Source organism: Pilosibacter fragilis, from assembly GCF_032490495.1.
GTDB lineage: Bacteria > Bacillota > Clostridia > Lachnospirales > Lachnospiraceae > Pilosibacter > Pilosibacter fragilis.
The window spans coordinates 1-45585 of the sequence record NZ_JAVYJB010000022.1 but is presented as its reverse complement, the minus strand read 5'-3'; the positions used below and the strand labels follow the sequence as shown (position 1 = coordinate 45585).

The following is a 45585-nucleotide window of genomic DNA, read 5'->3' as shown; positions in this document are numbered from 1 at the left end:
TTATTATTTTGGAACTTCAACATAATGATGCCTCCTTTCGTTGTATTGCCTACAAATAGGATAGCACATTTTGTTGAAGTTTCTTTATATTATTTTATCTAGCACAACAGGTTAACTTAAATCAGTATGCCAGAAGAGCAAATGAGACAGGCAGTATCTACTTGTCTGACATTAAGGAACTACAAAAATCCCATGCCCGGGTAATTGAACTGCTTGGGGAAATTTTAGACAGATTAAATGCGGTTGAATAAGAATAGAGGTGAGAGGATTGGCAGCAACCAGATTAATTGCAATGCATCAGGACAAAGGAAGAACTGTTGCAAAGTGCTTGGAGGACAGAACCAAATATGCCTTAAATGACGAGAAGACGGAGAACGGAACCGTTGTATCTTCTTATGCCTGCAACAAGGAAATTGTGGACAAGGAATTCATGGAGGCTCGCAGAGAATATCTGCAGAAAACAGGAAGAGTGTATAAGGGAGATATCATTGCATATCAGATTCGCCAGTCCTTCAAGCCGGGGGAAATCACGCCGGAGGAAGCCAATCAAATCGGATATGAAACAGCAATGCGATTTACTAAAGGGGAACATGCTTTTATTGTTGCCACGCATACGGACAAAAAGCATATTCACAATCATATCGTTTACAATTCCATCAATTTGGACTGTGACAAGAAGTTTCGGGATTCTTGGTTTTGTGCATTAGGACTTAGAAGATTAAGTGATCTGATTTGCCTTGAGCATGGAATGTCTGTTATCAAGCCCTTCCAAGGAGGCAGAAGCAAGCCAAAGTTTGAGAAGACCTATCGACAGGAAGTCAGAGAAGAGATTGATAAGATATTGGAGCAAAAGCCTCAAACCTTTCAACAGTTTCTGCAGATGCTTATGGAAGATGAGTATGAGATTAAGAAGGGAAAATATATTGCTCTCAAAGCTAAAGAACGTAAAAATTTCATTCGTTTGAAATCCTTGGGAGTCGGATATTCCGAGGAAGAGCTTCGAGAAGTAATAGAGGGAACTGCGGAACACAAGAAGAGTGAACCAAAGTATGTGAAGCGAGATTTCGATATGCTAATTAATATTCAGGAGAAGCTTCGCCAAGGGAAGGGAGCCGGGTATGTAAGATGGGGGCAACGTTTTAATAATAAAGCGATTATGAAAACTCTTCTTTATCTGGACGAAAAAGGTATCCGTGGATATGATGATTTGGCAAAAAGAGCAGAGGCTACATCCGGTAGATTTTCAGAATTGTCAGATACGATTAAGTCTGCAGAAAAGAGGATGGCAGAGATTAGTACCCTTCGAACTCATATCATCAACTATTCCAAAACAAGAGATGTATATGTGGCTTACCGCAAAGCCGGGTACAGTAAGAAATTCTTTGAAGCGCATCGAGAAGAGATTACGCTTCATAAAGCAGCAAAGGAAGCATTCAAGCAGTTGGGAGGACCTATTCCCAAAGTGAAAGCTTTGAATGCGGAATATGCGGAACTTTTGGCAAAGAAGAGAAAGGCTTACAGCGAGTACAAAGCCTGTAAGCAGGAAATGAAAGATTTAGTAGAGGCGAAGAAAAACATCGACCTCTTTCAGCAGATGGAGCAGGAGATGCAACATCCGCAAAACCGAAAAGACCGTCAGCAAGGTCTTCGCTAATCAGCACGAGAATTCGGGCGTAGCCTGTCAGCGCAGATGACAGTTTAAGGGGATTGGGGGCATTGCCATCCAACCAGCAAAGAGCATTTGTCCTACAAATGCACTGCTGGCCACTTTCTTTTTACTACATAGGCATTCCAGGATATGTCGGTACAGCGCAACTTTAAAAATAACAAAAAACGGAGGATTTAGTATATGAATAAAGTGATTTTATTAGGAAGAATGACAAGGGATGCAGAGGTTAGACGTGGAGAGAGCGACAGTATCTTTGCAAGGTTTTCACTTGCGGTAGACCGCAGATTTAAAAAGGATGGAGAGGAACAGACAGCAGATTTTATCAACTGTGTGGCATTTGGCAAGACTGCAGAGTTCTTGGAGAAGTTTGGTCATAAGGGTGTGAAGTTCATTGTGGAAGGACGAATCCAAACCGGCAGCTATACCAACAAGGACGGAGTAAAGATTTACACAACAGATATTGTTGTGGAGAATATCGAGTTTGCAGAAAGCAAGAATGCAGGAGGCAGTGGCGATTCGGGTTTCGGAAATATCCCGGAGGAAATGGAAGCAGAGATGCCATTTCGTTAGGGGAGGACTCAGTATGTTGTACGAAGAACCAAGAGAAACAGAGCTTGCATTTAAGATTGCGGATAGAATTATCAGCATTCAGGAGTGTGACGGTGGATATGATTATTCCATAATGGATGAACACTATCGGGAGATAGATGGTGGAGTGTATGACGATCCGGCGGTAGATATTAACTTTGTGCTGCTTAGTATTGTGGAGGAACTGAAAGAGAATCCTGATACTAACGGAGCAAAGGGGAATATTACGAAAGAATCCAAATTGATTCCACTTAATTATGATGAGGTTGCGGAGCAGGCAGACATTGCAAATATGGCAGGACCTGCAGTTTATAGTAGCCGTGTGATAATGGAATTCAAAGCAAAGACAGAAGAATGCTTTCAGCCAATTGATGGACTTGGGGCAACCGAGATTGAAGAACTGGTGGAGGAATATGTAACTTCCAAGCTTTCTGAAAATGACTTCGATGCATCTGGACGTGGAGTAGTAATCTCCGGAAGCAGATGTAGAGGACTGGAAGGAAAGGCTTCTGATTTGGATGTGGTGGTGGAACTGTCCGGAGACGAAAGCGAAGATGATTTGTTTAATCTGTTTCATGAAGATAACTTCAAAATCGGAGGAGTGCCGGTAGATATTAATCCGATTACCAAGTACAAGAGCGGAACGCTGGAAGAGTATTTGCCCGGTGTGGAGAAGTATCTAGAAGAGAAATACCAAAAGGCATCTGTTCGAAAAAAACTGAAAGAAAAGAAATCAGAAATTCGTGAAAATGATGAAAAAGCAGATAAGGATAATAAGAAGAAAAGTGAAAATGTGAGATAAGTAGATTAGAAAATGGGCGAAGTTGTGGCTATTGGCGGCTATGGCTTCGCCCTTTTTCGCCCTTTTTCTGCTTTGCAGTCAGTTTTCCAATTCAGCTTCTGCTTTGCATTACCTAAGATTAGTACGTATAGTTGGAGAAAAACTAAAGAAAGGCAAAGATATCTTTGATTTTGCGTGCATCTATGATATAATTTACATGTGAGAGTATGTTCACCATCTTTAAAGAGGAGATTAACTATGAGATTAATAAGCTACAATAGACTTTTTAAACTAATGATAGATAAAGGGATTAAGAAGACAGAGTTGGCAAAGATGGCAGATATTAGTCAAACAACTTTAGCTAAGCTATCAAAGAATCAATATGTATCAATGGATGTATTGGTAAGAATATGTGATAGCTTGGATTGTACATTTGATGAGATTATTGAACTTGTAAAAGTTGCTGAAGACGAAACTACTGATATGAATGGAGGAGCAGTACGTGAAGAACAGTAAGATAGCAGATAGTACTGTTGCAATAGAGGAATATGTGCCGGATTTGTCTGAGAAGTATCAGACTAGATTTACAGCATTGGTTGAAAAGCTTGGAAGTGCATTACCGCATAACAGGAATTATTTGTTAGAAGAGGAATTAAAAAGTGTAGGAATTGATGGTGTTTCTGAATGTGCAGATATTGATTTGCTTAAGTATATGGCAAGTATTAGTTTACTCAAAGATTTGTCATTACAGGGCTGGCAGTTCAGAGCCGAATCGGGGAAACTGCATTTGTTTATGAATGAAGATAATTTGGATGATAAGGCACATATACGCTATAGACTTAGTGCAGAAAGAAATGCTCAATTTAAGACGGAGAGTATTAAAAAATTTATCATCAAGATGGAAACTCCACGATTGTTCAAAGGTGAGGAAGTTTCAATTAAAAACCTGATAGGAAATAAGGATATGCTGATTCAGCGCATCCGTGAAGAAGGTAAGATTTGTGACCCATACATTCAGTTAGTAACACAAAGAAAGGATGAGCATACGGGAATTGAATTATCCGATATCTGGAGATATTTCAGATATACTTGGGCTATCCCATATAAGACAATGCCAGGAAGAAATCTTTTTTACTTGGTTAGAGATCGTGCCCAGAAATATCATCCGATTATAGGTATATTTGCATTGGGTAACTCGGTTTTAAATCTTTCAGTAAGAGATGAAGATATAGGATGGACTGTCGAGGCAATAAAAAGAAATATGCAGCAAAAGGTGGATATTTCTTTTTGCGAACAAGAGGTGTCAGGAACAGATGGTGGAAAGATAAAGGCGAAGATAGTAAAGTCATTGGAAACAGATGAGGAATATGCTCTTCGTATCCAAAAGTATTCAAATAAAATAATGCCGCTACTAATCCAAAACATTGATGACGCAATAGATGATATATACACAAAGGATTTGGGGTATCATAGGAATACAAAATACCCGAAGGCGGAGTACATAGAAACTCTTATTAGCCAAGCAATTGAGTTAGAGGCCTTGTCAATTAACAATAAGAATAATGAAAAAAATCCAAATTGGATTGAGGAAACACAGAAACCATTATTCAAGAAAAAGAGAGCTACTGAATTGGCAAAGCTACTAAAGGCGAAAAAGATATTTGTAGAGGCTCCATATGAGGATAATACAGAGAAACTCCAATTTCTATTATCAAAGGAGGAGGGACGACAGGCAATAAATACTGCTTTGATAGCAAACAGAAAATGTAAGATTGGTTCTAATATGATGGATATAATTGTTTGTGGTTCTATTCCGCCGTACAATGAATTGTTGGGAGGCAAATTGGTTAGTATCTTAGCGTGCAGTCCAACGGTTATAAGGGATTATACGCATAGGTATGCGCAACAGGTAAGTGAAATAGCATCCCGAATGAAGGGAAAGCGTGTGGTAAGAGATAGTAGGTTGGTATATTTAGGAACTACAAGCCTTTATGCAATAGGGAGTAGTCAATATAATCGGATAAAGGTCCCTCTACAAAATGGTTCGAAGCTTGAGTATGCAAAAATGGGAATAACGGAAGGATTTGGAACAGTGTATTTTTCAAATGATACCTCTTCCCTGTTTTCTCGAATATTAGAAATTATTGATGGTGGTAAGAAAATAAATCACGTATTTGGCGAAGGTACGAGCCCGAGATTTCGAATGATTAGTAGAGGGTTGAAGGCTATTGGTATTAGAGCGGATGCTTTTTTGAAGCACTATTCACCAAGAATTGTTTATTCGATAAATCTTGCAAATAATACAAATGATTTTCTCTTAGGAATAGACCAAGATGTAGAGTACGGCTTTAATATTGAGGATGATCAGGATGTTCAAGCGCATACACAATACCTAATTGATTATTGGTATAAAAGATGGCTTGAAATGAGAATAACATCTGTAGATATTGAGAAGAGACTCGAAGCATTCGATATTATGGAAGTTTTGTTAAGCACTAAATGCTAGGAGGGCAGTTATGGGCAATTTGGATTTTATAAAAAAATTATATAATGGTAAGAATTGCTATTCTGATCATATGAGCGACGAGGAACTCGAACTTATTCATATACATTCAAAAGTAGAGGATATGATACTAGAGTTGTTGGAGTCGGGGAAAATTGTGTTTTTAACCGGAAACCCGGGAGATGGAAAAACATTCTTAATAAAGAGACAGCTTGAAAAAATCAAAGCATTAAACACATATATTGAAACAGATTTGAACAGAGTTGCAAATTATGAAGAGGTTGCTAATAAGCTTGTTGAATGCTATGAGAAAGAGACACCAGCAATTGTTGCGGTTAACGAATATCAGTTTTATCAGTTGTGTAAGATTATGAAGAGGATTAACAATAATATATACACTGAAACGATGAACGTTAAAAAGGATTGCATTATTTATGATATTCCTAATGTTTCAATTAAGAGGATTGTAATTGTTGATCTAAATGAAAGAAGCTTACTAGATAAGGATAGAGCATTAACAGAGGAGGTTATAGACAAAATTTGTAGCCTCTTGAAGGCAGAAGATATTCAGAATGCACAGCTTAAAAAAAATCTAGCTGCAATAGAGAAAAAGGAAATCAGAAGCCAGTTGATTAAGATAATAGAACTGGCAACTACAAGCTGTGAGCATTATGCAGTCAGGGATATCTTAGGGGCAGTTTCATTTATTTTAACAGCGTGTACCTTAGAAGAATATGAAGGTATGCCATATTATGACGCTGTTTTTGAAAGTACAAATCCTTTATTGGAAACAGTAAAACAGTTTGACCCAATTTATTTGTCTCATTCTGTGATGGACGAAGCATTGTGGAATGGTGAAATAAAGGGAAAATGGCTTCTTGATTCACCAACAGAATGGCCTAGTGCTGAAAAATACGAAGAGAATGTCGAAGGAGCTGTTGAATGCTTTAAATCAATTAAAAGGAAGTATTATTTTGAGAACGAAGACGGTGTTAATTTATCTGTGCTACAACCGGATGAAATCAAAAGATGTACGGAAATATTTACTTCATTTGAAACACAGAAAAAACAAATCAAGGAACGTATTATTAGAGGCTTAAATAAGCTTTTTTTGCTGTCCAGTGATGATAAGAAGCTATTGAGAATTTGGACAACACATAGATATGATTTAAGTGTCGATGCAGGAGTGGCAATCTCTAGTAGATATATAGATGCAAGTGAATTGGAGATTAAGATGCCAAAGCCTAATGATTGGATGGAGGGAATGGAATATGTCCCAAATCATGTATTGCTGAAGCCACGTGAACAAGAGAATCCAGTCTTGATATTAGATGTGGATTTTTTAAGAACACTTGATGCGGTTGAAGCAGGATATCCGATAGGTCTCTTAGCACCTCAGTATGAGCAGACCGCAGCTAGGTTTTTGCGACAATTGGACGATTATAACCTGACGGAAGATAACGATGACGGAGAAATTATTATAGCAAACAGAAAGAAGAGCTACAAAAAATCTATTTATGTGATTGATAATAAGTACAGTTTTGAGGAGGAAGACTAATGGCAAAGAACGATAAGATAAACAGCCTAGGCGATGAAGTTTGCAGGGACTTTTTAGGATTTACCCCGACCTCAAATTCAACAAAGCCTCCTCATATTGCAAATGGCTTGTTCAGAGAATGTACCGGAGAGATTTGTGATTTTAGAGATGTGCATGAATGGATAGTAAGTGAAAGACGAAAGGATGCAATTAGTTCAGAGGAAATTGTAAAGAAATATGATGAAATTCTTTTAAAGGGAACGAATGAGAATACTTCGAACATTAAGCAAGTTAGATTTTTATTTGAAGAGATCTTTAATCCGGATCATACGGTATATCCGAATTATGACCATTCGGTCGTAAATATTAGCTCTCATTGGTTGGTTAAGAAGAGTGTTCCATCTGAGGCGAGAATAGGAAGATATATTTTTGAAATTCTGTCGAAAAAAATTGATGGAAAAATGTCGCCAATACTTGAACTGTTAAAAAAATCATTGGAGATTGATGATGATGACCTTACAAGGATTTTAAAGCCGATTATAGTATTTCCTTCTGATAAAGAGAAAAGAACACTTAATGGTGTAAATTACCCGGAAGACAGCGAAGTTAAATGGGATAGTTGTAAGGATACTATCAGAAAAGGTTTTGATAACCTTGCGAACACAATGGTAAAGGTAGGAGACGATAGGAATTCCTTGCTTGTATTAGAAAGAATAACAAATTTCTCATGCTTTTCAGCTTTTTTATATTTGGTTAATGCGCATTCAGCAGTTTATGGAGGCAAAAGAATCCCAATACTTATTGATTCGGGTGAAAATATGGAATCAATAAAAAAAGCAAGCGAGCAGTGCTTTGCCTATGCAAAAACAGCGGTGGAGGATTATTTTATTGAATCTATAAATAGTATTTTGCACACGGAGATTGCACATAATAGCAAAGAAGCATGCTTGGAATGGATTAAAAGGATGAACTTTTCGTCGCAAACAAGGGAAGAGGAAATAACCAGTGCAATAAACAGTTACTTTGAAAGCTTTTGTGAGGATGAGGATGAGCCAATACATGCACTTGCTCATGCCATACAGATTATTTTATATACTTTTGACTATAAAAACAATTCACCTTCTGAGTTTTGTAGAGTACTTGGAACAAGATGTGGATTGGCCGGACCAAGAGGCAATGCGGCAAAGAAACGGTATTTGGTCAATAGCTTTACCCTCGAAACTATTACATATAGTCTGTTGTCAGATGATGATATTGAAGATGGGCTGGAGTTGCGTGAATTGAGCAAAAAAGCTTTAGATGCATATTGTATATTATTAGGTGCTGATGTTGATAATGAGTACCGAGTATTAGAAGAGGTTAATATAGCGCAATCGACTCCGGGAGATTTACGGGGTGATTTAGCAATAAATGCACAGAAATTAGCTGATCTCTATATAGCACTGGGCTTGGCACATAGGTATGCAGATGGTGTAACACTTATAGGAAGGAGACAGTAAATGGCAGCTAAATTATTAACACAGGTTGTAACAAGAATTGTAAATAATAAGGAAAAGGCTGGAGCCTATGGTGTTTCAATATTAAATTTGCCTCATTTTGAATATGCAGAATTTGTGCAGAACTTAAAGGGTGATAAAGGAAAACAAGTCTTTTTTCTGGGATTTACTTATGAGGATGAAAACTCCTTAAAGGGTATACTGCCAATAATTGAAAATGTATCCTATTCTTTTAGTATAGAGGATGCTGAAGAATCAAGAAACAGTGGTAACGAAGATATCTTTAGAGTTTTAGTGATTAAGAGAGCAGAAATTGAAAAGCTTTCCTCCTTAAGGTGGTTTCATGAGGTGACAGTAGATATGGTGTATAACCAAAGCTGTCAATATGTGTTGGACGAGCTTAAAGAAACAAATTCTGTAATTAATTCACTGATACATGCTTTAAAAAGAAAATCTATAAGAGATGTTTTGGGCTTTGAGAGAGTTCTGGAATATTTGCAGGAGTTAATGTATGCCCCATTAGAGGATTTACCAAATAGGATTAAGGATTCATATTATAAGCTAGGACTGCTTAGGGATAATTCTCTTGATGCTGGAAACCCTTCAACAGAAGATATTGTATCAAGGATGAAAAAGAACCATAGAATTGTTGAAAGAATCGGTAACCTTGAGCAGGCAGAAAGGCAGAGTATAACAAACTATTATGCCAATGGAGAAGGAAACAAGTCTGTTCCGAGATTGATTTTGCAGTATTATGCTAAAAAAGATTTGCAGTTATTGAATCAAATGGAGCTTAGCGAGGTTGAAGAATGTTTAAAGGCCGCAAAAAAGAAGCCGGGCAATCCACCGAAGCCAAAGAACAAAACCAATACCGTTAATCCAACATCTATGGCATCACAAATGATTTTTGAGGGAAACGCACAGCAGATTCATGATGTTTTAGAGCAACTCGAACAAAAGGTTGATAATAGAAGCAATAATGGAAAGCGTGAGAGGGTTGATATAGAAGTAGATGGCACAAAAGTGCAGATTAAAGCGGAGCCCGTTACAGAGCGTATCGCAACAGAACTGACGGATGAAACAGATTACGGTGGTATTATTTATGCCGATGTTCAGTCTCCTGATGAAGCAATAGCAGATATTGATAAATATGAGTATTTGCCATTTACAGAAAATCTTTTGGATAGAGTTTGGGAAAGTCTTCGAAAAATTGGGGATTTAGTGGCAGAGGGAGAAAGCATTTCTCAAGCTTTAAGGAATTATCTCGATGCACGTAAGAAAATTAATAAGTATCGAATGAGACTTCAGGATGCACCTATGTTTCCTGCTCTTGCAGATAAAGAAGCATTTACAGAGTATTTGGTTGCATATGAGAAGCTTCTGATTTCAATAAATAGCGACTTTTCAAAGATTTGGCAAATAGCACCTTCAAATGCAAAGGAAATTGTAAACACCATTATTTCTATGGACAACATATTTGTAGAAGGTGAAAATAATTTTCATGCTATGCCAACCCCGTTAAATCCGTTATTTCTTTGGAAGTATATTAAATTGGCTGACGAAATATTGGATAGCAAAGGAGTAGAAAGTACAGAGGAAGGCAGCCTTTCGGATGATGATAAAAACTTTATTATTAGAAAAGCAGATGATATTCCAGACCCGTTATCTGTTATGTTGCTTCCTGCAACGGTTCATAGAAGCGGAGGAGAATTTTTGCCTTTGACGGGAAGAATTGGGAATATACCTATTTATTCGACTAATAAACAAATCGACCAAAGTGAAAGTGGAATAGATGCATTAAAACAGAGTATCACACGTTATCTGTGCTTATATCCGCATGCAGGTATGATGCTTAAAATTAGCATTATTGATCCACCGTCAGTTGAGCTTATGGTGTCGATGTTGAAAAAGCTTAATAATGATAGGGAATTTAATATATCCGGAATAGATGTTTCTATTTATAGAACAAAGGAAGCTACAAATGACTGGATTGAAATTAACGATGATTCTATCAATGACGGAATGCTTGGACAGGTAAAAGGAAAAAGAAGTTTAAACTTCCGACTGAAAATTGGTAGTAAAAAGCAGGTATATTCTAGAATCCTTGCGGATATGAAGGATGACCAGCATATTATGATTATCTTTGATCCGAATGAAGTAAGAACCGAAATTGTTAAGAATGATAAGCTGCTACACATTCATCCTCTCTGTATACCTAAGGTTTATAAATACAACCCTGTTGATGAGGTGGTTGAGATTAGGCCAGCTAATGAAGGTGACGTATTTTCCACCTATGGAAGTATTGTAGAAAAGTTAAATGAGCATCCGTCAAGCTTTAGCCATACAAGTAGTATTTTTAATACACCAATTAAAAGGGATACCTATGACTTAATGCTAAGTAAAGCAGATTGGTTAATTATTTTGGACCAAAACCTGAAGAGTTGGGATATTTCGCTACGTGCAGCAAGTGAGAAATTATTTTATAGAGAAGATGATTATCGTTCTATAGGCATTTATTCTAAGAACTGCAAAAAGTTTATTAAAGGCTATAGAGATGCAGTATGCAAATTGGGTAATTTTGTGCCACAGGAAAAAGGTATTGCAAATATCATTAGTGCTATTCGTGCAATAAACGATGATGGCTTATTAAGCATAGTATCCCATGGCTCCAATAGGATTTTTGATTCTAATCATGGCAAGGGAAGTTTGGGACTTGCCATTGCGGCAATACATTATCTTAGAAAAAATCCAGAGGCTATTTTAGTTGGTTTAGATACTCAATTAGCGCAGGAATGGTTGTCTGGAAGAGATGATAATCAATTACCGGATTTAATAGGAATTCGTTTAGAGGAAATGGCAGTTGATATTGTAGAGGTTAAAACCTATAGGGATAATGATAATGCGTTTATTATTGATGGTGATACAATATCAGGTCATGCAGTAGCACAATCGACTGTTTTGGAAGGATTGGTAAAAGAGATATTTGGTCCGACAGAACGTATAACCACTGTTTCGAGAAGAGAAATTCTTAGAGAACAGGTATACGAAACATTGTTTCAAACGGAAATGGATTCTTATAAAAAGCATGAGAGAGCGAATCAGCTAAATTCATTGTTTGCAGGTGAGTATAAGATTGAAGTATCTAAGCAGATATGCTTTGTAGACTTTGAAAATGGTGATAGTAGCGAAAAGACATATAAAGGCAAGGATGAGTATGCTGGAAACGATTACTTGCTGAATATAGTAGGAAGTCGGGAGATTCAGGCAATTATTTCTGCAGTTGAATATGTTTTGGAGGTGTCGAATAGTGCTGGTGATTCTGAAATGAGAGCTGTAGGGGCGTCAGAGCATACGGAACAATCTTCGTCCGGTAAGCAAGACACAAGTACAGTTGAGATAGAAGGTGCAAACTCTGCAGAGGCTGAAGCTCACTTAGATGAAGCGATAACGACAGTAAACGAGAGCGAAAATGAACAAGAGAAAATTGCAGAGAGAGAACGAATTGTTGAAAAATGCAATAGACTCAATAAGGTGTTTAAGGATTATGGAATTTCTGCATTGCCGGTAGATCCAGAGCTGACACAAGAAGCTTCTCGTTTTACGAGATTTACAGTGGAGCTCAAGTCCGGAGAGACTGTTAGAGCACTTGAAAAATCGAAAGCCGATATCGGTATTCAGCTCGAAGCGAACGGAGAAATATTAGTTAATCACATAAGAGGTACAAAATACATTTCTGTTGATGTACCGTTTGTAGGGGCGGGTAAACCTATTAAGCTAGTAGACCATTTGAAGATGTTAGATGGAGATAAGCAAAAGCTTAATATTGTAGCAGGACAAACACCTGATGGTAAGTTTGAAATGCTTGACATTTCTAAGGCGCCACATCTCTTGGTAGCCGGAACTACAGGCTCAGGAAAAACAATCTTCTTATACTCGATAATTGTAAGCTTGCTGCAACAATTCAATAAGGATGAAGTAGAATTTTTAATTGTAGATCCTAAGCAAACAGATTTTGTATTCTTTGAGGATTTGCCTAATTTATATGGTGGAAAAGTAATTACAGATGCTGAGGAAGCATTGGAGATGCTAAATCGAATAAATGAGCAAGATAAAGAGGATAGAATGCAAAAAATTCGCGCTTGCAGAAGTCGTGACATTAATTCATACAACGAAAAAAATCCAAATAATAGGATGAAACGTTTGGTGGTTGTTATCGATGAGTATGCTGATTTGATTCAGACGGCAGAGATGCAAGGAAATAGGAAGGAATTTGAACGCTCATTATCTATGCTGGCACAGAAGGTTCGCTCACTGGGCATTCATTTGATTATTGCAACACAAAGGCCTAGTGCCAATATTGTAACTGGCGTATTAAAAGCGAATATTCCATATAGAATTTCATTCAGATTGCCCTCTCATACAGATTCGCAGACGATCCTTGATATGCCTGGAGCAGAAAATCTACTTGGAATGGGAGATATGTTAGTTGTAACGGAGAGTGACGTGAAGAGAATGCAAGGTTTGTTTATCACAGAACAGGAACTAACAGAATACGTTGAAGGATATGTGAATGAGTAATGAGTCAGGATTTTATTGTTGGTACATTTGTAAGAGAAGAAAAAAACAGATTTCTCTGTACGGTAAATGTTGAAGGAATTGACGAAGAGTGTTATATACCGTCTTCTTGCAGGCTTGGGAATTTTCTTGAGCTTGCAGGAAAAAGGGTACTTTTACGCGAGAATAAGAAAGGTAATTCTAGGACTAGATACGCTGTTTATGCAATTAACTTTAAGCAGAATTATATGGTTCTTAGAACAGCAGAGGCGAATGATATTATTAGAAGAAGTATATCGTCTAGAAGATTTGCTTATCTAGGTAATAGAAAAATCGTAGAAAAAGAAAGTATTGTTGATGGATATAAAGCGGATTTGTTTTTGCCGGAAACAGCTACTGTAATTGAGATTAAAAGTATTATTTCAACAAGAAATGAGGCAGTATTTCCCACGGTATTTTCAGAGAGAGCACTTGAACAATTTTGTAAATTAAAAGAATTGTTAACTAAAGGGTATAAGGTTGTATACATATATGTTTCGTTGAATCCATATGTAAAGCAAGTAAAACTATCAACGGATAAACATCTTCTGGAATATAAAAAGATGTTTTGTGAATGTATGGAGTTAGGGATGTGTTGTAAAGCATATGCAGCAGAAATGAAGAATGGGGAAACACTTATTAAAAAGGAAATAGAAATTGTGATTGATTAAAATCGCTTTTTCAATTAATAACAGAAAGAGGAAGGGCATGAATATAATAATAGGAAAATCGGATATTGCAGCATTGGGATGCGAAGGATGTAAGAAGAAATTTGTTTGTAATATTGCAAATAATGATCCTGCTAACAGAGCGTACATAGAAGGTAAATTGGGAGTGAATTTACCCGAGAAGGATCCGCCAGCCATTATTGATAATTCCGGTGGAGAAGGAGAAAAAGGGATTTTGCTTTTATTGTTGTCTCAAGGCAAAACCATTGTGACAATGGATAGTGATTCCGTATTTGCAGGAAGATATGTCGATGGAACAATGTCTGCACCATATGTACTGTTTGATAATCATAATATGATGAATTTAAGAACAGAACCGTCTGAACGAATTGGAAAGGCACAGTATTTAACAGATGATATATCGAAATGCGACAGTATAAGAAGTATTGCTCGGAGAGGAGTAAACTATTTATACCAAGTTAGCATATCACCAGATTTTATGGATATAGTTCCATGCCTAGTTCCATCTGCAGGAATCGTCTATGCAGCAAATACTATTTCCGTATCAAAACGCAATCTGATTAGACCAGATTTAATAGAAATTATTCCACCTACATTAGGCAAGCCTATTTTAACAAGCCAGTTGACACGTGGAGAGAGTGACGAAAGAAAATATATATTAAAGGTATGTGATATTAAGACCTCAGAATTTACTAATAGTTTTTTCTTTGAATTGGCGTACTATATGCTTCTGTTAAGAGGGTGGATAGATAGAAATGGCCTCAATGATGAGTTTGATGTTTCATATGAAGCAACTATTTTTCCATATGATGTTGTTAATGAAACAATTAGACAAGAAGATGGATGGAATATGGAATTTTCCCTTGTTAAGGATAGGGTGTTTCATATGCTTAATGTGGTAATACCCAACATTATTACGAAAATTGAAAGTGGAGATACTTCATTGATTAAGTATGTAAAGCGTTCTTCGAGGTGTCAAGTGTGTGATTATTATGGAGGACAATTCGAAGGAGAATTGTTCGACAAGTACAAAGCAAGAGGCACAAGTGGTAGAACGGATTATGAGATTTTTTTATCTAATCCAGCACATAATTACTGTAAGTATTGTCTTGCTTCCAATAATGACATAAATATCTTACCTGGCATAAAAACAAGTAATATAGAGTATTTGCAGGATAAGGGAATTTATGATTTGACGGCATTAGAAACACAACTTAGAGTTGGAACGGCTATTAATGATAATGCTGAACTAATGTCCAATTCGGAAGGTTTATTGGCTGAAATTGATGTTCACGGAACAGGAACAGTTCAACCTAAGGTTCGAGCGACAAATACAATCTCACAAGCAAGAGCACAGTTACAGTTATATACTATTATTAGGCAGGATTCTCAAAGAAGAACATTGAGTTATGGTATTTCGTATTCTATAAATGTATATGATGTAGATACTACAACTGTGCGCCCGGGAATGCATGTTGATGCATCTGGAAAATTATCTGAAAACAACATTGCTACACCATATTTAGTAGAAATAGATAAACCAGATTTTAATTATAAGCTGCCGGCATTTATTGATTATGTTATCAAAATAAAAGAGATTCTTGAAAACTATCGTGACATAGAATATACATCATATGGGCAAAAGAAAAAAGTATCATTTGGGATTTTCTATTGGGGAAAAAAGACATATGATGCTTTTCGCGATAATTTGCAGGAACTATTAGAGTATCTTGCAAATACAGGTGGTTTGGCAGGTTTGTATCCAAGCCTTTCAGCAACTACGATTAGAAGAAAAGAAAACTTGCTGATGGATGCTGTTAATAAATTTGCCGACCTCTTTTCGGAAGAAGAAGTAACCTATTACGAAAGGATACTAAAATGCCCACTATTTGATTTGAAAAGTATATATTCAGAACTTGCTGCGGTAGACACAAATTTTAGCTATAACCTTATAGATGTGTATAACGCGGTGTTTGGTACATCAGAGTTTAACTATCACTATAGACCTGATTCGGATAATTATTCTGCATATACATTTGATTCATGGTTTGGAATAGATAGAACAACAGAGCCATTGAGAAAGAATAGTGTACAGAATGAATTAACTAATAGAGATAAGCAGCACTTTTTCTATTTGAGTAAATTGTATTCGTATTTATATGAAATGAGTAGTCCACTTAGTAGTATTTTGAAAAAAGGAGAGTTGCCTACACTTGGTATGGTCGTGAATAATCCGGGAATTACAGACTGGCAATTCTTGTATTTATATTTATTTCAAAAGACTAATGCGGCATACGATCAAGTAGAGGTTGATGAAAATCATTCTTCAACAGATATGAAAAAGCAATACGGTGGAGACAGTATTCTTTTGGAACGGGAATTGACAGCAACAGAAATAGCAGCATTAGGAATTAGCGTAAGCATTGGAGAGCGAGTTTATCTAACGAAAGGAACTGCAGAAAATGCAAATTTAGACGAATCCTCATTTGGATTAACAATATATCCTGCTAGTAATTTTGGAGACACATATAAGAAGATTACTAATAATCCAGCATATTCATCTTGCCTTTATGTGGATGTAGATCTTCCACCATGGAAAAATTTTCATATTTATACAGAAGTTTTAAAATGTGACATCACTTATTTTGATGCAACTACAAATGCGATAAGGGTGAGATTTGATCAGGATGTTATTGAGGTTATGTCGGAACTTGAAAGCAGATATGGATATGACTTTTCCAATAATGTATATATAGAGAAAACATTTATGGATTTCTGGAGTAAACGCTTAAAGGATACAATTCTTGATTTACAGAAACCAACTAGAAATCTAAAAAAACAAATGATAATGTCACCTACTATGCAAAGGGTAAATAGTATTGTACAGGCAGATGTTGATAGGTTAATTATTCCGAATATACTATCAGGTGAACCACTTTTATTAGATGATTCGCAGAAAAATGCAATTGTTACAATGTACAACGATAATTTGTCATTGCTTTGGGGGCCACCTGGGACAGGGAAAAGCCATACACTAGGGCATTTATTATTGTTAGAGTTAATTAGTAGAGATTCATGCAATATATTGTTGATGGGGAATTATACGCCTACAGATAATTTGGTAAATAGCTTGCTGAAAATCATCGACAAATATGGAATTGATAATTCAATTCGTCAAAAACTTGATATTGTTAGGTTTCACTCTAATTCGAAAGAAATGGAAGACATCATCAATGTAACAGGGGTTTCAGAAAGAAAATGGAAATTGGATGATGGTAACTTGCATTTAATTAGACCATTTACTATTTTTACAAGTACACCCGATCAATTAGCAAGGCTAGCAGAAACTTTTCCTAAAATGAGAAATAGTCTTAGAGAGATTGATTCATTTGATATTATTATTGTAGATGAAGCATCGCAAATGGATGTAGGACATTTCTTACCTTGCCTTCTTCGGGCTCGGGCAACGACAAACGGACATTCCAAGATAGTTATAGCAGGCGACGACAAGCAATTGCAACCTATTAGGAAGGAAGAAATAAAGGGGACGAATGCAGTTTGGTTTGGTTCTATTTATAATTATTTTAAAGCTTATGAAGTAAGCCCGAGAGTAAAACTAATAGCGCCAGTTGCATTAGATGTTAGCAGAAGGTCAAATCATTGTATTATTGATTTTATCAGGCAAGCATTTGAATATAGGCCAACTTTCATATCGGCAAATCCAATTTCAAAGATTGAATATACTACGCCGTCATATCCTTCAAGTTATATTGAGTCGGTTTTGAATCCAGATGTGGGAATTGCCTTATTAGAGTATGATTAGCGCCTATTAGGAAAACACACTGTCAAAGGGGTTCGTAGCGGGGGTTAGCCCGCTACTGTGGTATCTTCCGTAGTGTTGATTTCAATGTACTCGGCAATCTTGCGGAGCTCGTCAGCAAATTTGAATTTCACGCTGATATTGCCGTTTTCATAGACCTTGATATAGTCCACAAGTTCAACCAAGATTTCACGGTTGAGGGCTTCAATGTTCTGATACTTCATAAAGGCTACCAGTGCAGGATGCTCGTTGTCCACACCGTTTGCCAGTTCTGCGCGTTCAGCGTTCAGCCGGGTAAGCACCGCGGAAATATCAGAAGTCTGCCGTTCGTAGTCAGCCTTCATATCCCGGTATTCCTGCTGGGTGATTTCACCGTCTTTCCAGTCCTGATAAAGAGATTGCTTGTAGCGTGTTATCTTTGTCAGTTCCCGCTCTTTTGCAGCTATCAGATCGTCCAGTCGGTAAGACTGGCTTTTTTTGATTGGAGCGGAATTGATCTGCGTGACGATTTCCGAGTAGGAAACAGCCAAATGTACCTGATGCTGTACAGCGAACAAAACAGCGGCCTCCAGCCGTTCATGCTTGATTGAGTGCATGGTGCAGGCTGTCCGGGAACGGTTCTTGTAGGTTGAGCAAGAATAATATACATTGTTGTTCTTGCCAACGCATCGGGTAATGGCCCGCCCGCAATCGGCACATTTCAGAAAGCCGCTGAATAAATGTACCTCACGGCCTTTCGGGGAAGTACGGGTATCACGCTGTAAGAGAGCCTGTACCTTGTCGAAAGTTTCATAGTCGATAATGGCCTCATGCGTTCCAGCCACTTCCACCCATTCCTCGCGTGGAACAGCTTCAATCTGGTGTACCTTGTAGCTTTTCACCCGGCTTCGGCCTTGGGCTAAATCCCCGGTGTAGGTCGGATTGGTAAGAATGGAGTGGATCATGCGGACTCCCCACATAGGATCGTCATACCCTCTTGTCGAAACAGGCAAGCCCTTTTGTACCTTGTAAGCCGAGGGGCTCGGTACGCCGTGTTCGTTCAGGTACAGCGCGATAGCACGTTTTGATGACCCTTGAATAAGCATTGTGAAAATGAGTTTGACATTTTCAGCAGCATCGGGATCAACAATCAGCCTGTGCTTGTCCTTTGGGTGCTTTACATAGCCGTAAGGAGCAAATGCTCCGATATACTGGCCGTTGCGCCGTTTGTAATCAAATACCTGCCGGATCTTTTTGGAAGTCTGATAGCAGTAATTATCGTTCATCACGTTTGTAATGGGAACGATGATATTTGAAACGCTGTCGGGGTTCTTGTAGCTGTCCACATTTTCAGCAAGACTGATAAAACGGACGCCCATCTGCACAAACAGGTTATCAATCAAACTTCCCGCATCGCTGTAATTCCGGGCAAAACGGGAAAGGTCTTTTACCACAACACAGTTGATTTTCCCGCTCATTACATCGGCCAGGAGCCGCTGGAAATTCTCCCGGTTGGCATCCGTTCCAGTGTGCCCATCGTCTACATATTCGGAAACACTTTCAAATTCTCCGATATGTTTCTGGTAAAAGTCATTGAGCAGATCACGCTGGTTGATGACGCTGTTGCTATCGTCCTTTCCCTTTTTCAAATCCTCCTTGGAAAGCCGGATATATTCGCCCAGCCGCCAGCGGCGGACGGTATAAGAGGGAGAGAAACTCTGTTGCAATCCTCTGTTTTTTGTTCGTGCCATTGTTCCTCCTTCCCTATCACATTACATCTATATTATACCTCTGCCCGGGCGGGACAACAAGGATGCCTCCGCCTTGGGACAATTTGTCTCGAAGTAGAAACGGGCCATAACCGAAGTTACAGCCCACTTTTTTGCCGGAGCAGGAAGTCCGTCAGCGTGTCCTGCAAGGATGGCCCGCTTTCCGCAAATTCAATTTTCACACCGATCCCGCCGATGCAAAAGCAGTATGGATTTTCTACCGCCTGTAAAAATAGGGCGATCCGCTCCTCCCGGGGGAGAGAGGTGTCAAAGATCATACCGCTCACATCCGGCAGGGACTCGGGAGCCACTGCGCCGATGTCAACGCTTTTCATTTGTTCCAGTTCCTTTGCCGTTAATCTCACGGTAAAACCTCCTTATCAAAAATAGGATACGCCTCCCGCATATCATGGGGAAACGCAAGAGGGCAGCACCCAAACGATGCTGCCCTCTTGCCTCACTCCATGTAAGTATAAAATAGAGAACGCCGCTCCCATTTTCTTGCCCTGTCCAAAGACAACCATGCTCAAAGCGGCGTTCCCTCGCAGATAAGGGGACAGCCCGGAGGGACAAGCGGCCAGCCTGTCCTATGCCGGATCGTGGCCGTGGGGCGGCCCGGCCCAGTTGCGGCGTTGGTGTTGTTCGCTCGTTCTTCCGAAGAAAAAGTCACAGCGCACCCGCCACCCGGCTCCCCGGACTATGCCCGGGGCCGCCGCTGTTTATCTGCGAAAAGAAGAATATCTTCTTTCATAAACCGAGACATTTTTTCATCATTTCCAAGTGGGGAAAATGAAAAAATCAAAAAGTTTTTTTCATACGCTCAAGGCCACGCTTGATCGACTGGCGAACAGACTCCTCATGTACGCCCTCGGCCTCGGCAATTTCCTTGATGCTCTTTCCAAGAATGATGTGGGCATCAATCCTGCGGCCCTGGATCTCCGGCAAAGAGTTGAGTGCGTTCCACAGACGGATGAACAGCTCCATGCGCTCCAGAAGCTCCTGGGGCGTTGGCTCATGCAGGCAGGCGGAATATTCGATCCCGTCATCGCAGTCCAGAGAATACTGCGCCTTATGCCGGGAGAGCCGCCGCTGGTAGGCCATTTCGTGCCGGGCATCGGACACAAACACTTCGGCTACCTCGTCAGAAACCTCAATAAACTGATCCTGTGTGTACCAATAATAAAAATCCTTCAGATTGATTGTAGTCATAAATAAACCTCCGTTTCGGTGTTGGGTGGATGAGTGACCGAAACGGGGCTCGGTGGGGAGCGGCATCCCGGGGAGCCGCCCCGCACCTCGGGACAATTTGTCTCGAAGTACAAAAAAGCGCCCGCACAGCAAGACGCTATGCAGACGCATGAAATTACATTATCATAATTGTACTGATATATTGTACCTTCATAGTCAGACTGTCCCGGAGGGGGAGCTACGCTTTTTTTAGCTGGTGAAGGTCATGGGAATTGTGAGAAAGTAAGATGGACACGGCGACACCCTCCTATGGGCCGCCGTGGGGTTACTGAATATCCAAAGAGAAACGGCGGCTCTGAAAATTGAGCCGCCGTTTCAAATAGGCGTATTGATAGGCTGCTGTACGACGGCTTTTTTTCTTTTGCCGTCGTGCGGCAGTTAAATGCTTTGTTTAGTTATGGCTTGCATTACCTATGGATTGGTTTCCAGATATTCCGGCCTGTGTATGCTCGTCAAACTCCTCTTGACTGTATTTCTCGATGCCAGTTAATGTTCCGTGATGTTCGCTGTTCAAGTGGCCGTAATCACGAACGGTATAAATGTCTATTGTACCAACACCACTTCCAAGCGTTCTCATTTCGCCTCGGAATTTTCCGCTGGTGAGACTTTCACCATTAGAAGTGAGAACATCCCGGAAATAGCGGACTTCCTCACCATTGAAATACCACTGATCTTTTTCGGCATCATAGGTTACTCCAAATGCCTCATACTCTGCAACGAGCTTTGCAGTTTCGCTATCTTCAAGCGGCGTTCCTGCCATAGCAACGGATGTGCTGTTTTTCAACGCCTCAATATCCCGTGCGTCAAATTCCTGCTGGGTAAACTCTTTTAAGCCAATCAGCTTACCCGCCGGATCAACGGAGCCGTCAGCCGCTTTTGAAAAGCTCTCTAAATCCCGTACAGCATACACATCCACTGTGCCGTTTTCATTTAGAAAATCAATACCGGCGGTTTCATTGTTACCGATGGGATAATAGTCCTCAAACCATCGAACCAAATTCCCGTTATAGGTAAGTTCATCTTTGACCGCATCATAGGTCATCCCATATTGTTCATAAGGTGCAAACATTTTTTCTTTGTCTGCGGCGGAAAGTGCCGAGCTATCCTCGCTGTTTCCAAGCGCCTCAGAGCTGCCAAGAGGTTGACTGATTTCTTCCTTGATAACGGGATTACCTTGTTCCTGGCTGTTCTGTGGTGTCGTGCTGCATCCAGCCAAACAGCCTAATAAGAGCATAGACGCAGCGCATAATGCCATTCTTCTCATAGTGTTTACCAATCCTTTCTTTGAATGTACCCCAAGTATAGCAAAGCATTTTGGGATACCTTTGGGATTAGTTTGTGATTTATGTGTAGTTAAAAAAAGCGGCAGGTTGTTCACCTGCCGTTGATTGTCCGCTAAATCGTGAAGAAGAATTTAACACCGTTTTCTGTGTTGCAAGCCTCACAATAGCTGTTATGTTGTTGTAAAATTCTTTGAACCATATAAAGCCCTAAGCCGCTACCGCCTGTTCTTCTACTGCGGGATTGCTCCATACGATAAAAAGCGTCAAACAATTTGGGAATATCATCTTCTGGTATATGTGTACCTGTGTTCTCTACGGAGAACAAAAAGCGTCCGTTGGTATTTTGCAAAATAATATCAACGCTTGCTCCATGCGGCGAATACTTTACAGCATTTGAAATCAAATTGGAGAACACCTTTTCAATCAGCAATTTGTTCCCGTTTATAAAAGCGGGAGACTGTATAGCAAGATGTATTTGCAGTTCTTTTGTTGCCACTAAATCATCAATCTCCCTCAAATAGCCATGTATCATGGGAGCACAATCAAAATGCTCCATTTTGAAATCAACATTGGTTTCCAGCCTTGAAATCGTTAATATTTCCTGCACCATCGTTTCAAGCGTAGCCGCAACTTCCAAGGATCGGGCAAGATACTTTTCGTGGTCTTTATATGCCCCTATACCCAATAGCATCCCCTCTAATTGACCCTTGATAATGGTGATAGGGGTTTTCAGTTCATGGGAAGCAGAAGAAAAGAAATCCTGTTGTGCCCGTTCCAGCACCTTTTGATGTTCAATATCCTTTTGGAGCTGGAGATTTGCACTTTGCAACTCCTCCAAGGTAGCAGACAGTTTCCGGGACAGCGTATTCAAGCTATTCTCCAGTACACCCAGCTCGTCAGAACGGCGTTCCTCAAGTTGCCATTCCAGCTTCATATCAGACATTTCTTTAGAAATCCGACTGATTTTTAATACCGGGTTTGTAATGATACGAGAATACACCCAAGCAGTTGCCAACGATACAAGGAGAATAACGCAAAACAAAATCGGTAATACGCTTACAAATGATTGCCGCAGTTCTGCGATTTGAGAGGCTTCTCCGTAAACTGTTAAAATATATTGGCTATTATCATCTGCAAATGAGAAGTAATAGCTGTTGGATATAATCGGCGCACTTTCATAAGATGCTCCGCCAAGAGCCTCCCCGGTGATCCCATCGTTAAAGCTATTTTGGTTAGACGGTGTTTCCACCAGAACACCATCAGCAGTATAAAGCTCCACCATGCTAATTGTTGTGTTTTGAAGAAACTGATCAAAAAGTCCGCCGCTATCCTGCATACGGATATGTTCTAATTCATAAATAAAGTCGCTGGTCTGTTCATCTAATGCCGCATTGAGATTGTTAGAATAGGTTTGAGGCATATACCAAGCCAAAACGCCATAGACAAGAAAGCTCACGCAGAGCAAAACTGCCACAGTCAGAATAAAGACTTTAGCAAACAGACTGCCTTTAATTCTCTTTATCAACTTTATATCCCACCCCTCTGATTGTTTGAATGAAATCTATTCCCAATTTTTTTCGTAGATTTTTGATATGGGTATCAACAACACGCTCGTCCCCATAAAAATCATATCGCCACAGCTTATCCAACAAGTTCTGCCGGGTCAATATCCGGCCCTGATGGGTCAGCAGTTCCCGCAGTATTTCAAATTCCTTTTGTGTCAGTTCAAAATTAGCTCCGTCCACTGTGGCGGTGTAGCCGTCACAGTTCAAACGCAAATTGCCATAAGTAATGATTTGATACTTTTCATCTGTTCCCCGGTTACTGCGCCGAAGTACAGCCGCAATTTTGCGGAGCAGGACAGGCATAGAAAACGGTTTTGTAATGTAGTCATCCACCTGCAAATCCAATCCTTTAATCTGATCTTCTTCTCCGCTTAATGCGGTTAGCATGATGATAGGAACATCAGATTGTTTGCGTATCAATTCACAGACACCGTAACCGTCAATTTTGGGGAGCATAATGTCCAACACAATCAAGTCATATCGTTCTCCCGCAAATAAAGATAGTGCCTCGACACCATCATTTGCAACAGCTACTTCATATCCTGCTTCTTGTAAAAAATTCTGTAAAAGTTCTTGAATATCAAAATCGTCCTCAACGACTAAAATCCTTTGCATAATAACACCTCCAAAGATAGCGTATCATAGATTTTTGTGATTAAAGTGTAGTTTTCAAATTTTCTTTCTGTTATTATACCTTGTCCGTGTAACATCGGCAACCTTGCCGACGGGCAATAAAATACTACTAAAACATAAAATTGTGTTTCGTTCTCATAGTCAAACCCGAAATGTAAAATAATATAGGGGTGATATGAGAATGTACCAAGACACCAGACGGCTTGACTTCCACGCATTAGGCCGGGAGATCAAGCGCAAGAGAGAGGCGAAAGGCTGGACACAGGAATACCTTGCACAGCTCGTAGACCGTACCCCTCGTTCCATCATGTATTTTGAGAACCGGGGCCAGCATCCAAGCCTGAACACCTTTTACCAAATCGTCACCCTGTTGGATATTTCCGTAGACCAGTTCTTTTATCCTGACAGGCAGAACGGCGAAAGCGACTGCCGCCAGCATATTGACAGGCTGCTCAATACAATGGACGAAAAGGAATTGACGGTCATGGAGGCCACAGCAGAGGGACTACAAAAAGCCAGAGAAACGGAGGTCAAGTAAAAAGGGCCTTCGTTTTTCTCGTTTTTAGGGGGCTTTTCGGGGGTGCCGCTAAATGGCAAGCAATTCGGGTGTGGCCACACTCCGAAATTTTTGCTGGCCGCAGGCCCGCAAAAATGCTTGTTGGGGAGCTCCCCAAACCCGCTGAACTTCGGGACAAATTGTCCCAAAGTCCCGGCGCTATGCGCCTGTTGTCGGCGGCCTGTCGCTATCGCTCCTGGGCCTTATTTTCCCGCCCGTCCGTCACGCCGAGCAGATGATCAATGTTCGCCTTGATTGCCACAGCCTGCCGCATATCCGCCTGGGCCTTGCGGTATTCCGCATAAAGCTCTTTCTTTTGTCCCGCCAGCTCACGGCGGGATTTTTTTAGTGCTTCTATTTTAGGGAGCTTTGCGCCGTTCAGTCTGGTGTTCATGGTATCCTTTGCCGCCCGGTAAGTGGCAAGCTCCGCTTCATGCTGGGCCAGATACTTTTTGCTGTACCGTGCAGCCTTGTACCCGTCGAACACCGGGCGGGTCTTGGCATAGTCCACCGTGGCAGCCATCAGCTCCGAGGTTTTGGAAAGAGCCTCCTCCGTTGTGCGGAGTTCGTCAGACAGCTTGTGAAAGTAATCCACCGCAGCCTCGGTGCTGGCCGTCAGCGCCGCATAGTCTGTCAGATGATGCTCCTGCAAATACTGGAGTGCAGCCGCCATCTGCTTTAAGTTGTAGACCTTGGCCCATCGTTCATAAGCCGGGCCCTTGCCCTGGGCCATACGCTCTTGAATGTCGATGATAAGATTAACTCGCCGTGGCGGAACCGTGGGCTCCTCTGGTAGTTCAGGGAGCGGACGTTCCCCAGCAATTACCGCCTTGATGTCCTCCGGGTCAAATCCGGCTCCCAGTGTAGAAGCCCGGAGCCGGGTTGATTTTTCCTGTCCGGGCGCAAGGAATGAGATGACACCGCCGCGCCCCTGTTTTACGGCAAAGCCGGACTCATCCATGAGACGAAGAAAGTCGGCAAAGTCCGTGGGCTTTTTCTCCAAAGCGGCGAGAATAGCCAGACGTACCCGCTGCTTGGCAGAGGGTGGCTTTTCCCCGATCCACTGGCCATAGTGAAGGAAGCAGCCCTTGCTGTGCTGGCGCGGATTTTGGATAACAGACAGTTCATGTTCGATGCACACGCGGTCAGAGAGCCGCCGCAGGGCAAAGGACGAACCAATGAAATTATGAAATTTCCGGGAGCGGTCAAAGGCCGTTGCATTAAAATAAATGTGATTGTGGATATGGGCCTTGTCGGTATGCGTACAGACGAAGAACTGATACTTTCCCTTTGTCCAGCGCATCGCCGTTTCATAGCCGATACGGTTTGCTTCTTCCGCCGTAACCTCCCCGGGCAGAAACGCCTGTCGGATCTGAAAGAACAGTGCCCCGCGAGATACGGCCCGGCCTGTCTCTGCAAGGTATTGACTTTTTACCAGAAGAAACTCGGCGGGAGCCGTGTTCGGATCGCAGAGATAGGAAGATACGGCTCCCAGCTTTTCTGGGTTCAGGCCATAGGTGAAACGATCCTCCATCGTTTGAATTGCACTTTTTCCCACCGCTGTTTTATAAGGGCGGATGTAGGTGGTCGCCGTAGAAATCCCTCCTTCCGGCAAATAGTATTTTTACTTTGGGACACTTTGTCCCGAAGTAGAAAAAGCCGGGGAGCGGTATCAACCACTCCCCGGATGGGTCAGAGCTCTACCAGCGCGGAGAGCTGTTTCAAGAGATCAGACAGCGGCCCCCATAAGGCGGCATAGTCCCGCTGTAAGGCTGCGAGTTCTTCGGGATAAATTGCGCCGTAGGTGTTGGCCTGAATTGCCACTTGGTTCAGATTGTTGGAGCATCGCCGCTGGAGCGAAACCAGCTCACGAACAGGCGAAAGGTCAACATGAAGCACATACCCACTCAGGGCCATTTTCCGCATATAGGCTCCCATGTTACGGATGCCAGCCTCCGCCATACGTTCTTGAATCAGGGCCTGCTCCGCCTCCGACACCATCACATGAAGATGGATCGGACGGCGGCGCTTCTTTGTCATCGCTCCTCACGCTCCCGGCTGCGGCAGGCACGGGGCGGCTCCTTTACCTTATCCAGCGGCTTTTCCTGTTCGTCTGCCGAAATGGGGTGCGGCAAATGAAATTCACGGTGCAGGCGCAGCACCTCCAGTACAGACAAATCCTGTTCACGTTTCTTTTCCATATACGCACCTCCTTATCTATCGCCACGGTCAGGCTGCCTCCGTTGGGGAGCCGGAGCCTCCGAGCCGCGATCTGCCTCCGCCAACTTTGCCGCATTTTTCATCTGCTCGGCAATCGGACGGGGCCTGTCGGGATTATCAGGCGCAGGACGCAGCTCATAGTCGGATGCCTGTTTTTCCGTTAGCGGGCGGGTATAGGTAAGATAGCCCCAAGCCAAGAACGAGCCATTTTCCACCGGGATGCGCTGATCGTAATTGAAGATTTCATCCGGCTTGTTATAAGGCGGCTTCGGGAATGTCCCGATGTCCACAGGCCGCTGGGTCGAATAATACTTGTAAAGGCCGGGAGCCTCGGTCTGCCTGATCCCGACGTTATAAATACGCTGATAGTCCTGCACCCGGTCTGTGAAATCCTGTTCCATCGCGGTGCGGTCATTTCCATAGTGACCCCATTCATACTGCCGCTGGCCGTCCTTGTCATCATAGCAGGCCCATGTGACATAGCGGGATGGCGCGGTGGGATGTTCGCCCAATGCAAATCCTCGTCCATTTTCCAGCATGACCGCCTTCAAAATAGCGTAGCCTTGATTTTTGTCCATAGTACACCTCCCATCATCGAGACATTTCTTTGTTTTCTCTTTTCACAAACGGCTGGAGCTGATAGGGGCTTGTACCATCCTCGGGTCGCAGAAAGTCTATCCGGGCCGCAGCACGGATGGCGTTCTGGTTAAGCTGCCGCTGCCATGCCCCTTGGCTGGGAGCCCACTTAAAGCCGTTGCTTTTCAGTTCCTGCCGCTGATTGGCATCGGGCTTTTCCTCAAAAATAAGCTGCAAACGATTTTCAGCCTCGTTGATTTTTGCCTCGCCTCCGGGGAATGTCCAGCCTGCAAACTCGGAGCGGCTGCTCAGTTCCTCAATGCGCTGGCGCACACGGCGGATGTTGGCGTTGTTGTTGGAAAGCAGATAGGCGGGGTATGGCTTGCTTTTGTCCAAGTGCCATGACTGCGCCATATCTGCTTTGAGCTTTTCGGCCTGCTCCGGCGTAAGCTCCGGGCAGCCGTCCAGCGTTTTGTGTTTCCGAAAATACGCATTGACCGCCTTCATGGTGGCCTGCAGGGACTCCAGCCCCTCCAGCTTTTTTGTCAGTTTTTCCACGGCAAGATCATCGTCTGCGCTGATCCCGCCCATACCAACAGAGCGGATTTTATCAAGCAGCTTTGAAATCTCTGCATACTCTCCATAGTTGCGATCCCGGGCGGCGTTCTGCTTGTGCTTCTTTGCCACAGGGAAGTTGCCGCCCCCGGAGATCAGAATAGAGGGCACCCGGGCATCAATCACATTGCGTTCATTCAGATTTTCCGCAAGTTTCCGGGCATAGCGATCCACCAGAGCGTCAATCTTATCATGGTACATGGGATCGACACGGGCTTTCTGGCGTTCCGCCGCTGCATACGCTTCATCGACCATTGCCCGGTAGCCCGCCGTAGCGGAGCCCGGCTGATAGTCGGAAAAGCTGTTCATATCCTTTGCCCGCTTTGCGGCTTCTTCATTGATCGGATAATATTTCGGCATAGTACCTCCTTCCACAAAAGCCGGAACTTTGGGACAAATTGTCCCAAAGCCCCGGCAGCTAAAATGTTGACAGCATCTCACGGAAACAGGGCCGGACGTAGAAATATACGCCTCCCGCAGAAAAGGGTCTTAAAAAGCCTTGTCACAGGCGGGTTTTGGATGTCCTAATTGTCAACACATCAGCCCCGTTTTTTCCGCATATATTCCCGCTGCTGTCTGCGGTGTGCCGCCTTTGCACAGGCCGCCGAACAATAGGTTTGCCGTCCATCAGGAGCCACGGCTCTGCCGCATACCGGGCAAGCCTTGAAATCCGGCCTTGGCCCTTCTGCCAGCAGCGCAACCTCCAGCGCCGGATCAAGGGGCAGAACTGCCTCGCGGAAGTAGCGGCAATAAGCCCCCGTCCAGCATTTCCCAAACATATAGCACTCGCAATCCAGCGGCAGGCAGCCGCAGTCCCGGTCATAGTTGGCACACCATTTTGACACCAGCCTGCGGATTGCCGCTTTTTCTGTCCGGGTCAGTTCTCGGCCCACAGTATCACCTCCCGTTGCCCGGTGGTTTAAGCTGCTCCCGGTAGCAGAACACGCAGCCGATCCCGCGCCAGTAAGGGCAGCCGTCACAGCGGGAGCCCTTCGGCGGCAGGCTGGGCGGCACACCCTTAAAGTAACTTTTTTCTTTCATAAATCCCTCATAGGGGTTGTTGGTAAATCTCATTCATTATCCTCGCTTTCGGTATCGTCCTCGTCCCAAGGCGGCCCATCGTCCTCGGGATCGTCATAATCAGCCAGTTCCTCACTGTAATCCTCTTCGGGTACAGCAGCTTTTTCATGCTTCGGGCGGTAGATTTTGAAGTACCAGCCTGCACCGCCGCCCAGAACAGCCACTGCCAAAATCAGCAGAAGCGTCCCGGTATTACTTTTCTGCTGGGGCTCGGGTTCCGGCTCCTCCGCAGGTTCCGTCACCGGAGCGGGTTCGGGAGCTGTGCCAGCACACTCGGTCATGTTGACCGCGCAGACCTCGCAATCCGTATGGATGGCTCCGGGCGCACATTTTTCTGTGCAGGAGCAGGCCGGAAGTTCTCCGCCAGCGGCCTCCAGTGCCGCCAGCAGATCGGCTTCATCCACCATGTTCAAAAAGTAGGTGTGATACTGTTCGCCGTCCTCGTCCACAGGCTTGTCATAGTCAATGACAATGTAAAAGGTGTTGCCGCCGCTGGTTTCCACCGTGATGAACTGTTTGTTGGTTGCAGCATCGTAGAGCAGATCGCGGGTCACAAGGTTTCCATCCTCCGAAAAGCCCTCGCCCGGGGTAATGGTAGGCGCTGGCTCCGGGGCCGGAGTTTCTTCCACAACAGGCGGTTCCTCATTCCCGCCGTCCGAATAGGCATAGGCCGGGATTGCAAAGCCGCATAAAAGAACGGCGGAGCAAAGCCCCGCCGCCAACATACGAAAGTGTTTCATATTCAGTTTTCCTCCTTTTCTTCTTCGGACTTCGGGACACTTTGTCCCAAAGTACCTCCGTCCTTCAGCTTTTCAAACAGCAGCGGGAGCTCCGTAAGGGAAATGCTCATACCGCGCACAATGTCCACGATCTCGCTGTTTTCCGCCTCCAGCTTTTTCTGCTCCAGCTCCTTGAGCCGGGCCTGCTGTTCACTGATTTTGGCCTTGACCTTATCAATCTCGGCCTGAATTTTCATGCTTTTGGTAGTTGCCATTTCAAAACCTCCTGTCACGGTAAACGCCCGTAGGCGTAAAAATGAGATTGCCAGTAGCTTGTATTCAAATTTGCGTAGCCGATGGGATCTCCGCAATGCAGCATTTTCCCGTCACCGACATAAATCCCGCAATGGCTCACGCCCGGCGTGTCATAGGTGCCTTTGAAGAACACCAGATCACCGGGTTTGGGAGAACTGGTCGGCGTACAGATGTTATAGAGCCCCTGGGCTCCCAGCCTGCCCACATTCCAGCCGGAGTGATTGATAACCCACGAAACGTACCCCGAGCAATCAAAGGAAGTGGCGGGAGAACTGCCGCCCCACACATAGGGATAGCCGATGTATTTCTGCGCTTCGGCAAGCATCGCGGCAAAGGTTTCATCGTCCAGATATTCTCCGGGCACTTCGTAATCACCGGGTTTCCCGGTAATGTACTTATTCACATAGGGAGAATCCGGGAACAGATCGGGGCGGTTTCCCAGCGTTGCCATATAGATGGCATACCGTGAAAGCTGCTCCTCGCCCATGACATATACGGGCACATGGGATAAATCAAAGTTCTCCAGCGTGACCGTACAGATGTAATAGTCGTAAGGCACCTGATAGGTGTCCGTATGGGAGTTGCCGTCCTCGTCCGTCCATGTGTCGGTTTCCGTGCGATACCGGGTTTCCACCACTACATCCTCCGTGAGAATGTACTGGCGGTCAAACAGCATTTGCTGCGTTCCCTGTACCTCGTCTATTGTCCATTGTCCCTCATGGAGCGCACACAAAAGAGAAAGAAGCACATAGGGATCATGTTCGATTTCGTCCAGATCGAAGTGGTATTCGTCATAGTCATGGGTGCTTTCATAGGTGTCCAGATAATGCTGTAAATCATCTTCCAGCGCACAATAGGCGGCTTCGGCGGCCAGCATATCACGATCCTCGCAAGGATAGGTGCTGGCTCCTAATGCACCGGCCCCGGCGTTCCCCAGCATAAGCATGGTAGAGGAACAGGACTGCATAGCAAACAGGAGTAACACACAGAGCACCGCAATCACGGCACCTGCGGGATGACTTTTGACAAATTCCACTGCCCGGGCAGTCAGGCGTTCTGTGGCTGTGGCAGTTTTCCCAGCCGCAGCCGCGCCCTGCTTTGCAGCCTCCTTTGCAGCCTCCTTTGCCTGCTTGCGGTATTGCCTGCGGAGCCGTTGCTTCTGCCAGTAGCGGGTAAGGGCATTTTTCGTCAGCTCCGGGTGCTCCTGTGCGGCGGTGTGAAAATGGTAGTCCGCCGTGTATTTGGTATAGCGGGCCTCGGCCTTGCGTACCACTTTTGCCGGATGTTCCCGGACTTTACGGCGCACAAAGCGGGAGCCGTGCCGCAGCGCGGTTTCTCCCACAAGCTCAGAACGGTGTGCGCCTTCTGTGCCGACATTTTCCTGTTCCACTTCAAAAATCTTGCCATGCACGAAGCTGTGAACGGAACCACTGGCAACACGGCCTATGCGTTTTACCGGGCCGGGCTTTTTCGGCGGCTTTTGTTTTGCCAGCTTCTCCCGGGCCTGTTCCAGCTTTTCGCCTTGGGACTCCATACGGAGCTTTGCCGCCGCAGCCTGTTCCTGCTGGCTCTTTTTGCGGAACTTGGACTTCGGGACACTTTGTCCCGAAGTGTCGGAAGCCTCCGGCCCGGGCTGTTCCCCGTCAGGGGCGTGGGCGGTCTGCGACCAAGCCTCCTCCTTGGTCTTATTCGTTTTTCGTTTCATTCTTCATATCCTCCGGGCGGGTAGTCAGCAGGTCATAGATTTCTCCGCGAGGGAACCGATCCACAAACGGAATGGTTACATTTCCATAGAACAACAGCCCCTCACCGGAATTGCTGTGTGTGATATAGGAAAGCTGATGCTCGGAAATACCGAGCTGTTTTGCCAGAATGGTACGGTCACTCTGCGCCTGCGAAAGCAGAATCATAAAATCCGTGTTGTCCAGAATGTTCTCGATTTCCCGGCTGGCCAAAAGGTCTTTGACGTTCTGCGTCAAAGCAGACGGCACACATCCTTTTTTACGCAGCATTTTCCAGACTGCCACAAAGTAGCTGGCTGTCAGCGGATCACGGAGCAGGATATGAAACTCGTCAAAGTAGCACCAAGTCGCCGCACCCTCGTGGAAGTTCTGATCCACCGCCTGCGAAACAAACTCATTTGTGATGTGCATTGCAATCTTTCTAAGGTTTTCGCCCATGTTTTTCAGAACGATGCACACCACACGGCTGTCCGTCTTGACGTTGGTAGGATGGTTAAAGAGATTGAGGGAGCCTGTGCAATAAAGCTCTAAGGCAGTTGCCACGCGCCGGGCTTCGGGCTCCGGCTGGCGTAAGAGCTCTTCGTACAAATCCTGCAACAGCGGTGTTTTTGCAGTTTCCAGTCCGAGCGCCTGTTCCCGGTACACCAAACGCACACAGCGGTCAATGACCGTCTTTTCAATGGGCTGCAAGCCTTCCTTGCCGCCGACCACCAGCTCGCATAGGGACAAAAGAAAATCCGCCTTCATGGAAAGCGGGCTTTCTCCGGCGGCCATATTGAGCTCTACATCCATCGGATTGAGGTGGTGCGGACTGTCCGGGGCAATCTCAATCACCTGGCCGCCCAGCCTTCGCACCAGCGGCGCATATTCGCCCATCGGGTCAACCACAATGATCCGATCCTGCGGGATGGTGAGAAACACATTCAAAAGCTCGCGCTTTGCGGCAAAGCTCTTGCCGGAGCCCGTAGAACCCAAATACATCCCGTTTGCCGACTTCAGCTTTTTGCGGTCAGCCATGATGACATTGTGGGAAAGTGCGTTCATGCCATAGTAGAGGGCCTGCCCAGCCATGCGGAGCTCCCTTGTCATAAAAGGAATAAAGATGGCTGTGGAGCTGGTGGTCATACCGCGCTGGATTTCTACCTCGTTGTAACCAAGGGCCAACGAGGAAACAAAGCCCTGTTCCTGTTGCCAGTCCAGACGGCGCAGAGCGCAGTTGTATTTCTGCGCGATGCCGCCCACGGTAAACACATCGTTTTCCAGCCGCTGGCGAGTAGGGGCAAGGTTTACCACCGTAAAGGTCAGCAGAAACATTCGCTCATTGCGGGATTGCAAATCAGCCAAAAGCTCCGCTGCGTCCTTGCTGAATGTGATCAGGTCAGGGGGAAGAATATCCGGGTCATAGCCGGAGCGCACAGCCTTTCTCTGTTCCTCTACTTTCATTTTTCCGATGTCCGAGATTTTCCCCTTGATGGTCTTAATTGCCTTGAGCTGATCCACGGTCTGAATGTGCATGGTCACAGTCATTTCCGCATCCAGCTCCAAGATTTCCGCCAGCAGCTTATCCGAAAGCTCCGATGCCATAATCTGTAAGTAGGACACCGCGCCCCAATACTGGCCGATGCGGAATGTGCGGGACTGGCGGAAGTCGAGACTGTCCGGGGCAATAAAGTCTTTTGTGCCGAGCCCGGTCTGCGGGATGTCTTTCCACGAAAAGCGGAACGCCTCACGGCTCCCCGGGTGCATCTGGCTATGAAGCAGCGCAAGGCGGGCCTGTCCGTCCATCGGCTCCGAGGGAACGCCCAGTCGCTTAAAGTTTCCCATGACATCGGCCTCCACACGCTCCAGACGGGGCCGTGCCTCCGCAATCCCCTCGGCGGGTATGCCAAAGGTGATGTATTTTGAGCGTTCAATGCCGTTATTGCTTTTGGCAATCTGATTTTTCAGCATCCCGGTAAACTCATCCCGGACGCTGTTATAGTTGTCATCCGCTTTCGGGATATTGACTTGATAGCGGCTGCGGGAATGGGAACGGCGGTTGATAAAGGAAAGCTGGAACGGCAGCGAGCTGTCAAAGTAGTTGAGGAATGAGCTCCATCCGCTGAATATGGCAGTCTGATCCTCGGTGGAGGCCACGGAGTAATTGATGTCCTCATATTCCACGGTTTTTGTATAGAGCCCGCCCGGGAGCTTGCACACACCGTCCGGGTGCATGGACAGATACGGGATTGTCTGCTGGGCAGACAGGGGCGCCCGGCCTTTACCCTTGGCGGCGGCTCCGTTTTTCTTCTTTGCGTTTTTCAATCACATCCTCCTTTCCAGCGCCCGGCCCGACAAAGGGCGCATAAATGTTTTCGATTCGGTAGGCCCTGATCCCCGGCCTTTGAAACTTGGCCCGGATGATATTCCGCACCACCTTTTCAAAGGGTAAGCCGTCCTTTTCATACATGGCCAGCAGGAACGCCGGGAGCATAATTCCCAGCATGAGAAACATCGCCCCGGTATTGCCGAGGGTGCCACGGGTTAGCAGATAGGCCGGAATCCCCACTGCGCCCGCGCTGCCGAAGCAGACAAGCTGGCGTTTGGTGAGGTTGAAAGCCATCTTTGTTTTGATTTTGGATAAATCGTTTGGTACGTTTACATAGGGCATAGATCACACTCCTTTCTGTACTTCGGGACAATGTGTCCCAAAGTCCGGGATGGTTGGTGTTACTTCATTTCCCCATACAGCCCAGCCGGGCGGGGTCTGCCTGGCAAAGAGCTCCACGCGGGGCAGATCGCCCATCAGGGAAATGATTTTGGCGCGGGCCTCGTCCGGCTTTTTGCTATGGGCTTCAATCGGGGAAATGATGAATTGATGAATGTTGGCAGCCTGCCGCTTTGGATGTCCCTTGGTTGCCAGCAGGCAGATTTCTGCATTGCCCCTTGTCCAGAAGCCAAGGCCGTAAAACCAGCTATCCGCCTTCTTGTTCTTTTTCAGCCAGACGAAAGCAACGCTTTTGTAGGTGAAGCCCCAAGCCTCGATCAGCCGGAGCGCCTCCGGGAGCTGCGGGAAAGTAGCCCATAAAAAGAGTGCGCTGTCCGGGGCTGCAAGATCAGCCACAGGCAACGCACATAAATCCTCAATGCTCATAGTGGGATAATGATTTTCCGCCGCGCCCTGCACTTTCTTAGCCGAGTAGCGCCAAGGGGGATCGGCGTAAATGATAGAATACTGCTGGATAATTACACTCCTTTCTCGCCGGAGCTTTTTACTGCCTGCGCCGCACGGATGCGCTCACTGGCGGCGGCATAAAAGGACGGGGCCGTTTCAAAGCATACAAAGCGGCGTTCTGTGTTGATGGCTGCAATCGCGGTTGTGCCGGAGCCAACGCAAATGTCCGCGACCAGTTCTCCGGGATGGGTATAGGTGCGGATCAGATACTCGCAGAGAGCTCCACGGGCTTCTGCGTGGGGTGGATGCCGCCGGACACCGTAGGCACAAATAGTACATTTCCGGGATAGCGGCGGCCATCGTTGGACTCCGATCCCTGCCGTTCAAATTTTCCATAGTTGGAGCTTGTACCGCTTCTGGAATGTACGCGGGCATAAGGCTTGCCATAAGTAAACTGCGGATTGTAGACCGGGGACTTCTGGTAAAACACCAAGATATTCTCGGACTTTTTCAGTGGAGCCCGGTTTGCATTGAGAAAGCCCGTTCCGCGCTCCTTGTACCAAATCCACTCATAGCGGAGCATGGCGAGGTTGGATGCGCCCAGCACCTTGTCAAAGGGGCACTGTGCGAAAAACAGCACTGCGCCATTCGGCTTGACCGCCCATTTCACCGCCTCCCACAGCTCCGGGAGCGGCAGGGGCACATCCCAATAATTCCGGGTTGTGCCGTAGGGCGGATCAGTCAGCAGCATATCCACGCTATGTTTTGGCAAAGAACGCAGGCCCTCGATGCCGTCCATGAGAAACAAGCCCTCCTTCGGGACACTTTGTCCCAAAGTGCGGCTATCGGTCATTGCGGGCCTCCTTTGCTTTGGCAGGTGCAGGCCGGGCGGCATTTTCTTTTCCAGCTTGTTTCGCGGCCTCGGCCATCTGCTCCTTGATCGGGGCAGGCCGTACCGCCTGGGCCCGTGCAACAAGCTGTTCCACCGCCGCATGATACGCCTCCACACCAGCCGCATTGATCCGCTCCTGTGTGGCGCGGTCAGGAATCCGAACCGTAGCCCGGTATCCCGTCCGGCTGGCAAGATCGGGTTTAGAGGGAGCGCCGAGGAAAATCCCGTTTTTCCCGTCCACAACCTTAAAATCGTCGATGACCACACCGCCAAAATTGACGCTGGCGAAGCCGATCAGTTTTCCCTGCGGCTCAATCGGGCGGACAGATACCGTGATCGGAACAACCGCCTCCTGCAAGACAGCATCTGTCCGCATTTTTACTGCCTCATCAATGCTAACGCCCTTGACTTCTGCAAGCTCCGCGATGGGAGCATCAAACAGCCAGCGCCGTTCCTCCGCAGCAATCTGCTCCGGGGTCAGCAACACATCGTCTTTCTTACTCAGATAAAATTCCTCCTTTCCACTTGCCGGAGCAGGCTGAGCGGGGTCGTCCATCAGCTCTTTTCTTTGCAGGACGGCTTCTGTTTCCGCCATAAAGCGGTAAGCGTCCGCCTCAGTAAACTCCTCCGGCGTTTTTCCATTCCATAAGCGCGTTCCATCCGCCCCGTATCTTCTCGGCATAAGCACCTCCTCCTGTTAATGAGCGCCAAAGATACGCTGGGCAATGCTCCCGGTCTTAAAGAGCATGAAGCAAAGCAAAACCGTGTAGCCCACAGTTCCCCAAATCGCCCCGATGGGATCGTCGCTTGTTGCGATGCCTTGAATGAGCACCGCGTAAATTGCAACACATACAAGGATCAGCAGCCCTTGAAAGCCCACGGCAAACAGGGACTTGATGTAGTTTTGCCCGGTGCTGCCAAGCTCCCGGTTGGAAAGCGTAGCAACGGGGATGGGGGCCAGACTGGTCAGCAGATAGATTTCCAGCATCCTGCCATACACCAAAACGAAAATGATAATCCCCATTGCTTTCATCGTGAAGCCAATGAGTGCAGACTGCAGCCACAGCCCCAAAAGCGGCCCCAAGTCCATCGCCTCCAGCGAGGTTTCCAATTCGGCAAGCATATCCGCCGAAACATCGGTGGAGCCTTGAATGAGCCCGCCTGCCTGCGCGATAACGCTCTGCGACACATCGAACACAGCCATGACGATATTGAATGTATTTGACAGGATTAAGATTGCACAGGCTGTTTTGAACATCCATTTATAGAGGTTCGCAACGTCAACCTCGTGCATATTGTTCTTTTCCAAAAGCATCTGTATGAGCTCATAAGTGGCAACAAAGGTCAGCACCATTCCGGCAATCGGCAGGATCACCGTTTCGGAAAGCTGTCGGATCAGGGAGAAAACCCCGGCGTGCCACGCCGCCGGGGTAGTCCCTACCTGTGCCGCAATCTCTCCGACCTGGGTATTGACGGTATCAAAAAGACCTTCGAGGTTTCCCATGATCCCGCCAATCAGAAGCTCTTTGAGCCAGTTTGTGAGCCAGTCGGTGAGAAAATCCATAAGCGCCTACCTTAAAACAGGCCAGACAGCAGAGGGATCAGTGTAGTGCCAATGACGATGATGCCGCCACCCGCCATGAGCTGCTTCATGCCCTGGGACTTGGAGCCTGGGTTATCCGAGCCGTAGCCCTCCAGCAGATTGACCACACCCCATACGCCAAGGCCAGCGCCGAGAGCGATAACGAGGGTCTGTAAAGTGTCGATTGCAGATGAGAAAAATGCCATATAAGCCTCCATTTCTCCGGGATTTTTCCGGTAACAAAAAAGCCGCCCATGCAGGCGGCAGGTTACAAACTTCGGGACACTTTGTCTCGAAGCATTTATGCAAAGGCGTCTGGATCGTCGATGTCATCATAGTTGAGGATGTCCTCGTCCTCTTCCGTGAGTGCATCGTCCGGCACAGTCACCTCATACATCGTACACGCCTCGTTCAGACCGGGCCGCCTGCGGCGGTTAATGAGCCTGTCGAGGTCAAAAGCGTTTTTCTGTTTATCGGCCTCCGCCGTATAGCGGTAGTTCGGATGCCGTTTCAGATCATACTTGGGAGAAAAGAACGGGGGCAGGCCCCGAAGCTGCAAAATACATTTATCTCCCGGCATGGTTGCAAGTTCGGCTGGGGTCATCAGTTCCCGGCCCAGCCGCTGGGTATTTTGACTGTAGCTTTCCGACTGACCACGGGAGCGGCTGTCGGTCTGCATACTGATTGTGGCTTTTCCCAGCCAGTTCTCGGATATTTCCTTGATGGTGCTGGCTTCGCGGCCACCGAGGAACACCACACTGTCCATGTTGCCGAGGATTGTCTCAGCGTGTTTATCGTAAATGGCCTTGCACTGTGCCAACTGCTGATACAGCAGGCAAAGACTCACCTCGCGGGAGCGGATAACCGCGACCAGCTTTTCGAGCTGGGGCACCTGTCCCGTGTTGGCTGCCTCGTCCCACAGCACCCGTACATGGTGCGGCAGGCGGCCACCGTGAACATTGTCCGCACGTTCACACAGGAGGTTGAACATCTGCGAAAATGCAAGTGCCACTAAAAAGTTGTAGGTCTGCGTGGTATCGGAAATAATGAAGAATACCGCCGTTTTCCGATCTCCGATGCGGTCAAGCTCCAATTCGTCATAGGCCATGACCTCACGAAGCTGCGGGATGTCAAAGGGAGCCAGTCGCGCGCCGCAGGAAATCAAAATGCTTTTTGCCGTCTTGCCGCTGGCCAATTTGTACTTTTTATACTGTTTGACCGCGAAGCAATCCGGCTTGCGCTTTTCGAGCCCGGCAAACATATAGTCCACCGCGTTCATAAAATCCTCGTCATCCTCCTTGACCTCCATGCCAGAAATCATATCCACAAGGGTGTTCATGTTCCGATCCTCGGCAGGCCCCTCGAAAATGATGTAGGCAATCAGGGCGCAGTACAAAAGCGTTTCCGATTTCGTCCAGAATGGATCGCCTTCCTTGCCTTCGCCCTTTGTGTTGGAAATCAGAGCATCCACGAATTTCAGAATATCGGCCTCGTTGCGGATATACGCCAGCGGGTTATAGTGCATGGATTTTGAAAAATCTATGCTGTTGAATACCTTGATTTTGTACCCGCGTTTTTGCAGGAAACCCCCGACCTGTCCCAGCACACCACCTTTCGGATCGACCACCACATAAGAGGAATGAGCCTGTAAAAGCTGGGGCGTAAGCCAGAAGCGGGTTTTGCCGGAGCCGGACGAGCCGATAATGCAGCAATTCAGGTTTCGGGCATTTGCGGGGATTTTCGGACGGGTGTTCATCGTGAGAAACTCTGTCCCGGTCAAAATCACGTTGTTTTCAAACTTCGGATCAACAAACGGTTTGATGTCTTTTTCCGTTCCCCACCGGGCGCTGCCGTATTCTGCATCCCGCCGAAACTTCTTAGCGTTCTTGCTTTTGAAATAGATCAGCAGCCGGAAACCAACTGCGCCTACAATACCAACAAGCCAATCCAGCGGAGCAAGACCGGGTGCAAAGTCAGCAAAGGCCGGGCCAATCGTCTGGCCCAGCCCGATGAGCTTATGTGCAAAATCGTTACCCTCCGCCAGCCGGTAGGCCGTTCCCAGCTTGAGGAACGCCCACAGGATGAACAGATAGGGAATGTTTGGGATGAGATATTTTCTGATCTTATCTGTCCTCATGGGCCACCTCCTTTGCACGTTCTTTTTGTTTCGGCTTTTCTTTGGAAAGCTGATCTGCCGCCTGTTGCAGTTGTTCCCGGATGGGAACACGGTTTGATTTTGCTTTGCTTAACACCTTCCGGGAATACTCAGAAAAGCAGGCGGTCATTGCGTCTGCCTGTCCAGCCTTGAAAAACAGCAGGTATTTGTCCGGCCCGGTTTTATAGAACGCATAGTCCACATTCCATTTCCGGGCCACGCGGTCAAAGGACTTGGCATCCCCGGATAGCTCAATGCTGTTTGTGGCTGTGCCGTGGGCCATGAGCTTTCGCACACTTTGTTTGCCATGTGGTACTTGCCGCCCACGGTATGCCTTGCGGATCTTCCGACCCACCATGCCCAGCACATACGCCAGTCCCCGCGCCGTCAGCTTGGTCGTTTTTACAGATATGGCTATCGTGCGCCGGGAAATATCTTCATCAATCAGTTACACCGCCTCCTTCCTTGGGACAATTTGTCTCGAAGTGCCATTACCGATCCCCACGGTCTTTTTTCTGCATTTGGCGGTAGCCCTCCAAAGAAGAACCGTCTATGATTTCCTGATAAGCCGCCATCTGCTCCCGGATAGAGAGCTTCGGGAAAGAGAATACCTTATGCTCCTTGGGAATATCCTGCAAGCCGTGATACACTTCCACGAAATGATCGCTTTCTTTGACAACATAGCCGCCCGGGGCAAAATGGCCGTTTTCGTGGATGCAGGCATCCCGGCCATACGCCTCATAATCGAAATACGGTTTTACCTGATCCGGCACATCCAACATTTCCAGATCGTCCACATAAATACGCCCCAGCGTTTCTTCATCAGATACGCCGGGGTAAAAACCGTAACAGTCCAGATTTTGTGTCAGATTGATGATGTCCCGCACCGAAGAACAGTGATCGCCGCTGTCGAGGACGGCCTCCAGTGTTTCCAGCTCCGATGAGGTAAGCTCGGAAAGCAGGCAGGCCAGATGATTAAGCTCATCCAGATTTTCATACTCGCTCAAATGGTCATAGAGCCCCAGCACATCCCCATCGAAAGAGGTAATAAAAATTTCCTGATAGCGGACGCCATCCACGCCGATCCGTTTCAAGAGAGCCTCCACCTCCTGGGCGGTTGTGGGAAATTTCAGTGTTTCACCCACAAGCTGGCCCTCGCTGTACTTCTCCGCATTGGTAACGTAGGCTTCAAACAGGGTCGCCATCAGCGGCGGCCCTGTCCCTTGACGGTCAGGATGCCCTCAAGGGTTGTTGCCGTAATTCCCAGCCGCTGGGCCACGGCAATATCATTTTTCATGGCTTCGGTCATACTGTGTCCGCAGACAACCAGCACATGAGAACGGCGGAGCAGGTCACGGCTCATGTCGATGCCGCTTTTATGCTCCTCGGGAACAGCATCATTGAGAAACAGGGGCAAGTACAGGGGCGGGCAAATAGGAGAAAAGCCTGCCTCATACACGGTGCGGCAATACTGCGCCGCCAGTTCTGCGTTTTCACTATCGCCGCCGAGCCATGCAGCGGTGATATAAGCAAGGGGTCGTTTCATCGTTCATACCTCCGATATTTTAATAAGAAAGTTCAACCCAAACCCCACGCCCTTTCCCAGTCTTGGGAAAGGGGGCGGCTCTGGAGGATATACCCCCGCCGCTTGCCGGGAAATAGCACAGCCGGGGCAGACCGTCAAGGGCGAGCCGCCGAAAACGGCGGTGCGCTGCACCCTTGACGGCCCACTCCCGGCTGTACTAAAAAACAGGCGGCGACGGGGGATATATACCACCAGAGCCTCTGCGCGAAGGCGGGGCCCTCGGGACAAAGTGTCTCGAAGTTGTTACTTGTCAAGTTCCTGCTTTTTCGGGGCTTTTGCCAGCTCCGGCGGCTGTTTTTCTTTCCAGTCATCCAGCAGGGACATAATCTGTTCTTTCATTTTGGCGGGAGTGACCTCCTTGCCAAAATACTTTTCCAGTTCCGCAGTAGAAATAATCACGCCTCGATCCTCCTTTTTCTGTTCTGATAAGATACCGTCAATGACATCGCCGTTGAGCTTGCCTTCCTTATCCAGCTCCCGGAGCCGTTTAGCCTGGGCCAGCGAGGGCGAAGCCTGCTCCCCGTCAATGGAAACAGCAATAAGCCTCTGATTTTTCGGTTTGATGTAGGAAAGCTCCACGGCAGGCATGAAGCCCATCTTTTTATCGTCTACCTTATCCAGAAGCTCCGGCACAAGGGAGTTGAGCCGCAAGTAGCGCATGACCTTTTTATAGTTCATTTCATGCGCCTCGCCTACAATCTCAACCGAGCGTTTCCCGACATCGCCTTCCGCAACACCTTTCAGCCGCCCGCCCTGATGCTTGATGTCCTCAACCTCGAGTTCCAGCAGCGCGGCCAATTCGCTGGGGAGCATCCCGTCACGCTGCTTGTTGCTGTCCTTCATGGCCTGTACCGCTTCGTGGTCGGTCATTTCACGGACGATAAAGGGCATTTCATCCAACCCGGCCAGCTCGCTACCGTGGGTACGGCGATGGCCCGCTACAATTTCGTAGCCGTTTCCATCTTTCTCCGGGCGGGCAAGACCGGGAACCATTACACCGTTTATGCGGATAGAAGCAACGATTTCCTGCATCTTCGCATCGTCCCGTACCTTAAAGGGGTGCGGACGGAATGTGTGAAATGGATGAACCTCGGAAAGTTTCAGATAAACCAGCTTGCCTTCCTCAACCGGGCGTGGAGGTGTGGTCGGCGCGGGAGCCGTCTGTTCCACAGCAGCTTCCTTCGGTGCCGTATCCTGTGTGGGCTTTACGGGCTCCTTGGCATCCGGGGCCTTTCCGTCACTTCGGGACACTTTGTCTCGTTTGGACGGCTTGGGCTTGTCAGGGGCCGCCTTATCCGCCTTGGGTGGGCGGCCCTTGTGGGCCCCAGCCGATTTCTCCGCTTTCTGATTTTCAGTCGCAGCCTTTTCCGCTTTCGGCGGACGGCCACGGCGCGGCTTTTTCGGTTCCTCCGTATTGGCGGGTTGCGGCGTTTCGGGCGTTTCCGCCTTTTCGACTTCGGCGCGGGCGTTCTGTCTCTTTTCCGCCATAAGCTCATTGATTTTGTCAAAGGACACAACCACATCGCCGGGCTCAGGTATAGCAGGCCCGGTCTGTTCCTGCTGGGGCTCAGATACTGCGGCCTGTTCGGGTGTGGCGATAGGCTCGGCGGCCTCCGGGGAAATATTCTCCGCAGGGCTCGTATTCAATTTTTCATCGGCCATTTACGATCCTCCTTTTCGTTAAAGTTGCACAAATTTGAGCGCTAAAATTTTGTGGTTATTTTTGTGCCTCCTTTCCGTCTATCCACGCAAAAAAGCCGCCCGTTTCTCATGCCGGACGGCTTTTTGCGTAATGTGATAGATCAAATATTATTTTTTCTGGTTTGCAGGCTCCAAAAAGCCTTGTATTTACAGTGTTCCTAATAGGAAGTAATCATATGATGATGGTCTATCCAGTCAGAAAAACAATTTTGAGATTGATAAAGTGACGGAAATGGTTTTGGAAGTTTGGAATTGTGGTATAAGGAGATTTGGAAATGATTTTAGAAAGTTTTTTGAAGAGGGAGTTGGTATAGTTATACCTCATACTGCACAAAGGACTGCTATAAGAAAGAAATTGTTTGACATGTTTAAAGTGATATTATTAGGCAGTTATAACGATTCGGAAATAAAGGCAATTATTAATGGAGCAGTAGATACTGTAGAGAGATTCCAGGGGCAAGAAAGAGATTTAATTATTTCAGGCTATGTATTAGGAAATGATGATGCCATATCTGCTGAAGAGGCATTCATATATGACAAATGCAGATTAAACGTTATTATTAGTAGAGCAAAATATAAAGCAGTTATTTTTGCATCTCGAGAATTACTGAGTAATATTAGCAATGATATTGAAATAATAGAGTTACAAAAATCTTTCCAAATGCTTAAAGACCATTGTGATACGGTGGCTGATATATTAGAACCAAGTTGGAAAAACGGTAAGTTATATTTGAAAACCATTTGACGGTAAAGTGATTATTAGTTGTAGTATTGCATTTCCAAAGCAAGATGAGACTTTTATGAGGGAAGTCTCATCCTGCTTCAGGGATGTTTGAATTTGCAGGCATTTGCATATTTCGGTCATCAATATACCAGTCGCAGGTAATCTTCCTGCTATTACTACCATAGTAATCCACAATTTCCGGAAGGTTGTCATTGATTGCATCGAATTCAAGTCCGTGTTCCTGACACCAAGCGACAGCATTAGATAGATCTTCGCCGATTCGGCAGGTCCAGAGGATGAACTTATTGCCATCAGATTTCCATTTTTTTAGATAATTGATAAGTGCTTGATTGGGTTCACCACAATCGGGCCACTTACTAAAACATAAGGTGCCATCAAAGTCGACAGCTATGATTTGATAGTTACGTTTCATGATGTGCGCCTTCCTGCTCGTCAGGCTTCTCATTCAAATCGGGGAAGAGAACAGGGAGAGCTACTTTAAAATAATTTGAAATTCGGTATGCCATCTGTACGGATGGGTCATGAACTCCTTTTTCAATATAGCCGATAGTTCTCCGGCTACAGTCAACTGCTTCTGCCAGTCTATCCTGTGAAATGTTTGCTTGCTGGCGGAAGAGTAATAAATTATTAGGTGAAGACGGCACTTCTTTCTTGGTCTTGCAGTATCCAGTGTCTTTTATTTCCATCGAATCACTCCATTCACAACAATGTTGTGGCTGAGGCAGGGTGCGTCAGCCTATGGTCTAATTCTAAATGAATATCTGTCCAATAATATGGTCTCTAATTCAGAACTCGACCAAAAATTTTAAAGGAGCTTTCATCAGTAACCTTAATAGGTTCGTACTTGCTATTAAGAGATACGAGGTATACTCCGTCCTTATCATCCTTGAGTTGTTTGCAGTAGGTCATACCATCAAGATTAAAGATACCTATCTCGCCATTGCTTAAAGAATTAGTCTGCTGTACCCATACAGCTTGATTGTCATGGTAGCGAGGCTCCATACTGTCACCATTGATTGCCAGTCCAAAGTCTGCTTCTTCCGGAACTTCTTCGCCCACTTCAATAATCTCAAAGTTTTCATCATCAAGAAATTCACCGGTGCCGGCTGATGCCGAAAGAATGGACCATTTGATAGGTCTGCGGAAAGGAATAATGGTAGTTTCTTTCTTTTGGAACTGTTCAGAGAGCAGGAGCAAGCTGATGTATTCCAGAGCTTTTTCTTTTCCTTCTTCATTCAGCTTTGCCAATGGGTCATCCGGATTGAATCCGATGAACTCATTATAGATGTCAGTAATGCCTAATATCTTGCAGAGCGCAAGGAACTGATGTGCATTCGGTGAGCTGATATCCTTTTCCCAAGCACTGATAGCTGCATTCGATACGTTAATACCATAGTTGCGAAGTTTGTCTGCAAGTTCTATCTGTGACATCTTCTTATCTTTTCTGTAGGTGGCAAGAGTAATGCCAATCTTTTTCTCCATAGTGTATCCTCCAAGGTGTTTTGCACTGTTCATAATCAAATAATAATCGAATTAAAAGGAAATATCAAGTTGAAATCAATAAATAATTGAATTGGCACAAATAATGCCGTTGATTTCAAAATGAGTTTGAATTATATTATATATTGCGAGGACGGTTCGATACTGTGCTATGGAGGAGGTGGGAGGGGAGTTTCTTACGCTGATTGTCAAGGTAGTTGTCAGTAAAAATTTATATTCTTGTTTCGACAGGTTATCAGATATTGTTCTGTACCTGACGTGAGTATCAATGAATACCCCATTTTTATTGACAATC

The 45585-nt window shown here is 45.6% G+C and carries 42 protein-coding genes and 2 pseudogenes; 13 read left to right on the top strand and 31 right to left on the bottom strand.

Annotated features, from left to right (window positions below):
• Window positions 1–86 precede the first annotated feature (86 nt).
• The 11 genes from mobC (at window position 87) to ABCW45_RS15575 (ending at window position 17679) form a co-directional block, all read left to right on the top strand.
• Window positions 87–251: a plasmid mobilization relaxosome protein MobC gene (mobC, locus tag ABCW45_RS18005; RefSeq protein ID WP_485020650.1), complete on the top strand. Its 165-nt coding sequence runs from the start codon at window positions 87–89 to the stop codon at window positions 249–251.
• A gap of 17 nt (window positions 252–268) precedes the next feature.
• Window positions 269–1654: a relaxase/mobilization nuclease domain-containing protein gene (locus tag ABCW45_RS15620; protein ID WP_117485066.1), complete on the top strand. Its 1386-nt coding sequence runs from the start codon at window positions 269–271 to the stop codon at window positions 1652–1654.
• Window positions 1655–1849: 195 nt separating this feature from the next.
• Entirely contained in the window at window positions 1850–2239 is a 390-nt protein-coding gene (locus ABCW45_RS15615) for a single-stranded DNA-binding protein (RefSeq protein WP_117485069.1), read from the top strand.
• Between the two features lie 13 nt (window positions 2240–2252).
• Window positions 2253–3059 (top strand): LPD16 domain-containing protein, encoded by an 807-nt coding sequence (locus ABCW45_RS15610; RefSeq protein ID WP_343221150.1) that lies wholly within the window; start codon window positions 2253–2255, stop codon window positions 3057–3059.
• Window positions 3060–3296: 237 nt separating this feature from the next.
• Window positions 3297–3554 carry a helix-turn-helix domain-containing protein gene (locus tag ABCW45_RS15605; protein ID WP_117485073.1) on the top strand — a complete coding sequence of 86 codons (258 nt, stop codon included), beginning with the start codon at window positions 3297–3299 and terminating at the stop codon, window positions 3552–3554.
• On the top strand, window positions 3541–5544 hold the full coding sequence (locus ABCW45_RS15600; RefSeq protein WP_343221149.1) for a Druantia anti-phage system protein DruA: 2004 nt from the start codon (window positions 3541–3543) through the stop codon (window positions 5542–5544). Before ABCW45_RS15605 ends, ABCW45_RS15600 begins: the two co-directional genes overlap by 14 nt.
• A 10-nt stretch (window positions 5545–5554) precedes the next feature.
• The gene (locus tag ABCW45_RS15595) at window positions 5555–7099 is read left to right on the top strand and encodes a DEAD/DEAH box helicase family protein (RefSeq protein ID WP_117485077.1); all 1545 of its coding nucleotides are present in this window, start codon (window positions 5555–5557) and stop codon (window positions 7097–7099) included.
• Entirely contained in the window at window positions 7099–8577 is a 1479-nt protein-coding gene (locus ABCW45_RS15590; RefSeq protein ID WP_117485079.1) for a hypothetical protein, read from the top strand. Before ABCW45_RS15595 ends, ABCW45_RS15590 begins: the two co-directional genes overlap by 1 nt.
• Entirely contained in the window at window positions 8578–13152 is a 4575-nt protein-coding gene (locus ABCW45_RS15585; protein ID WP_343221148.1) for an FtsK/SpoIIIE domain-containing protein, read from the top strand.
• Window positions 13152–13838 carry a DNA/RNA nuclease SfsA gene (locus tag ABCW45_RS15580; RefSeq protein WP_343221147.1) on the top strand — a complete coding sequence of 229 codons (687 nt, stop codon included), beginning with the start codon at window positions 13152–13154 and terminating at the stop codon, window positions 13836–13838. The genes ABCW45_RS15585 and ABCW45_RS15580 overlap by 1 nt, the downstream gene beginning before the upstream one ends.
• 37 nt (window positions 13839–13875) lie before the next feature.
• Window positions 13876–17679 carry an AAA family ATPase gene (locus ABCW45_RS15575; protein ID WP_343221146.1) on the top strand — a complete coding sequence of 1268 codons (3804 nt, stop codon included), beginning with the start codon at window positions 13876–13878 and terminating at the stop codon, window positions 17677–17679.
• 44 nt (window positions 17680–17723) lie between these two features.
• On the opposite strand, the gene ABCW45_RS15570 is transcribed toward ABCW45_RS15575, so the two are convergent.
• The 6 genes from ABCW45_RS15570 to ABCW45_RS15545 all read right to left on the bottom strand — a co-directional run bounded on the left by ABCW45_RS15570 (window position 17724) and on the right by ABCW45_RS15545 (window position 24138).
• Entirely contained in the window at window positions 17724–19406 is a 1683-nt protein-coding gene (locus ABCW45_RS15570) for a recombinase family protein (RefSeq protein WP_343221145.1), read from the bottom strand.
• A gap of 116 nt (window positions 19407–19522) precedes the next feature.
• Window positions 19523–19789, bottom strand: coding sequence for a DUF6870 family protein (locus tag ABCW45_RS15565; protein WP_117465016.1), 267 nt, complete (start codon window positions 19787–19789; stop codon window positions 19523–19525).
• A 433-nt stretch (window positions 19790–20222) separates the two neighbouring features.
• Window positions 20223–20633, bottom strand: a complete 411-nt coding sequence (locus ABCW45_RS15560) for an RNA polymerase sigma factor (protein ID WP_117465015.1) — start codon at window positions 20631–20633, stop codon at window positions 20223–20225.
• Between the two features lie 430 nt (window positions 20634–21063).
• On the bottom strand, window positions 21064–21936 hold the full coding sequence (locus tag ABCW45_RS15555) for a hypothetical protein (RefSeq protein WP_226818873.1): 873 nt from the start codon (window positions 21934–21936) through the stop codon (window positions 21064–21066).
• A 131-nt stretch (window positions 21937–22067) separates the two neighbouring features.
• Complete coding sequence (locus tag ABCW45_RS15550) at window positions 22068–23480, bottom strand: sensor histidine kinase (protein ID WP_343221143.1); 1413 nt, start codon at window positions 23478–23480, stop codon at window positions 22068–22070.
• Entirely contained in the window at window positions 23464–24138 is a 675-nt protein-coding gene (locus ABCW45_RS15545) for a response regulator transcription factor (RefSeq protein WP_425518619.1), read from the bottom strand. Before ABCW45_RS15545 ends, ABCW45_RS15550 begins: the two co-directional genes overlap by 17 nt.
• A 190-nt stretch (window positions 24139–24328) precedes the next feature.
• Here ABCW45_RS15545 and ABCW45_RS15540 point away from each other — a divergent pair, with 190 nt between their 5' ends.
• The gene (locus ABCW45_RS15540) at window positions 24329–24691 is read left to right on the top strand and encodes a helix-turn-helix transcriptional regulator (RefSeq protein WP_330366484.1); all 363 of its coding nucleotides are present in this window, start codon (window positions 24329–24331) and stop codon (window positions 24689–24691) included.
• Window positions 24692–24896: 205 nt separating this feature from the next.
• Here the strand turns inward: ABCW45_RS15540 and ABCW45_RS15535 are convergent, their stop codons facing one another.
• From ABCW45_RS15535 to ABCW45_RS15430, 22 genes and pseudogenes are all read right to left on the bottom strand, one after another.
• Window positions 24897–26243, bottom strand: coding sequence for a relaxase/mobilization nuclease domain-containing protein (locus ABCW45_RS15535; RefSeq protein WP_343221152.1), 1347 nt, complete (start codon window positions 26241–26243; stop codon window positions 24897–24899).
• 158 nt (window positions 26244–26401) lie between these two features.
• Window positions 26402–26749 carry a plasmid mobilization protein gene (locus ABCW45_RS15530; protein ID WP_003020363.1) on the bottom strand — a complete coding sequence of 116 codons (348 nt, stop codon included), beginning with the start codon at window positions 26747–26749 and terminating at the stop codon, window positions 26402–26404.
• Window positions 26746–26910 (bottom strand): hypothetical protein, encoded by a 165-nt coding sequence (locus tag ABCW45_RS15525; RefSeq protein WP_343221142.1) that lies wholly within the window; start codon window positions 26908–26910, stop codon window positions 26746–26748. The genes ABCW45_RS15530 and ABCW45_RS15525 overlap by 4 nt, the downstream gene beginning before the upstream one ends.
• Before the next feature lie 12 nt (window positions 26911–26922).
• On the bottom strand, window positions 26923–27507 hold the full coding sequence (locus ABCW45_RS15520) for a defense against restriction DarA-related protein (RefSeq protein ID WP_003020359.1): 585 nt from the start codon (window positions 27505–27507) through the stop codon (window positions 26923–26925).
• 13 nt (window positions 27508–27520) lie between these two features.
• A complete protein-coding gene (locus tag ABCW45_RS15515; RefSeq protein ID WP_249253849.1) occupies window positions 27521–28480 on the bottom strand; it encodes a hypothetical protein in 960 nt (319 codons plus the stop codon).
• A gap of 179 nt (window positions 28481–28659) precedes the next feature.
• Window positions 28660–29013 carry a cysteine-rich VLP domain-containing protein gene (locus tag ABCW45_RS15510; protein ID WP_118533131.1) on the bottom strand — a complete coding sequence of 118 codons (354 nt, stop codon included), beginning with the start codon at window positions 29011–29013 and terminating at the stop codon, window positions 28660–28662.
• Window positions 29014–29017: 4 nt separating this feature from the next.
• Window positions 29018–29194 carry a hypothetical protein gene (locus ABCW45_RS15505; protein WP_014080211.1) on the bottom strand — a complete coding sequence of 59 codons (177 nt, stop codon included), beginning with the start codon at window positions 29192–29194 and terminating at the stop codon, window positions 29018–29020.
• Entirely contained in the window at window positions 29191–29940 is a 750-nt protein-coding gene (locus tag ABCW45_RS15500) for a DUF4366 domain-containing protein (RefSeq protein ID WP_118727990.1), read from the bottom strand. The genes ABCW45_RS15505 and ABCW45_RS15500 overlap by 4 nt, the downstream gene beginning before the upstream one ends.
• A gap of 2 nt (window positions 29941–29942) precedes the next feature.
• Window positions 29943–30194 carry a DUF4315 family protein gene (locus ABCW45_RS15495; protein WP_015563850.1) on the bottom strand — a complete coding sequence of 84 codons (252 nt, stop codon included), beginning with the start codon at window positions 30192–30194 and terminating at the stop codon, window positions 29943–29945.
• Window positions 30195–30208: 14 nt separating this feature from the next.
• Window positions 30209–31939, bottom strand: a complete 1731-nt coding sequence (locus ABCW45_RS15490) for a C40 family peptidase (RefSeq protein ID WP_343221139.1) — start codon at window positions 31937–31939, stop codon at window positions 30209–30211.
• Window positions 31920–34280: a VirB4-like conjugal transfer ATPase, CD1110 family gene (locus tag ABCW45_RS15485; RefSeq protein WP_425518618.1), complete on the bottom strand. Its 2361-nt coding sequence runs from the start codon at window positions 34278–34280 to the stop codon at window positions 31920–31922. The genes ABCW45_RS15490 and ABCW45_RS15485 overlap by 20 nt, the downstream gene beginning before the upstream one ends.
• A complete protein-coding gene (locus ABCW45_RS15480) occupies window positions 34237–34626 on the bottom strand; it encodes a PrgI family protein (protein ID WP_117461322.1) in 390 nt (129 codons plus the stop codon). The genes ABCW45_RS15485 and ABCW45_RS15480 overlap by 44 nt, the downstream gene beginning before the upstream one ends.
• Window positions 34627–34629: 3 nt before the next feature.
• Entirely contained in the window at window positions 34630–35184 is a 555-nt protein-coding gene (locus tag ABCW45_RS15475; RefSeq protein WP_081445595.1) for an MT-A70 family methyltransferase, read from the bottom strand.
• A gap of 17 nt (window positions 35185–35201) precedes the next feature.
• Window positions 35202–35983: pseudogene (locus ABCW45_RS15470) on the bottom strand (DNA-methyltransferase).
• Window positions 35973–36704, bottom strand: coding sequence for a septation protein SpoVG family protein (locus ABCW45_RS15465; RefSeq protein ID WP_117461321.1), 732 nt, complete (start codon window positions 36702–36704; stop codon window positions 35973–35975). Before ABCW45_RS15465 ends, ABCW45_RS15470 begins: the two are co-directional and overlap by 11 nt.
• Before the next feature lie 15 nt (window positions 36705–36719).
• Window positions 36720–37586, bottom strand: a complete 867-nt coding sequence (locus ABCW45_RS15460; RefSeq protein WP_343221138.1) for a VirB6/TrbL-like conjugal transfer protein, CD1112 family — start codon at window positions 37584–37586, stop codon at window positions 36720–36722.
• An 11-nt stretch (window positions 37587–37597) separates the two neighbouring features.
• A complete protein-coding gene (locus tag ABCW45_RS15455) occupies window positions 37598–37810 on the bottom strand; it encodes a Maff2 family mobile element protein (RefSeq protein WP_044963257.1) in 213 nt (70 codons plus the stop codon).
• Between the two features lie 95 nt (window positions 37811–37905).
• The gene (locus ABCW45_RS15450; protein ID WP_343221137.1) at window positions 37906–39741 is read right to left on the bottom strand and encodes a VirD4-like conjugal transfer protein, CD1115 family; all 1836 of its coding nucleotides are present in this window, start codon (window positions 39739–39741) and stop codon (window positions 37906–37908) included.
• Window positions 39728–40117: a PcfB family protein gene (locus ABCW45_RS15445; RefSeq protein WP_003020228.1), complete on the bottom strand. Its 390-nt coding sequence runs from the start codon at window positions 40115–40117 to the stop codon at window positions 39728–39730. The genes ABCW45_RS15450 and ABCW45_RS15445 overlap by 14 nt, the downstream gene beginning before the upstream one ends.
• A 133-nt stretch (window positions 40118–40250) precedes the next feature.
• Entirely contained in the window at window positions 40251–40964 is a 714-nt protein-coding gene (locus ABCW45_RS15440) for an antirestriction protein ArdA (protein WP_343221136.1), read from the bottom strand.
• A complete protein-coding gene (locus tag ABCW45_RS15435; RefSeq protein ID WP_003020223.1) occupies window positions 40964–41305 on the bottom strand; it encodes a DUF7768 domain-containing protein in 342 nt (113 codons plus the stop codon). Before ABCW45_RS15435 ends, ABCW45_RS15440 begins: the two co-directional genes overlap by 1 nt.
• 282 nt (window positions 41306–41587) lie before the next feature.
• On the bottom strand, window positions 41588–43006 hold the full coding sequence (locus ABCW45_RS15430; RefSeq protein ID WP_343221135.1) for a ParB/RepB/Spo0J family partition protein: 1419 nt from the start codon (window positions 43004–43006) through the stop codon (window positions 41588–41590).
• Between the two features lie 241 nt (window positions 43007–43247).
• Here ABCW45_RS15430 and ABCW45_RS15425 point away from each other — a divergent pair.
• A pseudogene (locus ABCW45_RS15425) lies at window positions 43248–43790 on the top strand (AAA domain-containing protein); the annotation flags it as partial.
• 67 nt (window positions 43791–43857) lie between these two features.
• On the opposite strand, the gene ABCW45_RS15420 reads toward ABCW45_RS15425, so the two are convergent.
• From ABCW45_RS15420 to ABCW45_RS15410, 3 genes are all read right to left on the bottom strand, one after another.
• A complete protein-coding gene (locus tag ABCW45_RS15420; protein WP_117484754.1) occupies window positions 43858–44202 on the bottom strand; it encodes a hypothetical protein in 345 nt (114 codons plus the stop codon).
• The gene (locus tag ABCW45_RS15415) at window positions 44192–44476 is read right to left on the bottom strand and encodes a helix-turn-helix transcriptional regulator (protein WP_117484755.1); all 285 of its coding nucleotides are present in this window, start codon (window positions 44474–44476) and stop codon (window positions 44192–44194) included. Before ABCW45_RS15415 ends, ABCW45_RS15420 begins: the two co-directional genes overlap by 11 nt.
• A gap of 94 nt (window positions 44477–44570) precedes the next feature.
• Window positions 44571–45272 carry a helix-turn-helix domain-containing protein gene (locus tag ABCW45_RS15410; RefSeq protein ID WP_117484756.1) on the bottom strand — a complete coding sequence of 234 codons (702 nt, stop codon included), beginning with the start codon at window positions 45270–45272 and terminating at the stop codon, window positions 44571–44573.
• Window positions 45273–45585: the final 313 nt, after the last annotated feature.

Bases quoted from the DNA above. Each gene is read 5' to 3' on its own strand.
- ABCW45_RS15490 (WP_343221139.1), bottom strand. From the start codon at position 31,939: ATGAAACGAAAAACGAATAAGACCAAGGAGGAGGCTTGGTCGCAGACC.
- ABCW45_RS15500 (WP_118727990.1), bottom strand. From the start codon at position 29,940: ATGAAACACTTTCGTATGTTGGCGGCGGGGCTTTGCTCCGCCGTTCTT.
- ABCW45_RS15555 (WP_226818873.1), bottom strand. From the start codon at position 21,936: ATGAGAAGAATGGCATTATGCGCTGCGTCTATGCTCTTATTAGGCTGT.
- ABCW45_RS15610 (WP_343221150.1), top strand. From the start codon at position 2,253: ATGTTGTACGAAGAACCAAGAGAAACAGAGCTTGCATTTAAGATTGCG.
- ABCW45_RS15455 (WP_044963257.1), bottom strand. From the start codon at position 37,810: ATGGCATTTTTCTCATCTGCAATCGACACTTTACAGACCCTCGTTATC.
- ABCW45_RS15515 (WP_249253849.1), bottom strand. From the start codon at position 28,480: ATGCCGAAATATTATCCGATCAATGAAGAAGCCGCAAAGCGGGCAAAG.
- ABCW45_RS15465 (WP_117461321.1), bottom strand. From the start codon at position 36,704: ATGCCGAGAAGATACGGGGCGGATGGAACGCGCTTATGGAATGGAAAA.
- ABCW45_RS15415 (WP_117484755.1), bottom strand. From the start codon at position 44,476: ATGGAAATAAAAGACACTGGATACTGCAAGACCAAGAAAGAAGTGCCG.
- ABCW45_RS15615 (WP_117485069.1), top strand. From the start codon at position 1,850: ATGAATAAAGTGATTTTATTAGGAAGAATGACAAGGGATGCAGAGGTT.
- ABCW45_RS15520 (WP_003020359.1), bottom strand. From the start codon at position 27,507: ATGGACAAAAATCAAGGCTACGCTATTTTGAAGGCGGTCATGCTGGAA.
- ABCW45_RS15530 (WP_003020363.1), bottom strand. From the start codon at position 26,749: ATGACAAAGAAGCGCCGCCGTCCGATCCATCTTCATGTGATGGTGTCG.
- ABCW45_RS15590 (WP_117485079.1), top strand. From the start codon at position 7,099: ATGGCAAAGAACGATAAGATAAACAGCCTAGGCGATGAAGTTTGCAGG.
- ABCW45_RS15430 (WP_343221135.1), bottom strand. From the start codon at position 43,006: ATGGCCGATGAAAAATTGAATACGAGCCCTGCGGAGAATATTTCCCCG.
- ABCW45_RS15525 (WP_343221142.1), bottom strand. From the start codon at position 26,910: ATGGAAAAGAAACGTGAACAGGATTTGTCTGTACTGGAGGTGCTGCGC.
- ABCW45_RS15450 (WP_343221137.1), bottom strand. From the start codon at position 39,741: ATGAGGACAGATAAGATCAGAAAATATCTCATCCCAAACATTCCCTAT.
- ABCW45_RS15585 (WP_343221148.1), top strand. From the start codon at position 8,578: ATGGCAGCTAAATTATTAACACAGGTTGTAACAAGAATTGTAAATAAT.
- ABCW45_RS15505 (WP_014080211.1), bottom strand. From the start codon at position 29,194: ATGAGATTTACCAACAACCCCTATGAGGGATTTATGAAAGAAAAAAGT.
- ABCW45_RS15605 (WP_117485073.1), top strand. From the start codon at position 3,297: ATGAGATTAATAAGCTACAATAGACTTTTTAAACTAATGATAGATAAA.
- ABCW45_RS15575 (WP_343221146.1), top strand. From the start codon at position 13,876: ATGAATATAATAATAGGAAAATCGGATATTGCAGCATTGGGATGCGAA.
- ABCW45_RS15460 (WP_343221138.1), bottom strand. From the start codon at position 37,586: ATGGATTTTCTCACCGACTGGCTCACAAACTGGCTCAAAGAGCTTCTG.
- ABCW45_RS15540 (WP_330366484.1), top strand. From the start codon at position 24,329: ATGAGAATGTACCAAGACACCAGACGGCTTGACTTCCACGCATTAGGC.
- ABCW45_RS15435 (WP_003020223.1), bottom strand. From the start codon at position 41,305: ATGAAACGACCCCTTGCTTATATCACCGCTGCATGGCTCGGCGGCGAT.
- ABCW45_RS15495 (WP_015563850.1), bottom strand. From the start codon at position 30,194: ATGGCAACTACCAAAAGCATGAAAATTCAGGCCGAGATTGATAAGGTC.
- ABCW45_RS15480 (WP_117461322.1), bottom strand. From the start codon at position 34,626: ATGCCCTATGTAAACGTACCAAACGATTTATCCAAAATCAAAACAAAG.
- ABCW45_RS15560 (WP_117465015.1), bottom strand. From the start codon at position 20,633: ATGACTACAATCAATCTGAAGGATTTTTATTATTGGTACACACAGGAT.
- ABCW45_RS15440 (WP_343221136.1), bottom strand. From the start codon at position 40,964: ATGGCGACCCTGTTTGAAGCCTACGTTACCAATGCGGAGAAGTACAGC.
- ABCW45_RS15445 (WP_003020228.1), bottom strand. From the start codon at position 40,117: ATGGTGGGTCGGAAGATCCGCAAGGCATACCGTGGGCGGCAAGTACCA.
- ABCW45_RS15410 (WP_117484756.1), bottom strand. From the start codon at position 45,272: ATGGAGAAAAAGATTGGCATTACTCTTGCCACCTACAGAAAAGATAAG.
- ABCW45_RS15595 (WP_117485077.1), top strand. From the start codon at position 5,555: ATGGGCAATTTGGATTTTATAAAAAAATTATATAATGGTAAGAATTGC.
- ABCW45_RS15570 (WP_343221145.1), bottom strand. From the start codon at position 19,406: ATGGCACGAACAAAAAACAGAGGATTGCAACAGAGTTTCTCTCCCTCT.
- ABCW45_RS15420 (WP_117484754.1), bottom strand. From the start codon at position 44,202: ATGAAACGTAACTATCAAATCATAGCTGTCGACTTTGATGGCACCTTA.
- ABCW45_RS15580 (WP_343221147.1), top strand. From the start codon at position 13,152: ATGAGTCAGGATTTTATTGTTGGTACATTTGTAAGAGAAGAAAAAAAC.
- ABCW45_RS15535 (WP_343221152.1), bottom strand. From the start codon at position 26,243: ATGGAGGATCGTTTCACCTATGGCCTGAACCCAGAAAAGCTGGGAGCC.